The organism is Eisenbergiella tayi (assembly GCF_001881565.1).
In the GTDB taxonomy this organism is placed as follows: Bacteria; Bacillota; Clostridia; order Lachnospirales; family Lachnospiraceae; genus Eisenbergiella; species Eisenbergiella tayi.
The window spans coordinates 280,468-326,442 of the sequence record NZ_MPDJ01000004.1 but is presented as its reverse complement, the minus strand read 5'-3'; the positions used below and the strand labels follow the sequence as shown (position 1 = coordinate 326,442).

Genomic DNA, 45,975 nt, shown 5'->3' with positions numbered 1-45,975 from the left:
TTCCACCTCGCGATGGACACCCTTGCTTTCGGCTATATCCTTCCCACTACCGGGCGGATTCCGGACTTGCACCGGTTAGAAACGTGCGCCGCCGGGCGCACTACAGAGACAGCGGCCTTGCGGGCCGCTGTTTTGCATTCTTTCCGCTGCTTCGACAATACTTTGACAATTTTTTTCAAAAAGGCTGGATTTTTGACTTGAAATATGAGAAAATAATACGAGCGATTAGGGACAGGTACTTTTGCGGCCTTTTTGCCGTGTAAGTATTTTGTTATCAATAAGGTGCCTGCTATCAGGTACCACTGTTTGCTAATACAATCTACATATCGAAAGGAGTTTTCACATGATCTATTCAAAAGAAGTTGAAGAAATGTGTCCAGTAGCACAAGGCGTTGCTCACGGCTGTGCTCCGATCCCTGAAGAAGCAAAATGGGTAAAATCCAAAGAAGTTAAAGACATTTCAGGCCTTACACATGGTGTTGGCTGGTGTGCACCTCAGCAGGGTGCCTGCAAGCTTACCCTGAATGTTAAAGAGGGTATTATCCAGGAGGCACTGGTTGAGACAATCGGATGCTCCGGTATGACTCACTCCGCAGCTATGGCAGCAGAGATCCTTCCGGGAAGAACGGTTCTGGAAGCTTTAAATACAGATCTTGTATGTGATGCTATCAACACCGCTATGAGAGAACTGTTCTTACAGATCGCTTACGGAAGAACACAGAGTGCGTTCTCCGAAGACGGACTTCCCATTGGCGCAGGCCTGGAAGACCTTGGAAAAGGATTAAGAAGCCAGGTTGGTACTATGTATGGTACCCTGAAAAAAGGCCCTCGTTATCTGGAAATGGCAGAAGGCTATGTAACAGGCATCGCTCTTGATGCTGAAGATCAGATTATCGGCTACCAGTTCGTAAGCCTTGGAAAAATGACAGACTTTATCAAGAAGGGCGACGATCCCAACACAGCCTATGAAAAAGCAAAAGGTCAATACGGCCGTGTTGCTGATGCTGTTAAGATCATTGATCCGAGAAAAGAATAAGAGGAGGTAGCGAAAAATGGCTTTATTTGAATCATATGAAAGACGTATTGATAAAATCAATGCCGTATTGAACAGCTACGGCATCGCTTCCCTTGAAGAAGCTGAGAAAATCACAAAAGATGCTGGACTTGATGTATATGATCAGGTTAAGAAAATCCAGCCTATCTGTTTTGAAAATGCTTGCTGGGCTTACATTGTAGGCGCTGCAATTGCAATCAAGAAAGGCTGCAGAAGAGCAGCTGATGCTGCAGCTGCAATCGGCGAAGGCCTTCAGTCCTTCTGTATCCCCGGTTCTGTTGCAGATACCCGTAAGGTAGGACTTGGACATGGTAACCTTGGAAAGATGCTTCTTGAAGAAGATACCGAATGCTTCTGCTTCCTTGCAGGACATGAGTCTTTTGCAGCTGCTGAAGGCGCTATCGGTATTGCAGAAAAAGCAAACAAGGTTCGTCAGAAACCCTTAAGAGTTATCCTGAACGGTCTTGGAAAAGATGCTGCTCAGATTATCTCCAGAATCAACGGATTTACTTTTGTAGAAACCGAATATGATCCTTATACCAATACAGTTAAGGAAGTATATCGCAAGTCTTATTCAGAAGGACTTCGTGCAAAAGTTAACTGCTACGGTGCAAACGATGTTTGTGAAGGTGTTGCTATCATGCATAAGGAAGGTGTAGATGTTTCCATTACCGGTAACTCAACCAATCCTACCAGATTCCAGCATCCCGTTGCAGGAACCTATAAGAAAGAATGTCTGGAGCAGGGTAAGAAATACTTCTCCGTTGCTTCCGGCGGTGGTACAGGCCGTACACTTCATCCCGATAATATGGCGGCAGGTCCTGCTTCCTACGGTATGACGGATACTATGGGCCGTATGCATTCCGATGCACAGTTCGCAGGTTCTTCTTCCGTTCCGGCTCATGTTGAAATGATGGGTCTGATTGGTGCAGGGAACAACCCGATGGTTGGTATGACCGTGGCTGTTGCTGTTAGCATCGAGGAAGCAGCTAAGGAAGGGAAGTTCTAAAGCAAGTAGTTATATTTATAGAGTGATTTGTAGACCGCACTAACCTTTGATGGTTGGTGCGGTTTTTGGTGCGCCTGGCGGTGCACGTTACCTAATGGGCAAAAGTCCCTAATCCGCCCTGGTGGTGAGAAGGATACAGCCAAGACCAAGGGCGTCCATTGCGAGGTGGAATCTGAAGGAAGGTGAGTTATCGGATTGGAGATAAAAAAATATATCATAACTAAAATATTTGATAAACAGGACTGTATAGCATATTTGTGTAGGATGGTAAACGAAGTGTGTTATTTGCCTGGAATATTGGAGGCATTGAGAACTGATGGAGTACTGATTGTGATATTAGATGATCCGGATATCTATTCGGAGTATGCCCCATATTCTTATGTAGATGATATGAAAGAGTTTATTGATAAAGTCAGTAAGATGAATCGAGTTGCATAAACTGGATAAGAGGAATGGGTAGTACACCCGTAGAGCACAAACATCCCTCAAATCCTTGAAAGCCCACCCTTCACCGTATTCATCGAGATGGCTGCGATAGATGGAAGATTTTAAGAAAATGTGAATGCAACAATGAGTATGGAAGGCATGCCACTGACACAAGAGGATAGCGAATTAGCAATCAATTGTTTTGAAGGCAAAATTGACTTTGGAGAAGCAATTGCCAATCTTGTTAAAATGTATGCACCAAAATCTATGGTACGTTAGCGTATGGGAAGAAATTATAGGCATGAATACGAATATGATGTACGTCACTGTTTTCCAGGCTCGAATGTCCTGAAAAATAAACTAAATATAACAGATAAGGATATTTTGGAAGAGGCGGAACGCCGGAGAATATCACTGCGTACAGCAGAAGTCATGAAAAAGGGGATTCGTGGAAAATTTAATTTTAATCATTTAAAACGTATCCATAAGTTTTTATTTGGAGATATCTATGATTGAGCGGGCAAGGTACGGTTGGTGAACATATCGAAAGGAAATCAATTTTACCGTGTGGAGTATATTGAGCAGCAAATGAAAGAAATTATATTTCTTAGGAAATAAATAGTTCCTTTACGGTAAGAATCAAGATTGAATATTCCTATCGAAAAGGAGTATTTTTATGCCAGTAGCAAAGGAATAAATTCGACAGATTATTATGGAAAATAAGATAGACAACGTTGCTGATGTCTATTCTCTCCTCTGGGACTACTTTAAGGATATCCTGCAGAATTCATAGAAACTGAACCCTGTCTATCCTTTTGGCTTTATTGACTATATTCATTACAAGGGACGAGAGAATGGGCGGATTCTGAGCCGGCCGTCTATATCGTATTAGGAATTGTCGCAGATGGAAACAAAGACATTCCCAACATTACCGTGGGTACTATTATACACATGCTGTGTAATTCCTTTAAGTATGTCAATTATAGTATTGCTAAAAAGGAAAAATGAAGTTAATATAAGAGATATGAATATGTGCGATTTAAGGGGATATTTAGTTCTATATGCCGAATAAACCCCTAATTCCTTTAATGATGATATAAATTATAATCATTATATTACTTATAATACTTGGTATAATTAAAAAATAATTATGAAAAGATTTATTATTTTCAAAAAAATTGAGAAGAAAGCAAAAAATATATTACTGATTTTGAGGGTAAGTTTAATAATCCTATTGTTTGCTGTTTTGCTGATTATAGGTAATGGGAGACTGCCTATAGGTATGTCAAATTTTTCTTTCATTAACATCGGTGATAGTGGTATGAAAGTTAAATACAAAGAAGCTAATCGGAGTTATTATAGGACCTACTTTTTAACAACTGAACAAAAGAATAATGTTTATGTTATCAGCAGCTGCTCGGAGGGAACAGTATATCTTAAAATGAAACAGGGAATGTATGAAGAAAATCTGGATATCAGCAATTATGATAGCATGCTGGATTTAAGTCAATTTGACGAAGGTTATATTTCGTTTACAATTACAAATAAAAATGCCAAAAATGTCTAGGTACAATTAGAAATTAGGTAGAAGGAAGACCCCATTTTGGAATATCTTCTTTTGTAGTTAAAGTTTAGAAATCGGCAAACATGATCATATATTGGGGTTAAGTCAGTTTGGAGAAGCTTATATTTAGTTTAAGATACAAATGAAAATGTTAAATATGTTTCAACAGAAATAGATATTAGTTAGACATTAATATCTATTTTTTATAGCCTGAAACCCCAAAAACGGCTTAAAACTTCCCTTGACTTCTTATGAGGGAAACCGCATGAAATAAGGATATGTGTGTATCTTCTCAATTTGCGCCATAACTCTGTAAAAAGTGTTCTTGTTAAGTTGGGCGGCATTAGGGCGGCATTTTTCTTTCCAGCCGGTACATATGGGATGTTAGAAACCTGTTTTCGGGGGGGAGACTGATGCAGTTACCCTGCTTAGTGTCTTTGGGTTGCCATTCCTTTGGTTGTGTGCCGTCGTGCCCTGCTTGCGACTATTGAACCGCCAATATTAACTACTTCGCCTTAGTTTCAAGAATGTAAACCAAGATTATGCTCATAATCCTTGCAAAGAAAGATATTCCAAAATATTATTTTTTTCAATAGACTGGTCATGGGATAATTCTGAAAGTCTCGCAGCTACTGTTACAGTCAACCAGTCTGTCAAAAAATCCCTGCTCATACCCATTTCTCGCAGATAAATATCAGCTGATTGTTTTTTCATTTTCACAATTTCTTGTTGGTTTGGAGTATTCTCTGGTACAGGTGTCATCTCAATTAAGCACAGTGTCCTTGCAATATCATAGTTTTTGTTGCCTTTGCATACATTCATGAAATCAATAATGTACGTTCCTTGTTTTCCTACAAGCAAGTTGCCAAAATGAAAATCACCATGACATAAATTATCACCATCGGGCAAATCAGCAAGAATTTCAAGCAACTTCGATTGGCATTCTATATTCAAATCCTCTGCGTTTTTTATATTTTTTTCTAATATCGCCTTACAGTCTATGGCATCCGGTAAATGTGCAGAAACGATTCTTTTGTGGATGTTTGCTAAAACTTTTGTGTATTTTTCAATGTCATAAGTTTCAAAAAGTACTTCCAGTAAAGATTGTCCCTCTATTTTATCATAAATTATTCCGTTTCTGCCCTCATAAACAAATGCTTCATAACTTTTGGCGATGGGGATATCCAAGTGATTCATCAATTGGGAATTATGAAGTTCTGTTAACATTGCGCTTTCTGGATATCCCAAATGAAATAATTTGGCAACTTTATGATTTCCAATGTCAAAAACATCTGCTGTATTACCTACGCCAATCAGTTCACCAAATTGCACCGTTTTCACCATCCTTATCATTTGCATAATATAAGTACTCCGTGGTTCGTCTATTCGCCCAAAGGCGTATCCATAGTCTAATGCTAAAACGCATAAAAGTCAATTTTACAGTGGTATAGACAAATCTTAATAAGAAGAATTCAAGGAATTTCACCAGCTTTTTGTTTTTGGTGTGCGGTATCCGAAAATATCATTTGTGATTTTAGGGAATAGTTTATTCCGTGCTTTCTGTTTTGTTCATACATGCGCATTTTTCGCGGCTTACTTTCAACCGAAGTAAGCACCAGAAGCAAAAAACAGCTAGGGTTAAGACTATATAGACCACGGTAAACTCAGCAGGAAATTGGTGGTCTCCAATCTGGTATGCTGTCCATACGATCCAATATGAAAGCATGAGCAAAGGAAGAGCATTTTTCACCAGAACCATATTCGCTTCTATACGCCGTATTCTGTCCTGGCGTAAAATTTTTCCATTCATCCGGCTCCAATATTTACCGTTGCCTTCTGGCTCCGTTACTGTAAGACCCTCAAAATTACTGTTGCTCATTTTTACAAGCTTGCATATCTCCAACAATTCCTTTTTTTCTTTGATCTCTTCGGTAAACTTTTTCTCCTGTAAATCCATCACTTCATGGAAAGTAGTTTCTCCTCTTTGAAGCGCTCGAATCTGGCAAACCGGAACCTCAAGCAAACGCAGCAGCTTAATCCTTTCGAGTGTTTCGATATTTTGCTGATCGTACTCCCGGTAGTTGTTCTGCCTATTCCGCTTAGGCTGCAGAAGTCCTTCCTGTTCATAGTAACGAATATTTGCCTTTTTTAATCCTGTAATTCTTTCTACATCTTTTATATTCATGTCTCGAACCTCCTTGCTTCCTAAAATACTTTTGGAAAAGTACCCTCACGATTTTTGGTATCATTATATCCTGACTTTATTTTGTACCTTCAAGGAACTGGAATGTCAAAGGTTTTTTGCTTTTGCATTTATTTTTTATTTGTAAAACTTTTTCTGATATATTTTATCTGGAACAATCTGAATCTTTTTTGATTGTGCTGTCGGGAAACTATGAAAGGTAGAATACTTGGTTTGCGCAAAAGATGCGCAAACTGTGAAAAAGTTCATGAAAATGTGCATATTGAATAAAAGTTGTGCAAGTGTTACTCTGAAAAAGTAGTAAATAGTGATTCTGTAGAAGGAGGGCTTATGAAAATTAAACGATTACTTAGTCTTTGGATTGCTGTAGTGTTGGCAATAATGACAACTGCGTGCGGAACGTCAGGCACGGATTCCACACCGGCCAAAGCAACAAATAGCGCAGAAGTTGCGCAGAGTGAGACAGGAACGGGGGAAACAGGAACAGATGCATTTGCTGGTTTGCCGGATGAACTTGACATTGGAAAGGATGTGGCCGCTGTACCGGAGATGTATAGCAACGTGGATCTTTCCAAATCGGTGAATATCAATATTTATATGGTAGGTGATACACCTTCGGACTGGGAGAAGGTTGCCGAAGAGGCGAATGAATATCTGAAGCCGTTTAATACGACAATCAGCGCAACATTCCTGTCCTATTCTGATTATACGACATTGTATCCTCTGGCGCTTCAGGGAGAGGATTGTGATATTATTTATACTGCGGGCTGGTGCTTCCTGGGGTCGGAGGCTGCGAAAGGATCTTTTGTTGAGCTGACAGATGATTTCATGAACAGCTACATGCCTCTGACTACAAAATATCAACATTCGGATAGTTATGCAGAAGTCATGGTGGGAGGAAAGATCTACTGTATCCCTCAGAATATGACGGAAGCCTCTCAAAAGTTTGTTGCGATTCGGCAGGATCTTGCAGAAAAATATGGAATCACGGAATTGAAAACATGGGATGACTATATGAATTATCTGCTTACGATTGCAGAGCAGGAAACGCCTGAAAGCGGTATTTATGCGTATGCTGCCGCTACAGATAACAATGAACTGTGGGATGTATATCGGGAAGGCTATAATGTCAGAACAGCAGTGGACAATGATCTTCTCGATTTGACTTATATCTATAAGGATGAAAATACAATTCCTGCAGCAGAAGATATTCAGCTTGTTTATCAGACAGATGAGTTCAGAGGCTTCTGTGATGATATGAAAAAATTAGCAGATGCGGGTGTATGGAGCCGCAGTGCCTTAACCAATTCCGTGACGGATGACGAAGCATTTGCTGCCCTTCAGGGCGCGTCAGTTGCGTGGAACTCCTCTGTATTTACCTACATCAAAACCGCGGAACAGACGGAAGGTGTGGAATGTGCGGTATATGATCTCGCTTCGGATAAGCCTACGGCAGCAGCATATGGAAATGGCGGTATGGCAATTGCATCCAGCAGCCGGAATCCGGAAAGAGCCGCAATGATACTTGATATCATGGAGAATGATACTTATCTGAACCAGCTGATTATACTGGGGATAGAAGGAGTACATTACGAAATGCAGGATGAAGAGCATTACATGGAAACGGATAAGGCTGCCGATTATCCTATCTGGGGAACATCTGCATCCTGGGCAATTAAGAATTATAAGCTTACAGATGCATCTATGGATCCCAGACAGGTGGCAATAGAAGCTTCTATTGAAGAAAGAGGGGAAACATCCCCAACCCGTACATTTGCCTTTGATGATTCCGAAATCAGTGAATATACTGCCGCAATCAAAAATATCCTGAATGATTATGTGCCGTCTCTGCAGCTTGGCCTGACAAAAGATATTGACGGAGCATTGGATGAAATGATGGCCAAATTGGAGTCGGCGGGCCTTCAGATTTATATGGATGAGTTTGTAAAACAGTATAATGCATGGGTGGCGGAGCAGTGATCTGTTGGAATGAAGACTGGTCCTTGAGCTTAAAAAGGAGAAAGGCAGCGGTTTCGTTGCCTTTCCCTGTTAGATTTAAAGCTGCTGTCAATTTGTTCACAAAAAGGAAAGAATGCTATGGATATCAGGATGAATAAACAGACAAAGATGAAAACAAAGATGCCGTTTAAAAAAGTGATACGTAAGCATTGGATGCTTCTGCTCATGCTTCTCCCGGCGGTGGTGTATGTAATTATTTTTTCCTATGTTCCTATGACAGGGCTGGTGATGGCCTTTAAAAGATATACCTATGCGGGAGGAATCTACTTTTCTCCCTGGAATGGCCTGAAAAATTTCCGGGCTTTAATGATTGAAGGAAAGCTTGGCATGGTAACGCGGAACACATTTTTGTATAATCTGGCTTTTATCTTTTTGGGAGTTGTATTTGAGATGGGGAGTGCCATTCTTTTGAATGAAATACTCAGTAAGAAATTCAAAAAGATTTCCCAGTCTATCATGTTCCTGCCTTATTTTATAAGCTGGGTTGTAGCTGGGGCAATTATGTATAACGTGTTTAATTATGAAAAAGGGGTTGTTAATGGGATTTTGAATCTTATCGGCCTGCAGCCGTTTGATCTGTATAATACGCCAAAGGCCTGGCCGTTTGTACTGATTTTTCTCCGTCTCTGGAAACAGACCGGATATGGATCGGTAGTCTATCTTGCTGCGATAACAGGGCTGGATCAGGAAATGTATGAAGCTGCTTCCATAGACGGGGCGTCGCAGTGGCAGAAAATACGTTATCTGACGATACCATCCTTGGTACCGACTATGATGATTATGGTTCTTCTGGCAATCGGAAATATTTTCCGGGGTGATTTCGGCCTGTTTTATCAGACAGTAAAGAGCAGCGCTCTGCTTCAGCCCTATACAGATGTAATTGATACCTATGTCTTCCGCCTGCTGATAGACAGCAGTGACTACGGGGTTTCCTCTGCGGCAGGTCTGTATCAGTCGATTCTCTGCTTCGTCACAATTATGATCTGTAACGGGATTGTAAAGAAACTTCAGCCGGATTATGCGTTATATTAAAGGAGGATGTTATGAAAGCGGAAACACAGGTAAAACATTTAAAAATAAGCAGGGATGTTATAGCAGTTAATATTTTGGGAATCATTGTGATCGGCCTTTTTGCCCTGATATGTCTGTTCCCGTTTTACTTGATCATAGTGGCTTCCTTTACAAATGAAAATGCACTGATCCGTAATGGGTTTCCGATTGTTTTTCAGCTGAAGAATGCGGGCCTTGAAGCATATAAGCTTTGTCTGAAAGCACCGGGGGATATTATCAATGCCTATCTTATTACGGGCAGTGCAACAATAATCGGAACATGTCTTTCGGTCCTGATTTCCACAATGACCGGGTATGTTCTGTCCAGAAAAGATTTTCCGTGGAGAAATAAATTTTCCTTTTTCTTTTTCTTTACAACGCTGTTTAATGGGGGGCTAGTTCCATGGTATCTGATATGTGTACGTTATCTGCATTTGAAGAACTCATATCTGGCATTGATTCTTCCATTGTTGTTTTCAGTCTGGAATATGATTATCGCTAAATCCTTTATGGCAGGGGTTCCGGCATCTATTTCGGAGTCTGCAATGCTGGACGGCGCCAACGATATACAGATTTATATTCGGCTGATTCTGCCCCTCAGCAAGCCGCTCGTTGCAACGCTGGCGCTTTTTTCGGCCTTATCCTATTGGAATGACTGGTATAACTGTATGCTGTACATTACCAATGAAAAAATGTTTACACTCCAGTATTATTTGCAGAGAATGCTGGGCAGTGCGGAGGCAATGAGAGTTGTGGCAGAAAAAACCGGAATGGCAATGGATTCTGTCCCGCTTTCCAGTATGCAGATGGCAATGACGGTGATAGCGACCGGACCGATTATCCTTCTCTATCCATTCGTACAGAGATATTTTGTAAAAGGGCTTACGATTGGTGCGGTTAAGGGGTGAATTGGAGAAAGGAAAGAGAAGAATGGAATATATATTATCAGAGTTTGACAGAGAACATATAGAAGGCTGGAAAAGGATGAAGGAGGAAATAAAACGATTAAACTGGAACGAGGTGCCGCTGGTGACGGCTGATGATTTTACTTCGAGTCTGATTTTCCTTCCTCCGGCCAAACCGGAAAACAGTAAAAAGGGAATGCTTATTATATGCGCGGGCGGTGGTTTTACCTTTAAATCACAGCATGAAGCAAAACCGGTAGCTGAGTTTTTCAGAAATGCGGGAATCAATACGGCGATCCTGGATTATCATGTGACGAACGCGGATCCTGATAAGGATCGTTTTCAGACCAAAAGGTTTGCGATGGAAGATGGGATTGCAGCTGTCAGATACTGCAGATATCATGCGGAGGAGCTGAATATTTGGGAAGATAAAATTGCTATCGGCGGATTCTCGGCAGGAGGGATAACGGCAGCATTAACGGCAACTTCAGCGGACACGGGACAAAAAGAGAGTACGGATGAATTGCTGAAAACAAGCGCAAGGCCGGATGCCGCTTTGATTTTATATGGTGCATTTTCGGATACGGATATTGACAGAACACATCCCTATGATGAGGCATTGATGAAAAAGAATGCCAGTTTAGATGCTCTGTGCCATATCACTTCGAATACTCCTCCGATGTTCCTGTTTCAGACAAACAGGGATGATCCGAGAATTGGACTTCAGTTTGCTTCCTGTCTGGCACGGTATGGGGTTCCTTTTGAGATCCATACCTTTGAAGAGGGAGAGCATGGTGGAGCCTTATTTAATGGCGGAGATCGGGAAGCACCTTATTATGAGCATACATCGAAATGGGCGGAAATAGCAGCCGGATGGTTGAAGATGAGAGGATTTTGCGGATGATGCTCTAAAGCATTCGGGAGGGAAGCGATGATGCTTACGTTTGAAATTGGAGATCGGGAAAATGAAATAAACGTTTTTACATGCAATGATGAGCATAAAAATAAAGAAGGGGATGAATACGCGGCGGACAGCAGAAGCCTGCTGTATAATTATAAAAGAATCCTGCAGGCGATGGGAGAATTCCATTATTCCAGATGGGAAGACGATACCTGGGAAGAAGAGCTTCGAAAGATGAAAACCGGTGGAATAAATATTGTGGCTACCTATCTTTTCTGGATTCATCATGAAGAGAAAGAAAATGAATGGAATTTTTCGGGCAGAAGGGATATCAGAAGATTTGTTCAGCTCTGTCGGAAGGTGGGTTTGCAGGTGTTCCTTCGGATTGGTCCCTGGGTTCATGCTGAGGTGCGGAATGGAGGCTTCCCTGACTGGGTACAGCGTGCAAAGGATTATGAACCAAGAACAAATGACGAAGGATATCTTAAGGCAGTTGAAAAGTATTTCAACCAGCTTGGGAAACAGCTGGAGGGACTGATGTTCAAGGATGGCGGTCCGGTTATCGGTGTTCAGCTGGAAAATGAATATGGACATGTGGGAGGGCCGAAGGATCCCAAAATCCGTTATGCGCATATGAAGGTACTGTATGCTCTTGCGAGAAAAGCGGGCTTTCTTGTTCCTATATATACGGCTACCGGGTGGGGATATGAGGAAGGGATGATCGAAGAAACTCTGCCTGTACTCGGCGGATATGTGGATGCACCATGGGATACCACAACAACGCCGATGCCGGCCTCCTCCAATTTTCTGTTTATTCCATACAGAAATGATGCTTCCATTGGCACAAACCGTTCTCAATCGATGGAGGCCATAAATGAGAAACTGAAACAATATCCTTTTCTGACGGCGGAGCTGGGTACGGGACTCCAGGTGACCAGCCACAGAAGGCCATATGCTTCTGCGCAGGATATTGAGAGTAATGTCGTGTGTATGCTGGGGAGCGGAGCCAATCTTCTTGGATATTATATGTATCATGGGGGAATCAATGTGGAAGGACAGTATACGACTCTGAATGAGGAACAGAGGATCGGCGGTTATACGACACTTCCAATTAAAAGTTATGATTTTGAAGCGCCAATCAGTGAATGCGGGAAGGTCAATGACAGTTTTGGAGCAATTCGTAAATGGAATCTGTTTGTACAGGATTTTGGAGAAGTGCTGGCAGGAATGGAGGTATTTCTTCCAAAAGAGCTCCCGGAGGGAGCGGAAGACATGGATACACTCCGGGCGGCAGTCCGTTTTGACAGGGGATCCGGAACGGGATTCCTGTTTATCAACAATCACCAGCGGCTGCGTTCTATGAAAAGACATGATAATGAAACGATCAGAATTCTGTGGCAGGGGAAGCGTTATGGGTTACGGATAGGGACAGTGCTGGAGGATGCGGTTTATGTTTACCAATTCAGACTGGGAAAGGAGGAAGGGCTGCTGGAAGCTGTATCAGGTAATATCCTCTGCAGGCTTGGAAACCGTATGGTTGTTTATGGAGATGCTCAGGAGACTGAGGAGATACCTTTGTGGCAGACGGATACATATATTTATCTTGGAAGAGGTACGGCTGACAGGACGGCCCGGTTCTCTGACGGTCTTTATATAACCGGGCATAAAGACAGCATAGTTCTGGAATATGAGGATCATAAAGAGCTTATCACCTCGCAGGAGGAGGAAACTGTGCACATTCTGAGTCCGGATGGAAAGTCTTCGATGAGAAGGTTTATGTTTGAACCAGTATATGTCGAGGCAGTATTCAAAGAGATTGCGACAGCATCGGATCCTGAAGGGAAATTGCTTTACCGTGAGTATATTATTGAGATTGATCCGGCATGCAGAGAGAAGAAGGTACATAATCTATATCTGCAAATTATTTATGAGGGAGATCGGGCCGAGATTTATGAAGACGGGAAACTTCTCGATGATTGGTATACAACGGGTGCGGACTGGTTTGTTAACATCAGGCGTTTTGGATATCCGTCTGAACTTGTTCTGCGAATTTATGACAGCTTCAATACCATTCCCTGCACATTTGGACAAGAGGTATACTATGAGCTTCCGGTACGGAAGGGATGTCTGCTGACATACATTTCTATGGTCCCGGAATACAACATTAGGTTATAAAATAAAAAGGAGAAGGGAATATGAGGATTATTACACCACTGGATGGCCAGAAAATTACAGATATTGCATTGCATCTTGTATGGGAACCGGACGAAGAGGCGGATGGATACCAGATTGAATTTGCGGAAACAGAGAGTTTTAAAAGTCCTCTGCTTATAGAAACGAAAAGAAATAAGAACTGTGAGCTGGATTACTACCTGCCGCAGACTGATGAAGGGCTTGTACCAGCCGGAGAATGGTTTGTAAGAATAAGGTCGGATCGGGGAAACTGCTCACAGACTATACGGCTTTCCATTAATGAGGAACATACCAAGGCGCCTCTGCGTACTGAAATTTCCCCGGAGCATCCCTATTTTACCATCTTTGATTATTCGGAGCATCGTTATGGTGCAACCTATGAAATCCTGCCTGAGGATCTGAAACCATATGCGGCGATCAGTGCAGGGGGTTCCTACCGCGTGAGAACGTCAAAGCTTCTGGATAATTTTATGGAGAATGATGCGAAGGGTTATCCGTGGCATATCGGATCCTGCGGCCCCAAGGAGGTTAACAAGGGGAAATATGTGGTTACACCGCTGTCTGTAATTGAATATGTGATGCAGCACGCCGTTCATCTGAAAAGTGTGGGAGCTCTGGAAATTTACATGGGGGTTAGAAAGGCGGATGACTGGCACATCCCTTATATCAACCGTCTTATCAAACTGTGCGGAAAGTATGGCCTTCCCTTCCTTTATACGGACGGAAACCGGAACGATATCGATTTCCCTGCGGTTATTAAAAGAGATGACTATATGACCACAATTCGGGAATATTCGGACTATGTTATTTTCTCTTATAAGCAGAATCATGCCAATGCTTCCTATACCTGCTATGGTTCGATTCTCGGAGCCTGGAAAGAGGGAGCAGTTAAACGGATTGGCCTTCAGGCGGAAAATTGGTATTGGAACGATGCGGGTTTCTGTGATGATATCGGACATTATCATGGCTATCTGCAGGGAAATGAACAGCAGATTCCGGCCGCATTTACCGCGCAGATGCTTCTTGCGGGAGTATCTTTCGGAGCAACTTATTATTCTTTGGAGGGAGAGGGCTGGCTGATTGAGGATCGGGATAACGGCGATTATGAGCTGTCTCCACAGGGAATTGCGTTTCTGTCTATGTTCCGGGCTGTTATTCAGAACAGACTGATCCCGTCGAAAGAAAAGGTTTTGAGCCAGATCAAAGCGGCGGTAAGGGCGGACGGGCTTTCCGGAGACTGGGGGGATGCATGGACGGGAGGGATTTTCCGCAGAACATTCCAGAATTTGTATGATATCCGGCATACTAAGGAACTGTTTCCAAAGCAGACGAGATACTTTTATCTTCCCTTCATGACGAACCGGCCGGAGGCTTTTTCCGATCTGGTACAGATTGATGCCGCCTCAATTCAGGATCCGGATGAGATGAACCGTATTCTGGATCCACTGTATCCGGTATGGTTTGACGGGGATGCCTATGTTACTGGCAGCGACAGGGTATATATTATCATGAACAGCAATGAAAATACGGATCTCTCTCAGAGCTTTTCGGTGGATATAAGGCCGCGGGATGAGAGGAGCGCCCCTGTTGTCAAGGTGGAAGGAACTGTCGGCTTGTGGCAGTATCTGATCGTTTTTTCACAAAATGGAAAAACACGAATCCATGCAAATGCTCCGGAAGGAAAAAGTATGCGGCTATTTTTGACCACAGCAGATGGGAAAATGCCTTTTGTATCCATGCAGGGCGACGGACTGGAATGTCGATGGGATGAAGCAACGGGAAAGGCAGTCATGACCCTGGATGGATCGGATCGGCCGGTGGATGTGGAATTTTCAGAGCGGGAGATAGAAAACAGTCTGCCAATCCCGATCAGAAATCCCGAGGATACCGCAGTATATCTGACAGATCAGCCGATCTGCGCTCTTTCGGCAGGAGATAAGGGGCTTCCGGCATTTAATCATTGTGCAAATGAAAAATACGGAATTCTTCCCATTGCAATGAATAGTATCCGTTACCGTCATGGCATCAGCCTGCCGAGGGAGACGTCCGTATCCTGGAGGCTGAGAGGGGCATACAGAGAGCTTTCTATGACTGTAGGTTTTGACATTGACTGTTGGATGCCGATTATTGTGGACAGGCTGCATATTGTATGGGACAGATATATTAAGGAAATTTCTTTCCGATTAAAAGTTTTCGGAGATGACGTACTGATCTATGAATCAGAGGAACTGAAGAGTACCAGCTTCCGGAAACGTGTTGATATGGATATTTCGGGTGTGGATCAGCTTACTTTCCGAGTGGATGGAAATATTTTCACAAAACCCCTTGTGGGTGCCATAACCGGAAGCGGAGATGAATTTTTGTTGGATTTGTCAACCATGAAGGAAGAGGAACTGCCCGGCATAGAGGTCTATCTTGACTGTGGCAATCCAATTTTAAGCTGATTATTACTATAATAAATGGAGAGGTTATTTACGCGGATACGGTTATGAGAGAAAAAATTTTATGGAATGATTCCTGGCTGTTTTGTCTGGATGATCAGGAAAATATGTCACAGACAGATTATGATGATAAAAACTGGACACGGGTTGGGCTTCCGCATGACTGGAGTGTCTTAATGCCCCTTTCTGAAACAATGCCATCAGGAGCAGGCGGCGGTTATGCCGTCTGCGGAACCGGGTGGTATCGGAAACATTTTGATATGAATTCCGTGAACCAGGACGCACTCTACAATTTTTACTTTGAAGGTGTTTATATGGACTGTACAGTTTATTTAAACGGGGAGCGCATTGGGGCACATGGTTATGGTTACGGCAGCTTCTATGTAAATGTTACAGGTAAGCTGAAAGAGAAAGGAAATGTTCTGGCTGTCAGAGTGAATAACTCTGCACAGCCGAATTCCAGATGGTACAGCGGATCAGGAATTTATCGGGATGTATATTTGGAAAAAACGGATCGTGTACATTTTGACAATTTTGGAATACGCTGTGCGGCAAACGGTATCTTCCAGGAGATTGGTACGGCTGATCTGCAGATACGGAGTTTGGTGAGAAATGACTCGGAAAATGATGTGCAGATCGGAATCCTTCACAGGCTGTACGATGCAGAGGGAAATCTTGTCCTGTCTGCAGGAACGGCCGTTTCCCTGGAAGCGGGAAAACAGACGGATTCTATGTGCAGGCCGAAGCTGGAAAATCCACATTTATGGACACCGAAGGAGCCTTATCTGTATACATTGGAAAGTCTGTGCCTTCTTGATGGAGTGACTGTGGATCAGAAAAGGACCAGAATCGGTATCAGGACGGCAGTGTTTGATTCTGACAGAGGATTTTTATTAAATGGAAAATCGGAAAAGATAAAAGGGGTATGTCTGCATCATGACTGCGGGATAACCGGAGCGGTAGGAACGCGGGAGCTCTGGAGCCGCCGGCTGCATCTGCTTAAGGACATGGGCTGTAATGGCATCCGTATGTCCCATAATCCGCCGCTGCCGGTATTGCTGGATCTATGTGATGAGATGGGTTTTCTGGTCATGGATGAAATTTATGACGAGTGGATGCTTTCCAAAAACAAAAATGAAAATTATTATTCGGAATCCATGGCATTTGGTGCAAGTCAGTTTTTTATACGTGACAGCAAAAATGAACTTACGGCCATGATACGTCGTGATTACAATCATCCGAGTGTGATTATCTGGTCGATCGGCAATGAAATACCGGAACAATCATCTGTTGACGGAAGCAGAATGGCAGAAGAACTCCAGAGAATCTGTCATGAGGAAGATTCCACGAGAATGGTGACATGTGCCTGTGATAATATTATGGCATATCCGGATATCCGAACAAGAAAGGAATTTGAGGAAGTACTGGATGTGGTAGGTTATAACTATGTGGGAAGATGGAGAGAACGGGCCGAAACCTTTTTTGAAGAAGATAGAAGACGTTATCCGGACAGATGCTTTATCGGGACGGAAAATCCTGGTGCGGGAGGTGTAAGAGGAGATTACGGGATCAGAAATGGAAAAATGGAAGGGGATTACCGGACTGCTGCAGTGTCTCATGAATTACTTTGGAGATATGAGGCGAGCCGGGAATTTGTCTCCGGGGATTTTGTCTGGACCGGGATTGACTATCTGGGTGAAACAGAATGGCCCGGAAGAGGGGCTCCCTTTGGTGCGATTGATACGGCAGGTTTTCCCAAAGACACCTTCTATTATTATCGTTCCATCTGGAATAATGAGGATATAACCCTACATCTTTTGCCGCATTGGAATTTCAGGGGAGAAGAAGGAACCTTCAAAACGGTGATAGCGTATACCAATTGTCAGTATGTGAGCCTGTATCTGAACGATCGGCTGATCAGTACAAAGGGATATCATGAATGTCCGCGGTTTGGCGCAACAAAATCCTGGCTGGACGGCAGGGAAAAAAATCCGACTACAAATGATCTTCATCTGTCATGGGATGTGCCCTATGAACCGGGGATACTTCGGGCAGAAGGATATATGGATGGAAAGCTTGTAATAGAGAAGAGTGTGGAGACTACAGGCGTTCCGGCCCGGATGGTGGCCGAGGCCTGGTCGGCATTAATCCGTCCGGGAGAGATAGCACAGATTGAACTGCATATGGAAGATGAAAAAGGCCGTCCTGTTCCGGATGCCGAACCCATGATTGAATGTGAGGTATCGGGAGCGGGAGAATATCTGGGAATGGATGGAGGGAATCTTCTGGATTTGAGCCTGTATAGAGAAAAAAAGCGGAAAATGTTTGCAGGAGCTCTGCTTTGTGAAGTGAGAGGGACAGAACCAGGGATAATTACAGTATGTTTTCAGACAGAACAGAACATCAGGACGAAAATTTTAATAGAGGTAGCTGAGACTGGGGAGTAGTGACTGAGAGCAGCGGAGAGAAATATGACGGGAAAATACACAGCACATCAATTGGCAATGGAATTGGGGGTATCGGACTCAACGGTTTCCAGGGCTCTGAGCGGTAAAGGAAGAATAGGCGATGAACGGAGCAGAGAGATTGTAAAGATAGCCAGGGAACGGGGGCTGATACCCAGCTCCGCCGTACAGAAAAGGACAGGAAATATCGGGATTGTTCTGCCTGTGGATGCATGGGACGGTGCAGCCTTTTTTCTGGAATGTATGGAAGGGATTGTAAATTCCCTTGTTCTGGGAGGTTATGATATCCTGCTCTGTATGGCGGCGGAAAATGATATTAAACCGGTTAAAAGACTGGTGGAATCCAAAAAGGCAGATGCTTACATTATGCTTCGGGCACTGGAAGAAGATAAACAGATTAAATATCTGTCATCGATTGGAAAACCCTGTGTATTGATCGGAAGCTGTGATATGGATGTGGCCCAGATTGACAGCAATCATATCTCATCAGGCAGGGATCTTACTATGTACCTGTTAGCGCATGGATTGAAGAATATCGTGTATCTGGGAGGAAAATCAACATATGTGGTAAATCAGGCACGTCTGCGCGGTTATTTTGAAGCATATGAGCGATTGGGAATGACTTGTAACAGAAAGATGGTTTTTCAGGATGTTATTACGACAGGACAGATCCAATATATAGTGGAAGAGTTCAGAGTTAAACAGGTGGATTGTGTCCTGTGCGGAGACGATCTGATCTGTTCGAGGGTGCTGCAGGCGCTCATGCTGAACGGCCTGAGAGTTCCGGAAGATATGGCGGTTGCATCTTTGAATAACAGTTCTTTTCTGGATCACTATACTCCGCAGATTACAGCGGTAGAAATCAGTGCAAAAGATCTGGGGACAGCAGCCGGCCAGCAGATTGTGAAGATGCTGAAGGGAAAAGAAAACAACAGCAGGCATCTGCTGAGCTATAACCTGCTCCTTCGCGGCTCTACAAGGGGAAAATGAGAACGGGGGATATGCCATGAGACAGAAAATAACAATGGATAAAGGAACTCCATTTCAGGGCGCATTGGATTTTTCGTATTTACAGGATGCGCCGGCTGGAAAATATGGCCATGTAAATGTGAAGGAAGGGCATTTCTATTTTGAAAATGGAAAACAGGTCCGTTTTTTCGGCTTTAATTTTCCTGCCAGAGCGAATATGCCGGATCATGAAACGGCGGAGGTTCTTGCGGCCAGACTTGCAACCATGGGGGTTAATGTAGTAAGAGTACATGCTGTGGATGCTTGTACAGGAGAGAAAGGCTGGTCAACGGATCCGGAATATTCCATCCTGGATTATAAAGAAGGGAATGCCGAACTCAATGAAAACGGCCTGGAACGGCTGGATTATTGGCTTTATCAGCTGAAAATCCATGGAATCTATCTGCATATTGATCTTCTTGTAGGGAGGAGGTTCCTGGCAGCTCAAAACCTGGATTATCCCATGGATCTCTCAATGAGTAAATCTTCCAGCCATTTCAATGAACGTCTGATTCAGCTGCAGGAGCAATATGCCATCAGGTACCTGACGCATGTAAACCGGTATACTGGGCTTACGCTTGCGGAAGATCCTGCGGTTATGACGATACAGATATGTAATGAGGATTCGGTATTCTTTGATTCCAAAGCTGCCAGAGAGCATCCTGCTGTTGCAGCCTATAAAGAGGAACTGCAGCGAAGATTTAATGCTTTCCTGCTGGCAAAATATGATACCAGGGAGAATCTTAAAAATGCATGGACATTTCAAAAAAATGGATGCAGTATAACAGGACTGGAAGAAGGTGAAGACCCGAAAAAAGGAAGCGTACGATGTCCAGAGACAGGCAATTACTGTCAGAATGTCAACGATCTGCTTTATGAAGAGATTCAGGAAAGCTGTCTGGAGTCTCCGGGAAGATATGCGGATTTCACTCAGTTTGAAATAGAACTGAATCAGAACTATTATCGAAGGATGATCAGTCTCCTTCGTTCGATTCCAGTTAAGGCTCCGATTGCGACAGGCTGTCTTCTGGCGGGTGCAGCGGATATTTATTCCCATTTGGATGCAGAGGTGATGGAGAATAATGCATATTTCAATCATCCGTTGGGCGGTAATTCGTCCTTTGAAGGGATTCTGGTACCGGATCTTCGTGATTATGTTACCACGGATCCTATGACACAGACTTTTCCGGAAATGGAGCATCGCAGTAATATTACCGTGCAGGCCAGTATTGCGGCTGTCGAGAATCGGCCTATGCTCCTGAGCGAATGGAATGAATATGGCTTACAGCTGTTTCATTCTCCGGCATATCTGATGACGACTGCGTATGCATGTCTGAATGACTGGGATGGTCTGATTATTTATTGCTACCATACCGATGATCATTTACGGCCGGAAGCGGCGGATGCGGTTTTGGATATTATGGATTGTTACAGTGATCCCTCCTTGATGCTTCAGTTCGGGATGTTGGCAAAAGTATATAGGGATGGCCTGATCAATGTATCCCCGGTTACGGCCCATCTGGTATACCGACAGGAGGATCTGCTTCGGCTGCCTTATACCTATCGTATGCCTACAGCGTATTTCCCGCTGGTTATGCGTTTCAGAAGTGTTTTCCTCGGACCGGGGGAAAGGTATGAAGGAGATGCACAGGTGGCTGTGAGCGCAGGATTTGTTGCAGGAGGGGATTACACGAAGGCACAGCATGCCATTTTATACCAGCATAGCGACGACCTGGATGCATTTGGCCGGAGACAAATTCCTCAGAATAGGTCGGAAGAAAACTTTTATGCGGCATATCAAAAAGATGCAGAAATTATAGAAAGAAAAGATGTGCGAAATTATGGAGATGTTTGTTTGAACGACCGCTTTTTGTGCATTGAACAAATTGACAGACTTACAGAAGGAAATGATTATTCTATGTTTGCCAAGCTGGCAGACCAGGCGCTGAAAAAGTGGGGCATCCTTTCAGAAACAACGGGGCTAGGAAAAGAGGGGGAAATAATTTCACAGACCGGAGAATTGTGTTTTCATCCTCATAAGGGTTACTTCAGAGTGAATACCCCTTACTTTATGGCGTATGCAGGGAGAAACGACGGCAGAATTGTATTATCGGATCGGATTTGTATCAGGGGAAGCAACCGTTCCCTTCTTGTGAGTGCATTGGCCCTGGATGGTCTGCCGTTAGAGCGTTCCGCTCATTATCTGCTGCTTGTCTTTGGAGAATCAGGGCTGGATCAGACTACCTATCATCCGGTCGATTCAGGGATTACGGAGGTGAGAAGAAAAGGAAATCGATTTGTGGAGATTCTGGATGGAACGGTGGAACTCAGAACTTCGGATGAATGTACAGTTTATTCTCTGGATACAAATGGGCAGCGGCAGAATATTCCCGTAGAGCAAGTTATCCATGTGGGAAAAGATGGCTGCAGGGAAATACATTTTTCTGCACCTTCCCCGATACTTGAAATATTGACCTGCTAAATATGCTGGACATTATATTTGTCTGCCTAATTTCGCATGGAAAAAGCAAGTCAGATAAATAAAATTTTGAAAAGCTGTCCTGACTGTAAACGGTCAGTTCAGCTTTTTATTGTGCGCCTGGCGGCGTATGTTTCTAATGGGTGAAAGTCCCTAATCCGCCATAGTAGTGGGAAGGATACAGCCAAGACCAAGTGTGTCCATTGCGAGGTGGAATCTGAAGGAAGGTGGAGGCAAATCTCTGGTTTGACGAACAGAAATCACATCAGGCTACAGTTAAGGATAAGATTGCAATACAAATCAAAGTCCAATAACTACTCGGGATTACCTGTAGTAAATGTGGCAGGAAAATATGATTTAATAAATAATAGTAAAGAAAAACGTCATCATATATGATATAATAATACATGAATATTTGATTTATATATGAATAGATAATGATAAATTGTATTTGTTTATGGTGAGAAATATAACTATTTAATGATGATTTATTTTTTGATATGGGTGGTCTATTTCATAGTAGCGAAGGCGAATAAAGATAGGTTATGAGGATGATATTATGATTAGGATAAAAGAAATTAATATACCGGATAGCAGATGTTCGGAGTAATATATGCAGCAAAAGCATCCGAAATGGTGTCCTTTAGTGGAAATAATAGTAATGGGATGAAAGCAGAGGAGGAAATATTATGATACATGAAGATACTATGATTATGATGGCTGATGGAAGTATGAAAAAAATTTCTGAAATTAGAATTGGCGACTATGTAATGACTGAAATGGGGTATATTAAGGTATCCAATATATATAGCGGACAGGAAAATTCTCTTGTAAAAATTATTTCTGCAAGCGGATTAAATATTACATTAACTACCGAACATATAATTATATTGTTGGCGATATCAAAAGAGAACGGAATAGATTTGAGTCAGGTCTTGATGGAGAGAAAACAAATTTTGATTTATATATGGAAAAGATTAAAACTGATACAGATGAAATATTGTCAGAGTTAAAGGCAAAAATAAATGGCGATAGTTAAGATAATAAAAATCAAATTCCAAAAACTTATGCAGCTTCTTAAGAGGCCTATGAAAATGAGGAAATTAAGAATAAATTAATAGAAAAAGCAGGTGATGATGGGGAATTGCCGATATTATACTTGAAAATATGATATCAGCTTTATTGGATATGTAAAAGTTAAAGAGTATTAATCAGATGAATTTATGCAAAATTATATGATGTCATAATTGGATTGGCAATAGGAGACGTTTTAGGTATTCCGGCAGAAATCAAAACCAGAGTGGAAATAACAATGTAAGCTAGTCAGATAAATAAAATTTTAAAAAGCTGAACTGACTATAAACAGTCAGTTCAGCTTTTTATTTATTTAAAGTTTTTAATATCTTACAAATATTGTCGATATCCTCGTCCGTAAGTGATGTAACATCATCCAGACGAGCTTTAATATTTTCTACAGTTTCGTCTGCTACACTGCTGGGCTTGCTGTGATAAAGGAAAAAACTTGTGATTGTACTGGTAAGGGATCCTATCAAACCAATACCGACGAGCATTAGCAGCATAGCTACCAGCCGGCCGGAATTAGAGGACGGAGAAATATCACCATAGCCAACAGTAGTGGCAGTAACAAATGCCCACCAAAATCCATCTGAAAAACTCATGCCTTCCGTAAAATGAATGGCAATCCCGCCGATTACAATAAGAAATGCTGTAATAGAAAGGATATATTTAAAACCATTTGTGTTAAGGAAGCATTTAATTTTATTCATAAACCGTAAGGAATAAGCAAACAGACGTGATAATTTTGAGAATTTTCCCAGCTTTGTTATTTTTGATATCCGAGCCAATTTTGCCAGTTTTGCAATTCGGAAAATACGAAAAGCAGAATTAAAAGGTATTATAGCAATAAGGTCTAAAACGTTTGATTTAATAAAAGAAATTTTATCTTTTGATAAAATGAGTCGTATAAAATAATCAAACACAAAAATCAACAGGATAAGGTTATCAACGGTAGAAAGACTGACACTTAAACCGCTGTTAATATCAATGATAGCGAAAGCGACAGAAACAGCCGCAAGTAAGGACATAGCTAATTCATAAAATGTAGCAGCATTTTTTTTCACTTTATCAACCTGCCAATCTTAACATATTTATTGCAGTACTGTAAATAGATACTAATACCATAAAGGGGTGTGAAAAAGTATCAAATCCCTTGACAGTATAACAGTTCCATGATGTTATGTCACTACCCGGTTTAAGTGTTTTCAATATATTATAATTCCAAAGGTACATGATTCCTGATACTATAAATGACGAGAGCACCCGGATAGGATTCTCATGCCACAGGCCCCGCAGGCAATACATTTTTTCAGGAGGATGATACCGGAAGAAAAAGAAACAAATATCGTAAATACTTTGCGAGTATGATATACTGTCTAAAAAGAAGTGGCCCTGCCATATTAACGGACAGGCGGAGGGGGAAGGCCATGGAACAGTTTTATCATGAATCGTTCCGGACAACAAAACAGTTTCCTATGCAGCTTCGTCTGCATCAGGGCGTTATTAATTATGCGGTTCTGGAACACTGGCACAGGAGTATGGAAATTGACTATCTGATTGACTGTGAGGTGCAGTTGATGGTTAGCGGGAAAAAAACGCTGGTGCAGTCGGAGGAAATCATCCTGATAAACAGCGGAGATATTCATGCCCTGTGGCCGGAAAGAAAAATCGGCCGTACGCAGGATGAGCTGTTTGGCGCGTCTATTTTTATATCATACGAGTTTCTGAAGGAAATCTGTCCGCAGTTTGATGAGGTCTGTTTTGTGCTGAAAGGAAATGAGGAAAAGAAGGAAGAACTGAAGCATGTTTTCGATGAAATGATCGGGATTTACAGAAAGGAACAGGAGGAGTTCACCTATCTGAAAATGATGGGGCTGCTCTATCGGATGCTGTACCTTCTTTTTACATATTTCAAACAGGTGAAGAATCAGGCAATTATAAAAAGCCAGAAATATATGGAACGAATACAGAAGGTTATGAATTATGTGGAAGAGCATTATCAGGAACCGGTGACACTTTGCCAGGTTGCCGCCCATTTCAATCTTTCCATGGAATATCTTGCCCGGGATTTTAAGAAGCACACGGGGAGTACATTCCGGGAGTATCTGGATAAGGTGCGGTTAAATCATGCATTTGAGCTGCTTTATGGCACAGATTATTCCATGCTGGAGATTGCAATGATGAGCGGATTTGCGGATGTCCGTTCTTTCATAAAGAGTTTTAAAAAGGAACATGGCATGACGCCGTATCAATTTAAAAAGAGAAATAAAACGGGGACAAGTGACAGGAATGGAGAGTCTTTTGCAGATTATCCCCACATCATACTGCAGGATGCACAAAAAAAGAAGGATATATAAAAATAGCCGGGCGAAATGACGAGAAATAAGTTGTTTCGCCTGTTTTTGTTGAAAATATCAGCTTATATATGTCAATAGATGCCATTAATTCGGCTAATTTTTGTAAAGAGAATACATCTGTGAACGGATACAATGATTTAATCAGATACAGGCCTGTCTGAAGCGAAAAAAGGAGAGGGGATAATAGAAAAAGAGGATTAAGAAAATAATGGGTGGGATCCATTCAAAAAGAAAACAGGAGGATAGGTAAGATGAAGAAAAATAGATGGACAGCGATATTGATGGCAGTTATTTTGTGCTTTGGCCTGGCGTTTGCGGGCAATGGAAAGTTGGAGAATGTACAGGCTGAAGAGAGTAAAACGGTTACCTTGTATCTGACCAGACATGGAAAAACCATGCTGAATAATACAGGCCGGATGCAGGGCTGGTGTGATTCGCCTCTGACACAGGACGGTGCCGCGGTGGCGGAGAAGCTTGGACAGGGCCTGAAAAAGGCAGGGATCTTTTTTGATGCGGCTTATTCCAGCGACAGCGGCAGGGCGATAGAGACAGCTGATCTTGTGCTCAGGAATTGCGGTCAGGAGGCACTTACGCTGAAAAAAGAACCAATGATCCGTGAGGTGTGCTTTGGCATTTATGAAGGGGCAACGCCTCCGGAAGCCTATGGAGCCGCTTCGGAAGCACTTGGGTTTTCAAGTGTGGAGGATATGATGGGAGCCGTTTTTGGCGGAAAAATATCCATATACGATGCGGTGACGGCGATGGCAAATATGGATGAAACAGGATCGGCGGAAACATGGGGAGAAGCACAGCAGCGAGTGGCGGAAGGCATCGTGAAAATCGCGGAGGAAGCGAGATTAAACGGACAGAAAAATGTACTTGTGGTTTCACACGGAATGGCAATATCCGCATTTTTATCAGCGGTTAATCCGGAAATCGTAGTAGGAGAGCTTGGAAACGCGTCCATTACCAAGATTGTTTATGATGGAAAGACATTTACTGTGGAAAGTGTAAATGACATGAGCTATGTAAAGGACACGGAATGAACTGATCGGCAAAAAGGTAAAGAGCGGGGACAGGACAGTCAGCTATTTGCCGGGCAGGGATAATTGAAGTGGAAAGGGTTGAAGTGGAACGGGTGTAAAAAGTATATTGCGGTCCGGCCGGAGTATGGTATAATCAGCTCATGCCATTAAATGGCTTACAAAGCTGATGTCTGCATGGAAGTACGGGGCCATTAGCTTACTATAATACTATACGAGGTAACCGGAGATATGATTTACACCAGAAAGGACCTTCAGAACCAATTGAAAGGAATGTCCCTGCGTCCTACAGACAGCATTCTCATTCATTCATCAATGGAAGCTATGGGAAATATAGAGGGAGGGGCGGATACCGTACTGGATGTTCTGATGGATTATTTTTCACAGGGGCTTCTTCTGCTTCCCACGCATACATGGGCGCAGATGGGAGAGGAGTACCGTGTTTTTGATCCTGTGCAGGAGGATGCCTGTGTGGGGATTCTTCCGAATCTTTTCCGGAAGAGGCCCGGCGTATGCCGTTCTCTCCATCCCACCCACAGCATGGCGGCTTATGGTGCCGGGGCGGAAGAATACATAGCCGGAGAAGAGGAGAACAATACACCGTGCACTCCCGGCGGATGCTATGACCGTCTGAAGGATATAAACGGCAGAATTCTTTTGGTGGGGGTTACCCATGCGCGTAATACGTTTATTCACGGTGTGGAAGAGGTGCTGAACATTCCCAACCGTTTGACGGAAAAACCTGTGGAATTCTATACGGTAATGCCGGACGGAAGCCGGAAGAAGATTTTTATGAGAAGACATTATAATGCAGTTCAGCCTTATATCTCAGAGGATTTCGTAAAGCTTACGCAGGCCTTTTATGATACGGGAGCGGCCAGACAGGTTTCGTTTGGCAATGCAGAATGTATATTGTGCGATGCGAGGGGTATCTTCGAGGTTACCAGACATATCCTTGCACCTGATCCGGAATGTATTATCACAAGCCCTGAGATCCCGGCATCCAGATGGAGTGATTTTACCGGCGGGCCTTATTTTCAATAGAATATTAAAAATGCCGTAAGGTCATGAAATCTGATGACCCTACGGCATTCTTTTTATTTTCTCTTATTTAGCTGCTGTTACAGAGATAATATGGGGATTAACACCCTCATACCAGTACAGATAGCCTTCCATATCGATAACATCGCCGATCTGCAGGTTCTTGACAGCTGCGTATACATCGGTGGTATTGTCGCAAAGATAAGACTCAACAACGAAGGAATAGGTCTCGCCATTCAGGGAAACGCTGAAATACAGGTCGTCGCCGTCCGTACCAGAGCCATCCCAGTTGTACAGGTAAGCAACGTCATTTCCGCTTTCATCCTGGCCGGCCGCTTCAACAGTCATGCCTTTGAATGCAACATACTGATTCTGGTAGTCGATCAGTTCATCGGTTCCGAGCATTGCGGTAACATCCTTGACGGGAGCGAGGTAGGTATCACCTTCCACGATTTCAAAGGTGGCATCAGTGATTTCCACTTCACCGGACCATTCAGACTTATATCCGGTAACTTTGATTTTGGTTCCGGGTACCAGTTTTTCATAATCCTCTTCTGAACAGGCCATATTGTACACGAAGTAAGCGCCATCCTGATCCTGGGTATATACGGTGGCTTTGTCTTCCCACCAGGACTGCTTTGCCTGTACATAGGTTTCTACAACAACTTCGGAATCCAGCTCTGCAGCCATGTATTCCTCATAATTCAATACGCCTTCGGACTTGGAAGCTTCTTCTGCAGCTGCAGTGGAAGTCTCTTCGGCAGCCTCTGTTGTGGTTTCTTCTGCGGCTTCGCTGGAAGCTTCGGAAACAGTTTCAACAGAGCTTTCTGCTGCGGGAGCATTCTCAGTCTTGGCGCAGCCGGTCATTCCGAGCGCAAGAGTGAGTGCCAGGGATAAAACGATTGCTTTTTTCATAACATTCTCCTTTTTACTGATAAGCATATGTGTCGGTAAATGCCGGACTGCTCTGTAAGGCAGGATGCCTGTACAAAGAATACGGCCGTCCGCTGTTTCCCAAACGGACAAAGCCATTATATACCTGAAAATACCAGGAATCAACATTTTTATTAAGTTTTACGTAATTTTTTCATTGCCTGCCGGATAATGTAGGCAAGAATCAATACCCATGCGCCTGCGAGACAGGACAGCAGGGCGATAGCTGTAGGCGGCAGCGGGCCGAGATCGGCTTTGCCTGCAGAGGCGGGGCTGCTTTCATTTAAGTGGTAGAGGGATGCCACATCATCATAAAGGTCGTTGATAAAAGCCGCGTTGACCTCTTTTTTGCGGCGGACGGCCTTGGTGACCTCTTCCACAAGCTGGCCGGATGCGCTGCGCAGGGAAGCGGAACCGTTGAATACAGGGGTGACAAAGGTATCGTCCACATGATCCAGCAGGAGGCGGGAAGCCTTGATCTTTACGCCATAGTGCAGGGCATTGTCTTCACCGCACCGGGAGAGGTAATCCTGGTAAGCCGGGGAATCCTGCGCCTTGCTCGTCACGGGAACATAGCCTTCCGTTTCGGAATATGCGATCTGTACTTCATTGGTGAGCAGGTACTGGGTAAAGAGCCAGGAAGCCAGGACCTCCTGGGGATCCTTCTTATTAAATACACAGATGGAGGGCCCTTGGGAGATCATCCGGGGATGCTCCGGATCAAACTGGGGTATCATCATGACTTCGGTTTCAAAATCCACAAAAGCTTCTTCACTGATATCGGAAAGGGGCGCATTTGTTCCCATCCAGGTAGCACCGGCTGTGGAATCAATGGCAAAAATACACTGGCCGGCATTCAGGAAGTTGGCAGGATAACTGGATATTTTGAAGGTGGAGAAGGCGCCGCTTTTGGCATGCTCCGCGATGGTGTACAGAAGCTGTGTGGTGGTATCGTTGAAAAGCTGGATATCCCCGTTTGCCGTTGCATAGCCGGCATCCTTTTGCTTAAGCATCTGAATCATCATGTTGTCCGTTGATTTGTAAATAAATGGTATCATGACGGACTGTCCGTTAATGAGATAATTGCCGTCTGCATCCTTCGCCGTGGCCGCTTCGGAAACCTCCCATATAAAGTCCCAGGTCAGCGTATCCGGAAGGGTATATCCCAGTTTTTCCACATAGGTTTTATTGATATAGCAGCTTTCCGTGGAACGCATGAAGGGCAGGGCGTAAATCTGTCCGTTTAAGGAGCATTCCTCCAAAAACTGTTCAATGATTTCATCCTGCCGGGGAGAGTCGAAGAGAAGCTCGCTGCCGCCCAGGCCATATCTGGGATCGGCAATCAGCCCGTCCAGGGGAACCACCGTACTGTTTCCTGTCAGATAGGTGGCGATATGGTCGGGGTAGGTGATGCATACGTTGGGCGTGGTATCCGTGGCAATATTGGTGATAACATCATTATAAATTTTTCCATAATCCGTATACAGACGGAGATTAACAGTGATGTTCGGATACAGCGTCTGAAAATCTGTAATTGCCTTTTTATAAATATCCGTCTGCGTCTTGTTCGTATCATTTTTTGCCCAAAAAGTGATCTCGTACTGCCTGGAGGTATCGAGCTGTTCGGGGATGGAAAAGGATTTTTGGCCTCCTTTGCCGTGGCAGCCGGTAAGCGTCGACAGGGCAAGCAGGAGAAAAAGAAGGGTTATACCTGTCTTTCTGTGCATTATACTCATCCCTTTGTACCTCCTCTGGACACGCCTTCCATGATTTTTTTGCGGAATACCAGGAATAAGAGGATCAGCGGAACGGAGATCACCACAACGGCGGCCATCATGGCCGGGATGTTCTCGCGTCCGAAGCCGTTTTCACGGATTTCCTGGATCCCATTGGATACCAGATAGAAGCTTGGATCATCGGTAACCAGTCTGGGCCACACATAGGAATTCCAGCATTCGATCATCTTCAGGATGGTGATGGTAACGAGAGTGGGCTTGCATATGGGTATCATGACCTTCCACAGATATTTGAAATCGGAGGTGCCGTCCGCCTTAGCGGCACGGTAGAGCTCATCCGGCACCAGCTCGAAGTTCTCCTTCAGCAGGTAAATGTAGAATACGGAGGTGACGGAGGGCAGTATCAGGCCGAGAAAGGTATTTCGCATATCAAGGTTTGTGACTGTTGCATAGTTCGTGATGATGACAAGCTCATTGGGAATCATCATCAGGGAAAGAAGCAGGGTAAAGGCGATATTCTTTCCGCGGAACGAAAGTCTTGCAAACGCGTAGGCCGCCAAGGTAATCACAACAAGCATAATCGCTGTGGTTGCCAGGGTGAAAATCAGCGTATTCAGAAGATATCCGGCAAGCGGCACTGTGGTGAAGGCGTCGGCATAATTCTGCAGGGTGGGTGAGATCGGCCAAAATGCAGGAACACGCTCCGCATTATAGGAACCGTAACTTTTTACGGAGGTGAGCAGCATCCAGTAAAAGGGAAACAGAACCACAAGAGCCCAGAATATCAGAAGGATATAGACAAGCGTATGGGTGATTCGTCTATGTCGTTTTTCGGATTTTTCAATTTGACGGTAATCCATGGTTACTCCCATCTGCGCACTTTTTATGCGCGTACAAAAGCCTTTTAAATATAGTGGACATGCTTTCTGCTGATTAACAGGTTGATGCAGGTTATGGTGAGCACAATGGCAAACAGCAGGATAGCGGCCGCTGATGCGTAGGAAGGATAGCCGCCGCTGCTGCCGTAGAGCATATCATACACATAACCGACGATGGTATTCATGCCCGCGGCATTCAGATCCGTGCCGAACAGGGCGACGGCATCGCTGTAAGCCTTAAAGGCGCCGATGAAGCCTGTGATCACCAGATAGAAGAGCATGGGAGAGATCATCGGAAGAGTGATTCTTGTAAAAATCCGCAGCTTCGATGTCCCGTCCACCTGTGCCGCCCGGTAATAATTCTGATTTACGGAGGCCAGCGCGCTGGTGAGGATCAGGATTTTAAAGGGCATTACCACCCAGATGGTGTACAGGCACAGGACAGTCATTTTTGCCCAGTAGGGGCCGTCGATGAAATCAACAGAAGAACCGCCGAACCAGTGGATAAGGAGATTCACAAGCCCGTCGGAGTAGGCGGTTTTCTTGAAAAGAACCATGAAAACAAGGCCTACTGCAAGGGTATTGGTCACATAAGGCAGGAAATAAATAGTCTGGAACAGGTCACGCAGCGGCTTGACGGAGCTTAACGCCACAGATATTAACAGGGCCAGGCCGGTGGAAACAGGAACCGTAATGAGCACTAACAGAAAGGTGTTCTTCACCGCCTGCAGAAAGTAGGGATCATGCAGTACGTAGGAATAGTTATAGCCGCCTGTGCCGAAGCTGGTCTGGGATGCAAAGTTGTAGCCTTCCTCAAAGGAATAAATAAATACGTCAATGAGGGGGTATATCATAAAGACACCCAGAAAGAGAAAAGCCGGAAGCAGATACAGCCAGGCTTTCCCGCCGCCGGAGAAAGAATTATCATTTTTCATATCAAGCCTCCCGGATGCGTTCACCGTTATTTTTGTCAAAGAGAAATACCTTGCCCGGTTTCAGTGCAAAGCGTACTGTCTCCGAAGCGGTATTTACTCCGTTTTCAGAACCCGCAATGGCGCGTATGAGCGTATTCTCACAGTCAGGGTGGGTGGAAACGATGCTGATATCACGTCCCATCACTTCCACACCGTTTAAGGAACAGCTTAAAGGCCCGTCCTCCTGCAGAAGGAAGCCTTCGGGACGTACGCCTGCCCATACCTCCTGATCGGGTATGCCGGAGACGGGAAGAACCGCCGCTTCACCGATAGTAAGCCTGCCGTTTTGTACCTTCCCATGGAATATGTTGATGGGAGGGGTCCCCAGGAATTTTGCCACAAAAAGATTTACCGGATCGTCATACACCTCCTGGGGCTTTCCTATCTGCTGGACAACCCCCTGCTTCATGACAACGATCTCGTCGGAAATACTCATGGCTTCCTCCTGATCGTGGGTGACGAAAACAGTGGTGATCTGCGTTGCTCTCTGGATCTTGCGGATCTCCTCCCGTGTCTGCAGCCTCAGCCGGGCATCCAGGTTGGAGAGAGGCTCGTCCAGCAGGAGTACATGCGGCATTTTTACCAGGGCACGGGCGATGGCGACGCGCTGCTGCTGTCCGCCTGACAGTTCACTGGGTTTTCTGTCCATCAAATCCTCGATCTGAACCAGACCGGCGGCCTGGGAAGCCCGCTCAAGCATTTCTGATTTGGAGAGCTTCTGCTCTCCTTTGAAATTTTCCAAAGGAAAAAGAATATTCTGTTTTACACTCAGATGGGGATAGAGGGCATAATTCTGAAACACCATGCCGACCCCTCTGTGCTCCGGGGGAAGTTTTGTCACATCCCTGTCACCGAAGAAGATCTGCCCTTCCGTGGGTTTTTCCAGGCCGCAGATTAAGTTGAGTGTGGTACTCTTGCCGCAGCCGGAGGGGCCGAGAAGGCCGATTAGCTTGCCGTCCGGGATCTCATAGGTGAAATGATCTACGGCGATCACGTCACCCTGGGCTTTTTTATTGCGGTTCGGGAATTTTTTTGTCAGGTTTTGTAATTGGATTTTCATACGTTTCCTCATTTCTGCATGATTTACCAAGATGTATTATAGCAGATTCTGCCAGGTTTATCACCGGATTTTTTCTAACTATATTATAGCTGACATATTTATCCTGTAAAGGATAATCGTAATTAATATGGAGGTAAGTAAGAGGAAAGGCGGAGTATTGCAGAAGATGGTATCCTCCGTTTTGTTTTCGGTATCATCGGTCTGTCCGACCGCCATAGTATACCTCCCTGTTTATTTCAGTATAAACTGCGACACGGTGTCAAAGTCAAGAAAAATAGTCATGCTGCGCAGAAAAATGGATATGAAATAATAGAGGGTGAATACAGTCCTGGACAAAAGCTGATAAAACCAATCGCAGTTTGGGTATATTTAATACTGGCGTTTTGTCCGAAAATCGTCTATAATCAGATAAATATATTAGCTGTAATTAACTTATCTGTATCTGTAAATTATTAGTACAAAAATAAGGAGAAACCTATATGAATATTATCCGGCCCCCCAGTTAACTTTCAGATAAAACAAGAAATCGAGGTCCTCCAAAACTAAATCATAGTTACTTGTAAACGTGATAAAAAATGGAGGATAAAAAGTATGAAAACATTTAATGTCAGGTTCTTATATGTAAGCAAGTTTATAAGCCAATGCCTGCCAATATATGCGTTCTACACGATTTTGTTTATTAACAGAGGAATGTCGGTCCCCGACATAGCTGTCTTAATGGCTCTCTGGAGTATATTTACTATTATATTTGAAGTGCCGTCAGGTGTTCTGGCAGACCGATGGAACAGAAGAAATATGCTTGCCATTGCAGCAGTTTTACAGGGCTTATGTTTCCTTATATGGTTCATTTCACATACATTTTTAATGTTTGCCTTAGGTTTTGTTTTTTGGGCTGTCGCAGGAGCATTTACTTCCGGAACGGAAGAGGGGTTAATCTATGATAATCTGAAGTGTGACGGACGTGAAAACAGTTTTGCCGAAGTATATGGAAAAGCCAGATTTTATGCAGATGCGGGGATAGCTGCCGGAATTGTAACGGCGGGCGTTATTGTCAGTTTTGTCAGCATCGAAATTATTGCGCTCATATCTGCGGCAGTATGTTTTGTCAATGTAATATTTATTCTGCAGTTAAGAGAGAAGAACTATTATTCAGAGCGGTTAAAGGAAGAATCAGTAGGATTTTTCGGGACATTTAAAGATGCTGCTGTTTTAATAAAGGGGAGCGGCTCTGCTCTGGTTTCCCTTTTGTTTTTGATACTCTTTGCCTGTCTTGGTGACTATCTGGACGAATATGATGCTCTCATTATTAATGACCTTCAGCTCAGCCATATCTGGGTCAGTGTTATTTTAACAGTAAGGTTTATATTCGTTGCTTTAGGAGATGTTCTGGCATCGGTCATACAAAAGAAGTTTTTTTCAGTCAGACAAATATCTTTTCTTTATGGAGCGGCATGCATTTTTCTTCTGATTTTCACTGTATTGTGGAATAGGTGTGGGTTCATAATCTTCGGCCTGGCTTTAACGGGAATGGTAATAGCCGAGATCTTGTCAGTAAATATTCTGCAGAATAAAATTAAGGAAGAAGGCCGCGCTACAGTAATGTCGTTTTATGGTGTCGGACAGAATGTGGTGATGATCTGTTTCAGTCTGTTCTATGCATCGTTGGCCGGGATATTTACCCTGCAGCAGGTGTACTTTATAATATCGGTTTATGGAATTGCAGGAAGCCTGGTTTTTTGTCTGATTTCTGGAATAATGAAAAACAAAGATGAAAAGTATCCGAGATAATACTTTTTTTAAGTCAGGACGATAAAATGATAACGAATGAATATATTAATCGTGCAATAGACTATATTTTAAACCATATCGATGAAGAGATAACAGTGGAAGATATTTCAAATTATTGCTGCTTCTCCAGATATTATTTCTCCAGAATATTTAAGATGGAAACAGGCGAAAGTATTTATGAATTTATCAAACGGGTAAGGATGGAGCGTAGCGCATTCCGCCTGAAGGTTGAAAAAGACAGAAGTATTACGGATATCGGCAGTGCGTATGGCTATAGCTCGTCCAACTACAGTTCTGCATTTAAGAAGCATCATAATATGCCGCCTTATAAATTCCGGCGCAGTATTGTGCACAAATCGATGATGAATCCGGTTTTCAGAAACACACAGACAGAGCTTTTGACATGGCAGGAATGCAGTGAAAAAATTTCTGTTGAAATGTTTGAGGACTGTACGGTTATCTTTGAAAGATATAAAGGAAGTTATGGCGATTTGTCCGTTCACTGGGGAGCTTTTCTGGATAAATATAAGGAGTATATTACGGAACAGACAAGAATTCTGGAACGTTCCTATGACGATCCGGCAATTACACTCCCTGACAAATGTCTTTGCGATATCTGTATCGATGCTCCGGCAGGATGCACCCTTGAAAATATCTGTACGATAAAGGGCGGCAGGTTTGCGGTTTATCATTTCAGCGGCCCCGTAGAGCATATATACAGCGCCTACCAGAATCTTTTCAGTGTCTGGCTTCCTCAGAGCAAATATAAGATTGACGACAGCTATGGCTTTGAAATCTATAAAAAAACGGACTGCGGTTCCATGCATATGGATATAGATATCTGCATCCCGGTCAAATAGAGCACAGAATCAGAAGTTTTGAAAAATGATCTCCGTTATTCTATAGAAAAACAAAGAATAAACGGAGGAAAACAAAATGAACCTGGAAAACATCCAAAGGAACAAAGTAAAAACAATTCTGCAGTTTTCAATTCCATCAATTATTGCAATGGTGCTGACATCGCTGATTACAATAGTTGATGGATTTTTTATCGGAAACTATGTGGGAAAAGAAGGGCTTGCGGCAGTGAATCTGGGGCTGCCGATCGTGTATTTATATCTGGCATTGGGACTTATGATTTCGGTGGGAGGAGTGGTAATTGCCGGAATGGCATTGGGGAGCGGTGATAACCGTACCTGCAGCAGTGTGTTCAATCAGACGATGTTTACGGTAATCCTGTTAACGGTACTGCTCAGTATTGTTGTATGGTTCTGTCTTAACCCCATGCTGCGGGTGCTGCATGCGGACGGAGATGTGGCAGTATTTTTTAAGGATTATTATGGCATTATGCTGGTACAGCTTCCTGTTATGGTAATTAATTCATCCTATGGGATGTTCATCCGCGGAGAAGGAAAGCCTCAATATTTTATGCAGGTCAATATTTTAAATGTGCTGCTCAATATCTTCCTTGATTATTTATTTGTACGCTGGTTCGGATGGGGAGTAAAAGGGATTGCGCTGGCTTCGTTATTGGCAGGTGCTGTCACTCTGGTGTGCATTCTTTATTTCTTTCTTAAAAAATCGAGTGTTTATAAGCTCGGACGGTTTGAATTTTCACGTATGGTATGTAAGGATACCTTATTAAACGGCAGTTCTGAATTTATAGGTGAAATATCATTGAGTATTTCAATGTTTGCATATAACTTTGTGATTTTAAGAAATATTGGAATAGAGGGTGTGACCGCCTTCACTATCGTAGGGTATATTGCTTTTATATTCAGTATGGTGACTATCGGTTTCGGGCAGGGAGCAAGTTCTCTTATCAGCTTTACTTATGGAGCAGGGGAACGGGGACTCACAAAAGAATTGCGGAGGATAACCAATATAATGGTGCTGGCGGCAGGAGCGGCGGTTATGCTGTCTGTATTGGGCGGTTCCGAATGGTATGGCAGTCTGTTTGTGAAAAATGATACGGTTGTGCAGATGGTACGTTCGGGAGCGGGAATTTATGCATTCTCCTTTTTATTTTCAGGAATAAATGTGATTAATTCCTTTTATTTCACTTCGATTGGCAGGGCCATGGAATCGGCCGTAATATCTTCATCACGGGGCCTGGTGCTGTTATTGATCTTTATTTTTATCCTGCCGCCGTTTCTTGGGATGACGGGGGTATGGCTGGTGGCTCCGTTAACGGAAGTACTGACATTGTTTTTGGGCCTGTTTTTTATCAGGAAAGCTGACTCAGGGGCCTGAAGCTACGGTTCGGTGTTCTGTTTTTTGATAGCTTCTGAAACAAAAGATTGACAAGATTCAGAGATGGTTTTATATTAAAAAAAGAAAAAGGAAGAAATCAACATTATTTTAATCGACCTCATGCCGATATATAGGAAGATAATTTTTTATAGAGGCAGGTAAAGATAATGAGTGTTTATATCAATCCGATTGCAAATGGAATTACGGTTTCTTTGATGATAATCTACCTGGCATTTATTCCGGTCCTGATTTACCAATATCGAAAAAATGGTACTTTTCTTGTACGGAAAAATATTGTGCTGGCATCTTTTGCAGTATATATGATAACCGCATTTTTTATGACGCTGTTACCCTTACCGTCAATCGAGGCCGTAAAAAATATGGCTCCTATCAGGGCAAATTATCATCCGTTTCTGTTTGTTAAGACCTTCCTGAATGAATCCGGATTTATCTGGAATGAGATGGGTACATGGTTCAGAGCCTTCTGCAGTCCGAGTTTTTATACGGTTGCTTTCAATGTGCTTCTGACACTGCCATTCGGAGTTTATTTAAGAAAATATTTTAATAAAGGCCTGTTTCAAACAGCGGTTTTAGGCTTTTTACTCAGCTTTTTTTATGAAGCGACACAATATACCGGGGTATGGTGGATTTATCCCCATGCTTTCAGGTATCCTGACGTGGATGATCTTATCGTCAATACGCTGGGTACCGTTATTGGATTTTATGCCGCAGGGCTGTTTGACAAGCTGCTTCCGGATCCGATGAAAGATAAATCCTTAAAGACAGAATATGCCAGCTTGTTAAGGCGGTTGGTTTCTCTGCTCATCGATTCCATATTTGTAAATATCGTGTATGAATTGCTGAGAGTTGTTGTTCTCCTAGCGGCAGGGAAGAAAGAAAATACAATTGATATTGTTTTATATCTCATTTCAGTGGTGATTATTTTTATTCTGATTCCCTGCATATCAAAGAAGAAGCGGACTTTTGGCATGACGATATTAAAACTGGCGTTAAGAGACGGAAAGGGAAATGTTCCGCGGCTGTCAGGGATTATTATGCATAACCTGTTTATTGCTTTCTGGCTTAATGTGGCCGTAAATATAATCGGTATGATTGATAATGCGTGGATTATCATATTTTTACAGTTAGTGGTACTGGGCTTCGCTGCGGCATTGCTAATCATAAGCATAAAAAATAAAAGGGTTACTTATTTTTGGGAGAAGTTCTTTGATACTTATATGAAAGCGGATATATAAAAATCTGACAGATACGGCCGTTCCCAATAGCGGAATGGATTTTGACATACAGTGAACCGTGTACCGGGAACTCATTCACAGAATAGAAAAGGGAGGAACAAAAAATGGTAAATGTTAAAGGCAAATGGGCGTTGGTTACCGGGTCAAGCAGAGGGGTTGGCCGTCAGATAGCCTTGTTTATGGCAAAGGAAGGATGTAATTTGATACTGCACAGCCGTTCTCTTGCGCATACCGAGAAGATTCTTGCAGAAGTAACGGCAATGGGGGTAGAGGCTTATGCTGTAGAGGCGGAGCTGTCTGATCCCGCGGCTGTAAACCGTATGCTGGACGAAATGGAAGAAAAGGGGACTCCGGTTGATATCGTATTTAATGATGCGGGAGTACAAATTGCATATCGTGACAATTACTGGGAGACACCGGTTGAAGATTTTACCCAGAGCTTTATGATCAATACAATTGCTCCGGCTATTATCTGTTACCGGCTGATTCCTAAAATGATCGAACGCGGTTTCGGACGGGTGATCAATACCACCAGCGGTATCAGGAATGAACCCCAGCAGGCAGGCTATTCGGCAAGCAAAGCGGCGCTCGATAAGTTTACGACGGATCTCGCGTCGGCGCTGCCCGAGGCGGATGTAATGATGAATCTGACGGATCCGGGCTGGCTGCGCACTGATTTGGGTGGGCCGAATGCACCGGGAGCTGTGGAGAGCTGTGTTCCGGGCATTGTTGTCGGCGCATTTCTGGATGACGGCAAGAGCGGACGGCTCCTGCCCGCGCAGGCATTTACGGGTATGACGCTGGAAGATGCCGTTAAGAAGGCACGTGAGATGTGAAAATGTTTTTCTTCTTAAGATAGGTAAGGGCCTGTGTGACAAGCACAGGTCCTTTTTTCAGGGCAGTATACTTTTCCGCAATAAATACAAGGATTTTCTTTTGCCAGGTCTTAAGTATGTTTTCAGTTAATATACTATAAAAATGAAACAATGGAGAAATCTGTGCATGAACAAAATCCTGGATGAAAATTATCTTGATTTAATAATTGATAACACGTTATTGGGAGAACAGGTACAGGAAAGTGATATTACCAGGCTCAATAATATGTATTCAATCCTTCATGTATTAAGGGAAGATCCCACGCCTTGTGAGCTTGGTCAGCTTTATGAGTATTATAGCTTTCCAAGCCTGTATACGCCGATGGCCCAGGCAGGGATAGATGATGCAGGCGTGAGCAGTGTCCAGAATAACCCTTATTTGGCGCTCTACGGACAAGGGATACTGGTCGGGGTAATAGATACCGGGATTGACTACCGGCATCCGGCTTTTTTGGATAAGGATGGAAATACCCGTATTGTCAGTATTTGGGATCAGTCCATACAGGACGGAACGCCTCCGGCCGGATTTCAATACGGTACAGAATATGGAAGAGACATGATCAACAGAGCGCTCCGGGCTGAAAATCCGTTGGACATCGTACCGACTGCAGATACAAACGGACATGGAACGGCTATTGCCAGTATTATAGCGGGAAGCCTGAATGAGGATAATGGGGTCAGAGGCATCGTTACACAGGCGGAACTGGTAGTGGTAAAACTGAAAAAGCCAAAAAAGAATCTGCTCCAAATATCTTTTGTGCCGGAGGATGCGGAGTGCTACCAGGAAACAGATATTATGCTGGCATTGAAATATCTGGAGGGGGTATCCCGAAGTCTCAGGCGCCCTATGGCCATTTGTTTCGCACTGGGAAGCAGTCAGGGGAGCCATAGTGAATTCAGTACCTTAAACGACTACATGGACAGAATCGTGTTGCTGCCTCAGATAGATATTGCTGTTGCGGCGGGAAATGAAGGAAACAGACGGCGGCATTATTTCGGTGCGGCGGAAGCCGCTCCATACAGCCACAGCTTTGAGCTGAAGGTTGGAGAGAATGAAAAGCTGTTTGCAATGGAGATATGGTCTGGGCTGCCGGCCAGGCTGTCCATTAAGATCATGTGCCCTACCGGTGAATATACAAGAGTCATTTATCCGCAGCTGGAAAGCTGCAATGCTTTTAATTTTATTTTCGAAGAAAGCAAGATCTGGGTAAACAATATTACATTGGAAAAAGAAAATGGAGAGCAGCTGATTTTAATCAGATTCGAAGACCCTCATGAAGGAATCTGGACATTTGATTTGGAAAATCTGGAAGAGGAAGCGTATACTTTTCATGCATGGCTTCCGTCAGGAGATCTGATAACGGATGAAACTTATTTTTTGAAACCGTCGCCCTATACTACAGTCACCATGCCGGGAACGGCCAATAATTTGCTGACGGTGACCGCATATGATCCTCAGACAAAGAGTATGCTTGCCCAGTCCGGCTGGGGGTATACAAGAGACTGGAGAGTTATCCCGGATGTTACGGCGCCGGGAAATATGATTGCATGTGCCATGCCCAATGGCCTTTACGGTAATCTGACAGGAACCGGAGCGGCAACAGCATTTACGACCGGAGTAATAGCCATGCTGTTTGAATGGGCGGTGGTGAGAGGAAACTATACTTCAGTAACCGGAAGCGATGTAAACCAGCTGATTATTCGTGGGGCGGACAGAAGCAACGCAAGCTATGTTTTTCCCAATCCCAATTGGGGATATGGAATCCTGGATATTTATGGAATCCTGAGTAAATTAAATTTGTAAAAGGGGCTCCTGGGATAACTCAGGAGCTTTCGTTTTCCATGGATTCCTATTGTCATTGCCGGCTTAAAATGGTATGCTGAACGCATAAGTAATAAAGGGATAAATGGAGAGTTTTCCTGCTTCATATTAATCACAGAACAGAAGGTGTTATATGAAAAATTATACAATAGCAGAGCAGTTTGCGGTAATCGCGCTTAATGCCCAGGACAGTCTGCATGAAAGCGTGGCAAAGAATGTGGCAGTAGCAGGAATTGCGGCGGCAAAGACGGTGCAGACCCTTTTATATGAGGAAGAGAATAGAGATGCCGCAGTATTTGAGCAAAAACTGCGGGAACAGCTTGACGGCATTAAAAAAATGAAGCGCAAAGAGCGGAACGCACTCGAAAAGGAATTCACTGATATATTAAAGGCGGAAGGAATTCTGAAGGAGATTCCCAATTTATTAGGCTGTGATATGAACTACTATACAGCAAACGTGACTATGAGAGAATATAAAAGTGATTCTGCACTCTATCAATACATAATAGAGAAAATCAGGACATGTGTCCTGGAACAGACCGAATTGCCGGAAGATATTGTAATATTACTTTGGCTGTTCAGGGAAAGCGGCTGTATGCATGATATTTTTTCCCAGGAGGAACAGGAGAAGGTTCGGATTAAGCTGATACAGGCTGCAGAGGAAAAGTCTCTGTACAAAGCCATTCTGGAACAGGAATTTCACAGCGCGGTATGGCTTTTGGGGCTGAAGTTTATGAACTGGAAGCATAAGATTTTTACAAATCCTTATCTGGAAGGCGTTAATCTGATGTTTCCGTTTCTGGACAGGCGTCAGGCAATTTTTATTGATATGGTGATTATGGGTACGAGCGTAAAGGACAGAAGAAGCGCTGCAATTGCTTTTTTAGAGAAAAACGGACATACCTGTGAGGAAATAAAAAATGGGACGGAGACAATAGTAAAGGTGGATAATGAATACTACCGCATTTTCCCATCCACCCGTTCCTTTAAAATCCCTATCCAGGGTGTGGAGCTTTTGCCGGTGTATAAATGAGAAAGAGAAAGGTGTGTCTCTTGTGGCGCACCTTTTTATGATCTCTGTCTATAGGCCGGCATCGCCGGCTTTATGTCACTTATCCTCATGGTACCAGGAATGAGAGGATGTATTTCCTTATCCCAATTATAATATAAGCTGCATCAGAAGTGATTGGCGAAATATCCGTTACAAAACGCAAATGTCCGGAATTGGAAGGGGAAAGCGGCGGAAGTCCCTGTGCTGGGGATTGTTTAAGACGGATATGGATGGCGATCCTTGATAAGGTATGATAAAAAGTGTAATAGGCAGGAGGACAAAGTTATGGATTTACCTTTTCGGATTGAGAAAAAGGAAAGCTTTCGGGTAATAGGTTACATGATTCAGACAACAAATAAAAAGGGCGAGGGAAGAAAGGCTGTCCCCTCACATTGGGCCAGGTTTAAGGCAGAAGGCCTGGAAAAGCCACTGCTGGCATTGACGGAACAGGAACCGCAGGGGCTGTTTGGCATTAATATTTATAATACGGACGAAGCGGATCCCCGAAAATTCGAGTATCTGATTGCAGCTGCAGGCAGCAGTGATGCACAGGGTGAATTCACAGCTTACACCGTACCGGCTATGACATGGGCAGTATTCCCCTGCACGATTGAAGCCATAGGGAAAACGGAAGCGCAGGCAATCACAAAATGGCTGCCAAAATCGAAATACAGAGCGTTGAATAAAGGCTATCTGACGGGTAAGATGAAATCGGGGGCGCCGGATATTGAATTCTATGGAAAAGACGGGTACGCTGAAGTATGGATTGCGGTAAAGGAAAAATGAGGTATTTCATGTAGTCACAATAATGAAATGAAAATTTTTTGAGTATTGATTTTAGATGGTACAATTGAATACAGGGCTGTGCATTGTAGATTATAGGAACTACTAAAGATATAAGCTAAAATTTATTCAGTTATAAGAGAGAAATAACTCCACAAGACTGCACTTGTGCTGTATAATATTCAAAGGATAAAAAATTTGATATTGAATAAAGAACACAGGTGGGGATGATGGATAAATATAGTGATATTCCATTTGAAATTGATGGAGAAATAACTAAAAATGAGTTGAAGGGAGTTTTAAAAGAAGCTGTTTATAGATTATATACTAAAGATGGATATTTGATTAAAAATGGACCGGCTTCTCCAAAATGTTCAGATAATCATGTTTGTGAAAGGGCATGCCTATTTCGGTTTGCTCATTATCTGCAAAATATTCTGGATGAAAAAGAAGTACTAAGAAATTTAGTAGTGGATTGTGAATATAACAGAAATGGATATGATTTAAAGAGACTCTCTGCTTTTGCAAATGGTACTTATCCGGATTTAATAATTCATCACAGGGGAGATAATAAAGGGAACTTTTTAGTAATGGAAATTAAATCTTGGTGGAATAAAGATATTAATCAGGATAAAAAGAAAATAAAAGCATTTATGGATAAAAATGAGGGATATAATTATAGATTTGGAATTGTACTTTTATTTGAGGAGACAATGGAGGAAACCTCAGACAAAATAGACTCCGGGTTACTATCTATAACCGATACAGAAAAATCAGACTGATTTTTCATATAATAAGGAGAACATCAATGGCTTTTTTACCAACAGAAGATCTATACGACAATGAAATTTATCTCAGGCTTGACCGGACAGCGGAAGAAAACAAGGAAAAAGGATATGTACCGGCCTATTATTTTACGATATGCCTGAGGGATAACAGTCAGGAAATCGGCAGCTGTGACCTGCGGATAGGCTATAATGACAACACTTATTACGGCGGAAATATAGGTTACCGGATTGAAGAGCCATACCGTGGAAATCACTATGCGGCCAAGGCGTGCCGCCTGCTTTTTAAGCTGGCCGGAGAACATGGGATGAAAAGTCTGATTATAACCTGTGACCCCACAAATATAGCATCAGCCAGGACTTGTGAATGTGCAGGGGGTATTCTGAAGGAAATTGAACAATTGCCGGAAACGAATGAAATGTACAGGGATGGAGCCAGAGAAAAGTGTATTTATCAATTTATGACAGATAATTCTGATAAAAGCTGAAGGTAATTTATTTTCCGGTTATTTATAAGAAATAGAAAAAAGAAAAAGGAATAAACTATGAATTTCTACTTTGCTCCCATGGAAGGGATCACGGGCTACATATACAGACGCGCCTATCACAGCTGTTTTCATCCCATGGATAAATATTTTACTCCCTTTATAGCCCCTAAACAGGATAAAACCCTGAATTCCAAAGAAAAAAATGATATTCTGCCGGAGCATAATGAGGGAATGCGTGTGGTTCCCCAGATCCTGACCAACAGAGCGGAGGATTTCATTCGTACGGCAGAAAAGCTCCGTGAGTTCGGCTACCAGGAAGTAAATCTGAATCTGGGCTGTCCCTCGGCAACAGTGGTATCTAAGAAAAAAGGCTCGGGATTTCTGGGAGAACGGGAAACCCTGGATCGGTTTCTGGATAACCTGTTCGAAAATCTGAATATGGATATTTCCATTAAAACCAGGCTGGGTATGGACGAGCCGGAGGAGTTTTACCGGCTGCTGGAAATTTTTAACAAATATCCACTGAAGGAACTGATTATACATCCCCGTGTGCAGGCTGATTATTACAGAAACAGCCCTGATCGGAAGGTTTTCGCAGATGCGCTGAAGATAAGCCGGAACAGCGTGGTATATAACGGAGATATTTTTTCCGAAGGTGATTATGAACAATTTACAGCATCATTCCCGGAGACCGGGGCTGTGATGCTGGGGAGAGGCATACTGGCAAACCCCGGACTGCCCGGAAGACTGTGCGGGGAAAAGCAGCCGTCAAAGCAGGAGATAAAGCAATTTCTGGACAGACTTGCAGGGGACTACAGGGAAGTGCTTTCCGGAGAAAGAGATGTCCTTTTCAGAATGAAGGAGCTTTGGTTTTATCTGGGCTTTTTGTTTACCAATCCTGAAAAATATGTAAAAAAGATTAAGAAAGCACAGCGCCTGTGCGATTATGAGGAAGCTGTCAGAACTCTTTTCCGGGAACAGGAACTGGCAGAAAACGGCGCATTTCGTCTATCCATATAAAAAGCTCTGCTGTCATAAGAGCTGTCGGTTAATGCAATTTTTAAAGTTCTTTTTGCAGAAAAGTCCAGGGGAGCCGGTGACACGTTCGAGTCATCGGCTCCCCTGTTTAGGACTGTCTGTTTCCCGACAGCCCCTTGGTGGATTTTAATTGGAATTAGACAATATAGCTAAAGGCAGAGCGTTTATAAATACTACATTTGGTTCTGTTATTTGAATCATAAAGTAATATTCATTATTTCGCATTTTGTTAAGTTTGTATTCCAGCTCCTCTGCAGCAGAAGCTATGGACATTTTAGTATAATAATCACAGATAACATTCCATTGTGAATCACTCATATGGATAAAGCGTGCAGACTCTGGATAATAGAATGTAGTAAGTAGATTACCCGAATCACCCCATTTTACGGAATCATTGATATCTTTGTATTGATTAAATATTGCTTCTTTTGTTTCTTCATAAGTATAATTATCAAATGTAAATTGAACTCCGTAAAGACCAACAGGTACTGTGGAATCTGTAATTATAAAAAATCGGGTTTCAGAACTAATTCCAAAAAGAGTCTCAATTTTTTCATCTGTATATAATACTTGTGTTGAAGATATCTCATCATGCGAGGATACCGGTTCTGCATTCGTTTTTGCTATTACATCTTCCTTGCTGCTGCCCCAATCCAGCATTGGGCTTTTTACAGGAAAATCATATGTATCATCTCTGCTTTTTATAAAAAGGAAGTATAATAAAAAAACTGCAGTTACAGTTATTATAACAATTACAATTTTATGGTAAATATTATTCTTATTCATGAACCTCGTTGTATACACCAATCCCAGTAAACATAATCACCACTGCTAAAGTCAATTTGTCCTTTGACAAATCCGAAATTACTGCCTGCATCATAATAGGTTGACATATTAAATACTTTCCCATAGCTTTGACCGCTTGCAGGATTTGATACTTTTATGCCATCACTGAATTTATTATAGCAATTGATAAAAGAAAAGCGAGGCAAATACAAAAAATTCTTTTCATAAGGTACC

General features: G+C 43.1%; 41 protein-coding genes and 1 pseudogene. 32 read left to right on the top strand and 10 right to left on the bottom strand.

Features of this window, described 5'->3' with window-relative positions:
* The 8 genes and pseudogenes from BLA28_RS33990 to BLA28_RS16055 form a co-directional block, all read left to right on the top strand.
* On the top strand, positions 1-201 hold a 201-nt coding region (locus tag BLA28_RS33990; protein WP_207650797.1), incomplete at its 5' end, for a hypothetical protein.
* A 142-nt stretch (positions 202-343) separates the two neighbouring features.
* Positions 344-1,036: an iron-sulfur cluster assembly scaffold protein gene (locus tag BLA28_RS16075; protein ID WP_009252430.1), complete on the top strand. Its 693-nt coding sequence runs from the start codon at positions 344-346 to the stop codon at positions 1,034-1,036.
* A 16-nt stretch (positions 1,037-1,052) separates the two neighbouring features.
* On the top strand, positions 1,053-2,063 hold the full coding sequence (locus BLA28_RS16070; RefSeq protein WP_009252431.1) for a GGGtGRT protein: 1,011 nt from the start codon (positions 1,053-1,055) through the stop codon (positions 2,061-2,063).
* Positions 2,064-2,327: 264 nt separating this feature from the next.
* Positions 2,328-2,501: a DUF6718 family protein gene (locus tag BLA28_RS34690; protein ID WP_408607641.1), complete on the top strand. Its 174-nt coding sequence runs from the start codon at positions 2,328-2,330 to the stop codon at positions 2,499-2,501.
* Positions 2,502-2,621: 120 nt separating this feature from the next.
* Positions 2,622-2,768 (top strand): antitoxin VbhA family protein, encoded by a 147-nt coding sequence (locus tag BLA28_RS33785; protein ID WP_169897256.1) that lies wholly within the window; start codon positions 2,622-2,624, stop codon positions 2,766-2,768.
* 3 nt (positions 2,769-2,771) lie between these two features.
* Positions 2,772-3,005, top strand: coding sequence for a hypothetical protein (locus BLA28_RS16060; protein ID WP_069158165.1), 234 nt, complete (start codon positions 2,772-2,774; stop codon positions 3,003-3,005).
* A gap of 280 nt (positions 3,006-3,285) precedes the next feature.
* Positions 3,286-3,488, top strand: a pseudogene (locus BLA28_RS34885) (transposase); the annotation flags it as partial.
* A gap of 151 nt (positions 3,489-3,639) precedes the next feature.
* Positions 3,640-4,056 (top strand): hypothetical protein, encoded by a 417-nt coding sequence (locus BLA28_RS16055; RefSeq protein WP_141702952.1) that lies wholly within the window; start codon positions 3,640-3,642, stop codon positions 4,054-4,056.
* A 543-nt stretch (positions 4,057-4,599) separates the two neighbouring features.
* Here the strand turns inward: BLA28_RS16055 and BLA28_RS16050 are convergent.
* Entirely contained in the window at positions 4,600-5,412 is an 813-nt protein-coding gene (locus BLA28_RS16050) for an aminoglycoside phosphotransferase family protein (protein ID WP_069158163.1), read from the bottom strand.
* 187 nt (positions 5,413-5,599) lie between these two features.
* Positions 5,600-6,238 carry a MerR family transcriptional regulator gene (locus tag BLA28_RS16045; protein ID WP_069158162.1) on the bottom strand — a complete coding sequence of 213 codons (639 nt, stop codon included), beginning with the start codon at positions 6,236-6,238 and terminating at the stop codon, positions 5,600-5,602.
* Positions 6,239-6,586: 348 nt separating this feature from the next.
* Between BLA28_RS16045 and BLA28_RS16040 the strand changes: the two genes are divergently transcribed.
* From BLA28_RS16040 to BLA28_RS15995, 10 genes are all read left to right on the top strand, one after another.
* Positions 6,587-8,236 (top strand): ABC transporter substrate-binding protein, encoded by a 1,650-nt coding sequence (locus BLA28_RS16040; RefSeq protein WP_071699257.1) that lies wholly within the window; start codon positions 6,587-6,589, stop codon positions 8,234-8,236.
* A gap of 117 nt (positions 8,237-8,353) precedes the next feature.
* Complete coding sequence (locus tag BLA28_RS16035) at positions 8,354-9,307, top strand: ABC transporter permease (protein ID WP_242877630.1); 954 nt, start codon at positions 8,354-8,356, stop codon at positions 9,305-9,307.
* An 11-nt stretch (positions 9,308-9,318) separates the two neighbouring features.
* Positions 9,319-10,233, top strand: a complete 915-nt coding sequence (locus BLA28_RS16030) for a carbohydrate ABC transporter permease (RefSeq protein WP_044963967.1) — start codon at positions 9,319-9,321, stop codon at positions 10,231-10,233.
* Between the two features lie 22 nt (positions 10,234-10,255).
* Complete coding sequence (locus BLA28_RS16025) at positions 10,256-11,134, top strand: alpha/beta hydrolase (RefSeq protein WP_044963970.1); 879 nt, start codon at positions 10,256-10,258, stop codon at positions 11,132-11,134.
* A 27-nt stretch (positions 11,135-11,161) separates the two neighbouring features.
* Positions 11,162-13,306: a beta-galactosidase gene (locus BLA28_RS16020; protein ID WP_069158160.1), complete on the top strand. Its 2,145-nt coding sequence runs from the start codon at positions 11,162-11,164 to the stop codon at positions 13,304-13,306.
* A gap of 20 nt (positions 13,307-13,326) precedes the next feature.
* Positions 13,327-15,768 (top strand): glycoside hydrolase family 98 domain-containing protein, encoded by a 2,442-nt coding sequence (locus tag BLA28_RS16015; RefSeq protein WP_069158159.1) that lies wholly within the window; start codon positions 13,327-13,329, stop codon positions 15,766-15,768.
* A 44-nt stretch (positions 15,769-15,812) separates the two neighbouring features.
* Positions 15,813-18,212, top strand: coding sequence for a glycoside hydrolase family 2 TIM barrel-domain containing protein (locus BLA28_RS16010; RefSeq protein ID WP_069158158.1), 2,400 nt, complete (start codon positions 15,813-15,815; stop codon positions 18,210-18,212).
* Positions 18,213-18,236: 24 nt separating this feature from the next.
* Positions 18,237-19,220, top strand: a complete 984-nt coding sequence (locus BLA28_RS16005) for a LacI family DNA-binding transcriptional regulator (protein ID WP_069158157.1) — start codon at positions 18,237-18,239, stop codon at positions 19,218-19,220.
* 16 nt (positions 19,221-19,236) lie between these two features.
* Positions 19,237-21,720, top strand: coding sequence for a beta-galactosidase (locus BLA28_RS16000; protein ID WP_069158156.1), 2,484 nt, complete (start codon positions 19,237-19,239; stop codon positions 21,718-21,720).
* Positions 21,721-22,406: 686 nt separating this feature from the next.
* Positions 22,407-22,730 carry a Hint domain-containing protein gene (locus tag BLA28_RS15995; RefSeq protein WP_069158155.1) on the top strand — a complete coding sequence of 108 codons (324 nt, stop codon included), beginning with the start codon at positions 22,407-22,409 and terminating at the stop codon, positions 22,728-22,730.
* Positions 22,731-23,096: 366 nt separating this feature from the next.
* On the opposite strand, the gene BLA28_RS15990 is transcribed toward BLA28_RS15995, so the two are convergent.
* Positions 23,097-23,858: a potassium channel family protein gene (locus BLA28_RS15990; RefSeq protein ID WP_242880620.1), complete on the bottom strand. Its 762-nt coding sequence runs from the start codon at positions 23,856-23,858 to the stop codon at positions 23,097-23,099.
* Positions 23,859-24,221: 363 nt separating this feature from the next.
* On the opposite strand from BLA28_RS15990, the gene BLA28_RS15985 reads away from it, so the two are divergent.
* From BLA28_RS15985 to BLA28_RS15975, 3 genes are all read left to right on the top strand, one after another.
* Positions 24,222-25,151, top strand: a complete 930-nt coding sequence (locus tag BLA28_RS15985) for an AraC family transcriptional regulator (protein ID WP_069158154.1) — start codon at positions 24,222-24,224, stop codon at positions 25,149-25,151.
* Between the two features lie 251 nt (positions 25,152-25,402).
* Positions 25,403-26,197, top strand: coding sequence for a histidine phosphatase family protein (locus tag BLA28_RS15980; protein ID WP_081330089.1), 795 nt, complete (start codon positions 25,403-25,405; stop codon positions 26,195-26,197).
* 228 nt (positions 26,198-26,425) lie between these two features.
* On the top strand, positions 26,426-27,238 hold the full coding sequence (locus BLA28_RS15975) for an AAC(3) family N-acetyltransferase (protein WP_176726832.1): 813 nt from the start codon (positions 26,426-26,428) through the stop codon (positions 27,236-27,238).
* Between the two features lie 63 nt (positions 27,239-27,301).
* Here the strand turns inward: BLA28_RS15975 and BLA28_RS15970 are convergent, their stop codons facing one another.
* The 6 genes from BLA28_RS15970 to BLA28_RS33780 form a co-directional block, all read right to left on the bottom strand.
* Complete coding sequence (locus BLA28_RS15970; protein WP_069158632.1) at positions 27,302-28,150, bottom strand: hypothetical protein; 849 nt, start codon at positions 28,148-28,150, stop codon at positions 27,302-27,304.
* A 152-nt stretch (positions 28,151-28,302) separates the two neighbouring features.
* Positions 28,303-29,904, bottom strand: coding sequence for an ABC transporter substrate-binding protein (locus BLA28_RS15965; protein ID WP_081330088.1), 1,602 nt, complete (start codon positions 29,902-29,904; stop codon positions 28,303-28,305).
* Positions 29,901-30,764: a carbohydrate ABC transporter permease gene (locus BLA28_RS15960; protein ID WP_009252446.1), complete on the bottom strand. Its 864-nt coding sequence runs from the start codon at positions 30,762-30,764 to the stop codon at positions 29,901-29,903. Before BLA28_RS15960 ends, BLA28_RS15965 begins: the two co-directional genes overlap by 4 nt.
* 44 nt (positions 30,765-30,808) lie before the next feature.
* Positions 30,809-31,717 (bottom strand): carbohydrate ABC transporter permease, encoded by a 909-nt coding sequence (locus tag BLA28_RS15955; RefSeq protein ID WP_009252447.1) that lies wholly within the window; start codon positions 31,715-31,717, stop codon positions 30,809-30,811.
* Position 31,718: 1 nt separating this feature from the next.
* On the bottom strand, positions 31,719-32,816 hold the full coding sequence (locus tag BLA28_RS15950; RefSeq protein WP_069158153.1) for an ABC transporter ATP-binding protein: 1,098 nt from the start codon (positions 32,814-32,816) through the stop codon (positions 31,719-31,721).
* Between the two features lie 78 nt (positions 32,817-32,894).
* Positions 32,895-33,032 (bottom strand): hypothetical protein, encoded by a 138-nt coding sequence (locus tag BLA28_RS33780; RefSeq protein ID WP_009252449.1) that lies wholly within the window; start codon positions 33,030-33,032, stop codon positions 32,895-32,897.
* 375 nt (positions 33,033-33,407) lie between these two features.
* On the opposite strand from BLA28_RS33780, the gene BLA28_RS15945 reads away from it, so the two are divergent.
* From BLA28_RS15945 to BLA28_RS15895, 11 genes are all read left to right on the top strand, one after another.
* Entirely contained in the window at positions 33,408-34,604 is a 1,197-nt protein-coding gene (locus tag BLA28_RS15945) for an MFS transporter (RefSeq protein WP_069158152.1), read from the top strand.
* 26 nt (positions 34,605-34,630) lie between these two features.
* Positions 34,631-35,464, top strand: a complete 834-nt coding sequence (locus BLA28_RS15940; protein ID WP_044969788.1) for an AraC family transcriptional regulator — start codon at positions 34,631-34,633, stop codon at positions 35,462-35,464.
* A gap of 76 nt (positions 35,465-35,540) precedes the next feature.
* On the top strand, positions 35,541-36,857 hold the full coding sequence (locus BLA28_RS15935) for an MATE family efflux transporter (RefSeq protein ID WP_069158151.1): 1,317 nt from the start codon (positions 35,541-35,543) through the stop codon (positions 36,855-36,857).
* Between the two features lie 167 nt (positions 36,858-37,024).
* On the top strand, positions 37,025-38,113 hold the full coding sequence (locus tag BLA28_RS15930; protein WP_069158150.1) for a VanZ family protein: 1,089 nt from the start codon (positions 37,025-37,027) through the stop codon (positions 38,111-38,113).
* A gap of 104 nt (positions 38,114-38,217) precedes the next feature.
* Positions 38,218-38,949, top strand: coding sequence for an SDR family NAD(P)-dependent oxidoreductase (locus BLA28_RS15925; RefSeq protein WP_069158149.1), 732 nt, complete (start codon positions 38,218-38,220; stop codon positions 38,947-38,949).
* A 166-nt stretch (positions 38,950-39,115) separates the two neighbouring features.
* Complete coding sequence (locus tag BLA28_RS15920) at positions 39,116-40,792, top strand: S8 family peptidase (protein ID WP_069158148.1); 1,677 nt, start codon at positions 39,116-39,118, stop codon at positions 40,790-40,792.
* 151 nt (positions 40,793-40,943) lie between these two features.
* The gene (locus BLA28_RS15915; protein WP_069158147.1) at positions 40,944-41,843 is read left to right on the top strand and encodes a hypothetical protein; all 900 of its coding nucleotides are present in this window, start codon (positions 40,944-40,946) and stop codon (positions 41,841-41,843) included.
* A 303-nt stretch (positions 41,844-42,146) separates the two neighbouring features.
* The gene (locus BLA28_RS15910) at positions 42,147-42,647 is read left to right on the top strand and encodes a GyrI-like domain-containing protein (RefSeq protein ID WP_069158146.1); all 501 of its coding nucleotides are present in this window, start codon (positions 42,147-42,149) and stop codon (positions 42,645-42,647) included.
* Positions 42,648-42,874: 227 nt separating this feature from the next.
* Positions 42,875-43,426: a hypothetical protein gene (locus BLA28_RS15905; RefSeq protein ID WP_069158145.1), complete on the top strand. Its 552-nt coding sequence runs from the start codon at positions 42,875-42,877 to the stop codon at positions 43,424-43,426.
* 26 nt (positions 43,427-43,452) lie between these two features.
* On the top strand, positions 43,453-43,917 hold the full coding sequence (locus BLA28_RS15900; RefSeq protein ID WP_069158144.1) for a GNAT family N-acetyltransferase: 465 nt from the start codon (positions 43,453-43,455) through the stop codon (positions 43,915-43,917).
* A gap of 57 nt (positions 43,918-43,974) precedes the next feature.
* Entirely contained in the window at positions 43,975-44,937 is a 963-nt protein-coding gene (locus tag BLA28_RS15895) for a tRNA dihydrouridine synthase (protein ID WP_069158143.1), read from the top strand.
* Positions 44,938-45,081: 144 nt separating this feature from the next.
* Here the strand turns inward: BLA28_RS15895 and BLA28_RS15890 are convergent, their stop codons facing one another.
* A complete protein-coding gene (locus BLA28_RS15890) occupies positions 45,082-45,741 on the bottom strand; it encodes a hypothetical protein (RefSeq protein WP_069158142.1) in 660 nt (219 codons plus the stop codon).
* Positions 45,742-45,975 lie beyond the last annotated feature (234 nt).

What these genes read in the sequence shown, in the direction of transcription:
- BLA28_RS16075 (WP_009252430.1), top strand. Translation starts at nt 344, where the DNA reads ATGATCTATTCAAAAGAAGTTGAAGAAATGTGTCCAGTAGCACAAGGC.
- BLA28_RS16070 (WP_009252431.1), top strand. Translation starts at nt 1,053, where the DNA reads ATGGCTTTATTTGAATCATATGAAAGACGTATTGATAAAATCAATGCC.
- BLA28_RS34690 (WP_408607641.1), top strand. Translation starts at nt 2,328, where the DNA reads ATGGTAAACGAAGTGTGTTATTTGCCTGGAATATTGGAGGCATTGAGA.
- BLA28_RS16060 (WP_069158165.1), top strand. Translation starts at nt 2,772, where the DNA reads ATGGGAAGAAATTATAGGCATGAATACGAATATGATGTACGTCACTGT.
- BLA28_RS16055 (WP_141702952.1), top strand. Translation starts at nt 3,640, where the DNA reads ATGAAAAGATTTATTATTTTCAAAAAAATTGAGAAGAAAGCAAAAAAT.
- BLA28_RS16050 (WP_069158163.1), bottom strand. Translation starts at nt 5,412, where the DNA reads ATGCAAATGATAAGGATGGTGAAAACGGTGCAATTTGGTGAACTGATT.
- BLA28_RS16045 (WP_069158162.1), bottom strand. Translation starts at nt 6,238, where the DNA reads ATGAATATAAAAGATGTAGAAAGAATTACAGGATTAAAAAAGGCAAAT.
- BLA28_RS16040 (WP_071699257.1), top strand. Translation starts at nt 6,587, where the DNA reads ATGAAAATTAAACGATTACTTAGTCTTTGGATTGCTGTAGTGTTGGCA.
- BLA28_RS16035 (WP_242877630.1), top strand. Translation starts at nt 8,354, where the DNA reads ATGGATATCAGGATGAATAAACAGACAAAGATGAAAACAAAGATGCCG.
- BLA28_RS16030 (WP_044963967.1), top strand. Translation starts at nt 9,319, where the DNA reads ATGAAAGCGGAAACACAGGTAAAACATTTAAAAATAAGCAGGGATGTT.
- BLA28_RS16025 (WP_044963970.1), top strand. Translation starts at nt 10,256, where the DNA reads ATGGAATATATATTATCAGAGTTTGACAGAGAACATATAGAAGGCTGG.
- BLA28_RS16020 (WP_069158160.1), top strand. Translation starts at nt 11,162, where the DNA reads ATGATGCTTACGTTTGAAATTGGAGATCGGGAAAATGAAATAAACGTT.
- BLA28_RS16015 (WP_069158159.1), top strand. Translation starts at nt 13,327, where the DNA reads ATGAGGATTATTACACCACTGGATGGCCAGAAAATTACAGATATTGCA.
- BLA28_RS16010 (WP_069158158.1), top strand. Translation starts at nt 15,813, where the DNA reads ATGAGAGAAAAAATTTTATGGAATGATTCCTGGCTGTTTTGTCTGGAT.
- BLA28_RS16005 (WP_069158157.1), top strand. Translation starts at nt 18,237, where the DNA reads ATGACGGGAAAATACACAGCACATCAATTGGCAATGGAATTGGGGGTA.
- BLA28_RS16000 (WP_069158156.1), top strand. Translation starts at nt 19,237, where the DNA reads ATGAGACAGAAAATAACAATGGATAAAGGAACTCCATTTCAGGGCGCA.
- BLA28_RS15995 (WP_069158155.1), top strand. Translation starts at nt 22,407, where the DNA reads ATGATACATGAAGATACTATGATTATGATGGCTGATGGAAGTATGAAA.
- BLA28_RS15985 (WP_069158154.1), top strand. Translation starts at nt 24,222, where the DNA reads ATGGAACAGTTTTATCATGAATCGTTCCGGACAACAAAACAGTTTCCT.
- BLA28_RS15980 (WP_081330089.1), top strand. Translation starts at nt 25,403, where the DNA reads ATGAAGAAAAATAGATGGACAGCGATATTGATGGCAGTTATTTTGTGC.
- BLA28_RS15975 (WP_176726832.1), top strand. Translation starts at nt 26,426, where the DNA reads ATGATTTACACCAGAAAGGACCTTCAGAACCAATTGAAAGGAATGTCC.
- BLA28_RS15970 (WP_069158632.1), bottom strand. Translation starts at nt 28,150, where the DNA reads ATGAAAAAAGCAATCGTTTTATCCCTGGCACTCACTCTTGCGCTCGGA.
- BLA28_RS15965 (WP_081330088.1), bottom strand. Translation starts at nt 29,904, where the DNA reads ATGAGTATAATGCACAGAAAGACAGGTATAACCCTTCTTTTTCTCCTG.
- BLA28_RS15960 (WP_009252446.1), bottom strand. Translation starts at nt 30,764, where the DNA reads ATGGATTACCGTCAAATTGAAAAATCCGAAAAACGACATAGACGAATC.
- BLA28_RS15955 (WP_009252447.1), bottom strand. Translation starts at nt 31,717, where the DNA reads ATGAAAAATGATAATTCTTTCTCCGGCGGCGGGAAAGCCTGGCTGTAT.
- BLA28_RS15950 (WP_069158153.1), bottom strand. Translation starts at nt 32,816, where the DNA reads ATGAAAATCCAATTACAAAACCTGACAAAAAAATTCCCGAACCGCAAT.
- BLA28_RS33780 (WP_009252449.1), bottom strand. Translation starts at nt 33,032, where the DNA reads ATGGCGGTCGGACAGACCGATGATACCGAAAACAAAACGGAGGATACC.
- BLA28_RS15945 (WP_069158152.1), top strand. Translation starts at nt 33,408, where the DNA reads ATGAAAACATTTAATGTCAGGTTCTTATATGTAAGCAAGTTTATAAGC.
- BLA28_RS15940 (WP_044969788.1), top strand. Translation starts at nt 34,631, where the DNA reads ATGATAACGAATGAATATATTAATCGTGCAATAGACTATATTTTAAAC.
- BLA28_RS15935 (WP_069158151.1), top strand. Translation starts at nt 35,541, where the DNA reads ATGAACCTGGAAAACATCCAAAGGAACAAAGTAAAAACAATTCTGCAG.
- BLA28_RS15930 (WP_069158150.1), top strand. Translation starts at nt 37,025, where the DNA reads ATGAGTGTTTATATCAATCCGATTGCAAATGGAATTACGGTTTCTTTG.
- BLA28_RS15925 (WP_069158149.1), top strand. Translation starts at nt 38,218, where the DNA reads ATGGTAAATGTTAAAGGCAAATGGGCGTTGGTTACCGGGTCAAGCAGA.
- BLA28_RS15920 (WP_069158148.1), top strand. Translation starts at nt 39,116, where the DNA reads ATGAACAAAATCCTGGATGAAAATTATCTTGATTTAATAATTGATAAC.
- BLA28_RS15915 (WP_069158147.1), top strand. Translation starts at nt 40,944, where the DNA reads ATGAAAAATTATACAATAGCAGAGCAGTTTGCGGTAATCGCGCTTAAT.
- BLA28_RS15910 (WP_069158146.1), top strand. Translation starts at nt 42,147, where the DNA reads ATGGATTTACCTTTTCGGATTGAGAAAAAGGAAAGCTTTCGGGTAATA.
- BLA28_RS15905 (WP_069158145.1), top strand. Translation starts at nt 42,875, where the DNA reads ATGGATAAATATAGTGATATTCCATTTGAAATTGATGGAGAAATAACT.
- BLA28_RS15900 (WP_069158144.1), top strand. Translation starts at nt 43,453, where the DNA reads ATGGCTTTTTTACCAACAGAAGATCTATACGACAATGAAATTTATCTC.
- BLA28_RS15895 (WP_069158143.1), top strand. Translation starts at nt 43,975, where the DNA reads ATGAATTTCTACTTTGCTCCCATGGAAGGGATCACGGGCTACATATAC.
- BLA28_RS15890 (WP_069158142.1), bottom strand. Translation starts at nt 45,741, where the DNA reads ATGAATAAGAATAATATTTACCATAAAATTGTAATTGTTATAATAACT.